Origin of the sequence: Jejuia spongiicola (genome assembly GCF_023502325.1) — a bacterium.
In the GTDB taxonomy this organism is placed as follows: Bacteria; Bacteroidota; Bacteroidia; order Flavobacteriales; family Flavobacteriaceae; genus Wocania_A; species Wocania_A spongiicola.
This window is the reverse complement of sequence record NZ_JAMFLZ010000001.1, coordinates 634,385-692,055: the sequence shown is the minus strand read 5'-3', so window position 1 is coordinate 692,055 and position 57,671 is coordinate 634,385. Positions and strand designations below refer to the sequence as shown.

Here is a 57,671-nt window from a genome sequence, read left to right as displayed (position 1 = left end):
GAATACTTAGCGCTTATTACATTAGCATTTGCCAATATAAATGTTCTCTATAGTTTTGATGTTATGGAGAAAATTTATTTTGAAAGTATAAATAGGCATTATTTAAGTTTGCTTATTTTTATTCCTATAGCTATACTGCTTCTTCTAACTAATGAAAACTTAGATTGGTACATATATCTTATAGTATTTATTCTAGCAGAAATAATAGGTTTATTTAGTCCTTTTATTTTCACAAACTATATTAGATACAACAAAGAAGCTATCTTTATAAGATTTAATAGCCTTAAGGGACATCACATTAAAATTAAAGATATAAAGAAAATTATTTTTATTAATTCATGCTTAATTATCCGATTATATTCTGGCAATAGTTTTGTTTTCAACACAAAAAATATTGGGGATCATAGCATAACAACTTTAGAGAATTTGTTTGAACGAATTATGCCTAAAGAAACAAAAGAGCATTATTGTCAGCAGATAATTTAATAATTACATTCTCCCTTTTTAAGATTCATTGAAGACTTTTTTTAGTAAAATACTAAAAAAAATGGTGCTTATAGACTCAACATTAAAACAGTTATTATTGTTTTTACCCATTTATTAGAATATAGTCTCCTTATATTACATTCTAGGTTGTTATTAAAGTATATAACCTTATGTTTGAATATCCATAACTTTAATAAGTAGGTTAAGTTTATGGTTGATTTGGGGCAAAAGGCGGACATCTGTTCGCCTTTTACATTTTACTTTGAGCTATTAAATGGTAGATTAATATTCTTTATTTTGAAGACTGAAATAAATCTCTTAAAAATATTCTTACAACTACTTATCGAAAACATTAAGAAGTTATCAAATTATATTTATACTTGACAAAAATAAAAAAGGCTTCTCAAATTTGAGAAGCCTTTTCCTTTACAGTGCGGGCGGGGAGACTCGAACTCCCACACCTCGCGGCACTAGATCCTAAGTCTAGCGTGTCTACCAATTCCACCACGCCCGCTAAAGGACTGCAAATATAAACAAGATTTTTAAATTGCAAACTTCTTTATCATTAAAAACATTCTTTTTTTATACTTTTGATAAGAACTTTACAAACACCATATGGATAACATACAATCATATATTAAAGCGCATAAACAACGCTTTTTAAACGAACTCGTGGAACTCCTAAAAATTCCATCAATAAGTGCAGATTCAGCATACAAAAATGATGTACTTAAAACTGCCGACAAAATAAAAATTAGTCTTGAAAATGCAGGATGCGATCACGTAGAAATCTGCGAAACTAAAGGATATCCTATTGTTTATGGCGAAAAAATAATTGACAAAAATTTACCAACAATTTTAGTTTATGGCCATTATGATGTACAACCACCAGATCCTTTAGATTTGTGGCATTCACCTCCTTTTGAACCCATAATTAAAACAACAAAACGCCATCCTGAAGGCGCAATTTTTGCTCGTGGAGCATGCGATGATAAAGGACAAATGTATATGCACGTTAAGGCATTAGAATTTATGACCTCTTCAAATCAATTGCCTTGTAATGTTAAATTTATGATTGAAGGTGAAGAAGAAGTAGGAAGCTCAAACCTTGCCATATTTGTAAAAGAAAACCAAGAAAAACTAAAAAATGATGTTATTCTAATTTCCGATACTGGTATGATAGCCAATGACACTCCTTCAATTACAACAGGCCTACGCGGATTGAGCTATGTGGAAGTGGAAGTCACTGGCCCTAACCGCGATTTACACTCTGGTTTATATGGTGGTGCTGTAGCAAATCCTATAAACATATTAACCAAAATGATTGCGTCACTTCATGATAAAAACAATCATATAACAATTCCTGGTTTTTACGATAAAGTAGAAGAGCTATCAAAAGAAGAGCGTGCAGAAATGGCTAAAGCTCCTTTCAGTTTAGAAAGCTACAAAAAAGCACTAGATATTGAAGCTGTTTATGGTGAAGCAGGTTACACCACAAACGAAAGAAATTCTATCCGCCCTACGCTAGATGTTAATGGTATTTGGGGAGGGTATATAGGCGAAGGTGCTAAAACCGTTATTGCTAGTAAAGCATACGCAAAAATATCGATGCGTTTGGTTCCACATCAAGATTGGGAAGAGATTACCCAATTATTCAAAATACATTTTGAAAGCATTGCTCCAGCTGGTGTTACTGTAAAAGTAAAACCACACCATGGTGGGCAAGGTTACGTAACCCCAATAAATAGCTTAGGGTATCAAGCGGCAAGTAAAGCATATCAAGACACTTTTGGAAAAACACCAATTCCGCAACGAAGTGGTGGCAGTATTCCTATTGTATCGTTATTTGAGCAAGAATTAAAAAGCAAAACTATTTTAATGGGCTTTGGGTTAGATAGCGACGCTATTCATTCTCCAAACGAGCATTTCGGAGTTTTCAATTATTTAAAAGGAATCGAAACTATTCCGTTGTTTTACAAGTATTTTACCGAATTATCTAAATAATATTTTGGGTGTTACCGCCATTTGCTTTTAAGTAGCAAAAGGCGGTCGCGCTTTTCACTATATCTTTTGCAAAAAAGCAAAAGGATGCCGTTGCAATCGCTAACACAACAAGCGTTAATAAATGAACAACCAACATAGCAAACACCTTCTTCTACTTTTATTGGCTACACTTTTTATAAGTACCTCTGGAGCTTTAGGTAAATATATAGATATGTCTATTCCTGTTATTATTTGGTGGCGTTCAATTATTGCTTCAGTTTTACTATTTACGTTTTGTCGTTATAAAAAAATTAGCCTCAAATTAAAATCAAAAAAAGAAATCATCCTCTTTATAATTAGTGGTGTTTTTTTAGCAGCTCATTGGATTACATATTTCTATGCTTTAAAGTTATCCAATGTAGCTATTGGTATGCTTTCATTATTTGTTTACCCCATACTAACAGCATTTTTAGAACCTTTATTTATAAAAGTAAAGTTCGATCCAATTTATATATTCCTTGGAATTATGGTACTAATAGGCATTTATATTTTAGCGCCAGAATTTAGTTTGGAAAGTGCTCACTTAAAAGGTGTTTTATTCGGTTTAGCTTCTGCACTCTTTTATGCTATTCGCAACATTATTTCAAAACAATTGGTAACCAATTACAATGGTACCGCAATCATGTTATATCAAATTGGTATCATTACCATTGTTTTATCACCTATGCTATTTTTTATGGATACATCTGGCATAGCTACACAATTCCCTTATATAATAATTCTAGCAGTAATTACTACTGCCATTGGCCACACTATGTTAGTTAATAGTTTAAACCATTTTACGGTAAGCACTGCCAGTATCATTAGTAGCACTCAACCCATTTTAGGAATTATTATAGCATTCATCTTCTTAAACGAAATACCAACATGGAATACTTTTTTTGGAGGCCTCATTATTCTTTCAACCGTAGTTATTGAAAGTATTCGGTCTAGAAAAAGCAGTTAACCACTACTTATTTATCAAATCGAGTACTGTCAAAATCTCATTTTTATTTTCAAAAAATATTTTTTTACTCTACATTTGTAGAATCAAAATATTTACTCTACATTTGTAGAAACAATTCTAACTCTGTAGAAAATGAAATTATCAAAAGCCGAAGAAGATTTAATGAATCATTTATGGAAACTCGAAAAAGCATTCATGAAAGATTTGCTTGAGGCTTATCCAGAACCAAAACCAGCCACCACAACCGTAGCAACGCTTTTAAAACGCATGAGTGACAAAGGTTTTATTGCATACAATTTATTCGGAAATTCAAGACAATACTACCCTTTGGTAAAAAAGAAAGATTATTTCTCCAAACACGTAAATGGTTTAATAAAAAATTTTTTCAACGATAGCGCATCACAGTTTGCATCATTTTTCACCAAGGAAACCAACCTTACAAAAGAAGAGTTGGAAGATTTAAAGGCCTTAATTGATAACGAAATTAAAAAGAAATAATTATGCTTTTGTTTGTATTAAAATCCAGTGCTTGTTTAGCTGTTTTTATGATATTCTATAAACTATGTTTAGAAAAAACTAGCGCACACACTTTTAAACGTTTTTATTTAATTGGGGTAATTTTAATTTCTATTAGCATACCGCTTATAACTTTTACAGAATATATCGAATTATCTAAAACAGATTTTGAGAATGCTCTACCTATTGAAGTAACAGATCAGAGCAAAACATTCTACGATCTTCTTCCAGTTATTTTATGGAGTATTTATGTCTTAGGCCTAATAATATTTTTATTTAGATTCTTTAAAAACATATACAGATTATTTCAAAAAATAAAAACAAATCCAAAACTCAAAAGCGAAAACTTTATCAATGTTTTATTGAACGATTTAATTATTCCGCATACTTTTTTAAATTATATTTTTCTAAACAAGACTAAATATGAAAACAAATTAATTCCCGACGAAGTATTGTTGCACGAACAAATTCATGCAAAACAAAAGCATGCTTTAGATATATTGTTTGTTGAATTATTTCAAATATTATTTTGGTTTAATCCTTTGCTTTATTTCATAAAAAAAGACATTAAGCTTAATCATGAATTCTTAGCAGATCATGCCGTTTTAAAGCAAGGTATAGACTCATCAACTTACCAAAAAACATTGCTCACATTCTCGTCTCCCAATAGCTTTCGAGATAATCAAAATCAACAAATAGTAAATGCCATCAATTATTCATTAATCAAAAAACGATTTACAGTTATGAAAACAAAAACGTCAAAAACAATTATTTGGCTTAGAAGCCTCATTATTTTACCCTTATTAGCAATTCTAATTTATAGCTTTAGCAATAAAGCTATAATTGAAACTGAAAACACAACAGAACAATCTGTATATCAAAAAAAAGCAACTCAAAAAGAAATTGCAGAATACAATAGATTGGCAAAAAAATACAATAATCCTCAAGGTAGAGTTATTATAAAAAACAAGGAAGTTGAACGCTTAAATTACATTTATAGGGTTATGACTGTAGAACAAAGAAAAAAAGCTGAGCCATTTCCAGTATTCCCACCTCCACCTCCAGTTCCAGGTGAGCCATCTAAATTAAGAGGAGTTGTTGAAGTTCCAGCTCCAGAACCAACACCTGTAAAAGTTGTAGAAGTAAGAGAAGTTCCTGCACCTGTAGAAGTAAGGGAAGTTGTTGAAGTTCCACCACCGCCACCGCCTCCAAAAAGCCCTTTAGAACACGTAAAAGATATGGCAAAAAAAGGAGCTAAGTTTTACTATAATAAAAAGGAAATATCTTCAAAAAAGGCCATAAGTATCTTAACTAAAAACAAGAACATTAGCATTACTACAAATCATTCAAATGATAACGATTATGTTGTTCAGCTTTCAACAAAACCCATAGTTATTAAAGAAGATTAAATTAATTAAAATTAAGCCTAAAATAATCTTTAGGCTTTTTTTAGCTCTATAATGTAACAAAATGTCAGTTTCAGCGTTCTAATAAGCAATCAATCAAAATCAATCACACCATGTTAAAACGCTTTTTTATTATCTGCTCCGGTTCAGATACGGACATTTTGGAAACATGTTCTGTTGGTGAACAAAATAAATACGCAGGAATTGGCGCTACTGTTTTCTTTACAGCCGTTATGGCCTTTATCGCATCTAGTTATGCGCTTTACACAGTTTTCGACAATCTTTATACAGCTATATTTTTTGGCTTAATTTGGGGCTTACTCATTTTTAACTTAGACCGTTATATTGTTTCAACAATTAAAAAAACAGGCAATGTTATTGATGAACTTATACAGGCGTCTCCTCGAATAATACTAGCAATAATTATAGCCATAGTAATCTCAAAACCTTTAGAATTAAAAATATTTGAGAAAGAAATTAATCAAGTGTTGCTAGAACAGAAGAATGATTTAACATTAGCTAACCAACAACAAATTGCTGAGCAATTCAATCCAAACATTGCTTCACTTCAAGGTGAAATAAAAGGCTTACAAAATGAAATAGACACCAAAGAAACTGAGGTAAATGCACTATACGACACTTACATTGCAGAAGCTGAAGGAACTGCTGGTACAAAATTGCTAGGCAAAGGACCTGTTTATAAAGAAAAAAGAGAAAAGCACGATGCATTATTAGCTGAATTACAACTGCTAAAGAAAGAAAACAAAGCTAAAATTGCAACTGCTGAAAATAAAATAGCAGAACTTAAAGGTGATTATGAGACTCAGGTTGTAAACACACAGCCCATAATTAGTAATTTTGATGGTTTGATGGCTCGGGTTAATGCTTTAGGAAAACTTCCTTGGTTGCCATCATTTTTTATATTCTTATTGTTTTTAGCTATTGAAACATCTCCAATTTTGGCCAAATTATTATCGCCAAAAGGAGCATATGATTTTAAACTTGAAGATCAAGAAACTGCTATAAAAACAACAGTACTCCAAAATACAAATCAAAGAGAAGTCTTGTTAAAAACAGATTATGCCATTAACGATCGCATTTATAGTGATATAGAAAATGAAGAAGAATTGTATACTTACAAGCGCAAAAAAGCGAGGGAACTTATGCAACTTCAAGCTGATGCCTTTTATAAGCATCAAAAAAACGCGTTGTAATGTTTGTTTTTACGCTGCAAAATCAGATTTAAAATGCTCATATAAATCTTTGCATCCTAAACCAATTATAGACATTTTCTTATTTTTAGATATAGCCTCATAATGCAACTCTGCTAAAGCATTTACGCCATATTTATCCATCCACTCAATGTTTTCAATGCTAATAGTAAGTGCGCCTACTTTATCAAAAATATTATTAAATTCATTCTTAAATACGCCCAAGCTACGCTTACTAAGAATGCCTTTCATTTTAAAAAAATTGTTGTAGCTTGAAATCTCTAATTCCATAATATAAGATATTTGTAATGGTTAAACAATAAATTTGAGGGAGACTAATTAATTGATTTTCATATAAATGTATAAACACAAAAAGGGTTTTACATTATTTTATCGATAAATAGATTTTAACTCTAGATAAAAAAATAATAAATGCAAAATTAATCGATGAGCAACCACATTTAAAATAAGATTTTGCTATTTTTACTTTTGCTAAAACATATAATATTTATTATGAAGCACCTTATTTTAATACTATTTATAACAACTTTTTTTTATGGCAATGCTCAATCTACTGAGAATGAAGATAAAAAAGCTATTCAAAGTGTTTTAAAAGCGCAAAGAATTGCTTGGTCTAAAAACAATATTGAAAAGTTTATGGAAGGCTATTGGAAAAGCGACTCGCTTAAATTTTATGGCAGTAATGGTGTTACTTATGGGTGGCAGAATACTTTAGAGCGCTATAAAAAAAGTTATCCAACCGAAGACCACACAGGTAAATTAAGCTTTAAAATTAACGATATTTCTAAAATTAGCGAGGGAGCTTACTTTGTTTTAGGTGAATATCATTTAAAACGTGTAGTTGGAAACGCCGATGGGATTTTCATGATTATTTTCAAAAAAATTAATGGTGAGTGGAAAATTATTGCTGATACATCTAGTTAAGTTATGCAACCAATTGTCAGAAAAGCTACTTTAAATGATGTCCCTATTTTATTAGAGTTTGAACAAGGACTTATTGAAGCCGAACGACCAATGGATATTACCATTAAGGAAGGAAAAATAAGTTATTATGATGTTACAGAGTTTATAAAAAATAAGGATTCAGAATTATTTGTCGTTGAATTAAATAATGAAATAGTTGCTTCTGGTTACGCAAAAATAAAAGAAGACAGACATTATTTAAAGCACGACAAGCAAGGGTATTTAGGTTTTATGTTTGTACCAAAAAAACATAGGGGGAATGGTTATAACAAGCTAGTAATGCAGGCTCTTTTAGAATGGTGCCAAACTAAAGAAATAACCGAAATTAGATTAGATGTTTATGAGGATAACCCATCTGCTATTAGAGCATATGAAAAAGTTGGTTTTAAAAAGCATATGATAAGTATGCGACTAGATATTGAAAACTTAGATTTATAATAACTTATGTATTATTCTTTTAAAGGAAAGACTTCTATATTATCACCCAACCATTCACTTAACTTGTTGTATATTTTTTGCTGATCTTTTTCAGAAAAGTGCTTTATTCTAGTTCCGTGATGTCCGTCTTCTAAAACCATCTTTAAAGCATCTAGATCTGGTGCAGGTGTTGGCGCACATGCTCCCCACGGATCGTAAGCACCGTATATATATAAAATATTATTCCCTTTATTTTCGGCATAATCTCTAACTTTTTTAATATACTCGGGGTTATATGTTAAATCTACATCAGTTGGAGCAAACCGCAAATTTGAAGGCGATTTAACTACTTTAAGTAAATCCTTTACAGGCTCTAAATCAAAACCATAATATCCTAATTCCCTCATATGCTGATAAAACGATGGTAAGTATTTAGTATAACCTTCATCACTATAAAAATCTATACCAACTGTTTTATGCATATATTTTACCAAATCACCAATTGGTGCATCTTTGCTAGGTATTTCCTCGCACTTATCTCCTCGCCATTGCCAAAAAGAAAAAGGAAATTCTAGTACAGTATATTCTAAAGCTTCTTCATAAGGAACCTCAGTAAATGTCATCTTATTTTCATTGGCTATTTCTTTAAAAATTTCAAGCGCTTTGTCTTTATTTTTTAGTACTGTTCTTTGAAGTTCCTTTATTTTATTTCTACATTCAATAGTTCCAACCGTATTAATTAAATTATTTGTACGTTGGTCTTCCAAACCATTTATCATAGGCGCTACATAAGGCACAGACACGTCAATATCGCTAGGGTATTTAGACTTATAAATTAAAGTGGTTTCTCCTCCTTTGCTTATTCCTGTAGAAATCCATTTGTTTTTATAAAGCAGTTTCAATTTATTAATTAATGCATGATAATCTTCAACTGCCTGATCGTTAGTTAAGTATTCCCACGGAATTGCTTCTGGTCTAGACTTACCATAAAATCGATACTCAACCATAACTTGGTTAGACTGTAAAACCTTACTCAATTCATAAGTTTTATGTTTGGCACTATACCCTTCGGTTACCAAAACTGTAGGCTTTAAATAATCTGTATGAGATATGTATACATAGTGATTAAAACTCCCTGCTTCAATATTGCTGTGATCCAAAGGTTGTTTTAAAATAAGTTGATACGCTTTTTTAAAATGATCTTCTACCTTTACTGGACTTATCTCTGCAGTAGGAAATAATACTTTTAACTGCTCTTCAAAAGTTAAAGCATCAAAATTTACTTTGGACTCTTTACAAGAATATATACTAATGCTTACTAAAAATAAGACTAATATTTTTTTAATAGAATTCATTTGTGATCATTTTAAGTTTTAAAGATAAGCTTTCAAAAAAAATGACATCTGTATTATATTATCCATATTAAGTATCATTTTAGTTTATTCGTAAATAATATTGAATTAAAAATAATGATTTTGTTACATTTAACTCATGGAAAAGATTTTACAAATAGATGATGCCTTTATTGAAAATAATACTGTGTTTTCTGAATTAATTCAAGAACTAAAGCATGGATTTTCTAACAATAAAACAATCATCCCAATGCGGCATCATCATGACTTTCCAAACCCAGAAGTTAATGCTGATTCTACATTATTATTAATGCCTGCTTGGAATCCAAATAAAGATGCTGGCGTAAAAATAGTTACCGTAAGTCCTGAAAACAGACAATTTAATTTACCTTCAATACAAGGTACATATATATATTTTGATGCCGTAAAAGGAACTATAAAAGCCATTTTAGAAGCAAAAAGCTTAACTGTTAAGCGTACAGCTTCAGCATCTGCTCTAGCTTCAGCATATTTATCTCGAAAAGACTCAAGCTCAATGTTAATGGTTGGTACTGGAGCATTATCAATTAATCTCATCAAAGCACATGCATCAGTAAGGTCTTTAAAAAATGTATTTATATGGGGGCGTAGTTTTGAAAAAGCACAAGGCATAGCTTCGGCATTAAAAAATGAGAGTTTTAGTATTAAAGCTATTAAAACAATTAAAGAAAAAATATCAGATGTCGATATCATTTCATGTGCAACATTATCTAAAACACCTCTAGTTTTTGGCAAATATTTAAAAGCAGGGCAACATATTGATTTGGTTGGGGCTTACAAAAAAGATATGAGAGAAGCAGACGATGAAACCATTGTTAAAGCCTCTGTTTTTGTAGATACGTTTCAAGGCGGATTAAAAGAAAGCGGGGATATTGTTATTCCAATTGAAAAAAACATTCTTAAAAAAGAGCATATCAAAGCCGATTTATTTCAGCTTTGTGCAAATAAACAAAAAGGACGAACTTTTGAGAAAGAAATTACAGTATTTAAATCGGTAGGTCATGCACTCGAAGATTTAGTTGCAGCTGGATATTATTTTAAAAAATTTAAAAATGAATAATACATATCAAAATATACTTAATAAAACCCATTTTGAACCATCAAAAGATTGGTTGCAAATTAAAACAATTGATATGCATACTGGCGGTGAGCCTTTAAGAGTTATTGTTGATGGCTTTCCGAAATTAAAAGGTAATTCTGTTTTAGAGTACCGTAGATATTGCAAAGAAAATTTTGACTTTTTACGTACTACATTAATGTTTGAACCCCGTGGTCATGCCGACATGTATGGTTGTATTTTATTACCTCCAAATGATGATGAAGGTGATTTTGGAATTATTTTTTTACATAACGAGGGATATTCAACCATGTGTGGCCATGCCATTATTGCTATTTCTACTTTGGCTATTGAAATGCAATGGGTAGATGTAAAAGAAGGAGACAATATAATCAAAATTGATGCGCCTTGTGGAAGAATCACCTCTTTCGCTCATGTTGAAAACGGAAAAGTAACCGGAGTAAGGTTTCATTGTGTGCCAAGTTTTGTGATTGGACTAGACAGAGCCGTTAATGTTAAAGGGTTAGGGAAAGTAATCTACGATCTTGCTTATGGGGGCGGTTTCTACGCTTATGTTGACATGGCTAAAAACGACTTTAATTTTAATTTGACCCCTGAAAGTTACAGAAGTTTGATTCAGTCCGGAATGGACATCAAACATGCTGTTATGGAAACTGATAAGGAAATTACACACCCTTATGAAGAAGAGCTCAGTTATTTATACGGAACAATATTTATTGATAACAATAAGCAAATCTCTGGCAATGACAGTCGTAATGTTTGCATTTTTGCAGAAGGCGAGGTAGACCGATGCCCTACAGGTTCTGGTGTATCTGGAAGAATGGCCATACACAAAACTAGAGGAGACATTGATTTTGGAGAAATCATGACTATTGAAAGTATTACAGGTTCTGTTTTTAAAGGATCTGTTGTTTCTGAAGAAAATTACGGTCCATTTAAAGCCGTAATTCCTCAAGTTGAAGGCACTGCTTATATTACTGGCATGCAAACTTTTGTAATTGACCCTAATGACCCAATGAAAGACGGATTTATTTTAAGATAGATAAGTTACTATAATCCAAATGGGTTTTCTATACTATACATGGGCTTAGTAAACCATTTTGGACCATTTTCGGTCATGTAAATATGGTCTTCATGACGAACCCCAAATTCATTTGGCACACAAATCATAGGCTCGTTGCTAAAGCACATTCCAGGTTCTAAAACTGTTTCATCTCCTTTAACAATATATGGGTATTCATGAATATCTAAACCAATACCATGGCCTGTTCTGTGTGGTAACCCAGGAAGCTTATAATCTGACCCAAGACCGTGAGACTCTAACACTTTTCTAGATGCCAAATCAATTGTAGCGCATGTATTCCCTAACCTAGCGGCATCAAAAGCTGCTTGTTGAGTTTCCTTTTCTATATTCCAAATACGTCGTTGTAAATCATTTGCTTCTCCAAAAACATAAGTTCGTGTAATATCAGATATGTAATCATGCAATACACAGCCTGTATCGATAAGAACCATATCATTCATTTCTAAATTCTTTGGTTTACTTACACCATGTGGAAACGAAGAATCTACACCAAATAATACAATACAAAAATAAGACCCCGAAGTGGCGCCAAATCGTTTATGAGCTTCATTAATAAAATCTACAACTTGATTAGCAGTAATGCCAACTTTTAAAATTCTTGCTGCCGCTTTTTGAACTTCTAAAGTAATATCCATTGCATGCTGCATAATGGCAATTTCTGCATCAGACTTAATCATCCTACAACCTGAAATAACTGGTTTTGCATTAACTAAGGTATATACAGGTGAGGCTTTTAAAATACCTTCTGATATAAAAAATGGGGTAGTTTCATCAATTAAAATTTCACCATTTGCTACACCATTATCTTTAAGTGTTTGATTAAATAATTGAAAAGGGCTTTCGTGTTCTTCCCAACAATGAACTTCTCCATTAATAATCATAAAATCTAAAATGGTTCCTTTTTCAAATTGAGGTGCGATATAATGAACTTCTCCATTTGGAAACAATAAGGCTCCAACCATTCGCTCGCTAGAATTCCAATGAGTTCCTGTAAAATAGTACAAATTAGTTCCTGAATGCAAATACAAAGCTTGAGCATTTTTAGCTTTCATTAAACGGCAAGCCTTTTTAATGCGATTCTGAAATTCTTCTTTTTGAATGGGCTTTACTAAATGTGCTTTGGGTTTAATAGCATTTAATTCTGCTTCAATTGTCGACCCTCCAATTCCAATCATACTTTTTTAATTATTCATTAGTGCTTCAATATCTTCAATTTCGATCGGCATAGCTTCGGTTAAGTTTATATTCCCATCTTTAGTAATAAGATAGTCGTTTTCCAAACGACAGCCTATACCTTCTTCTGGAATATAAATTCCTGGTTCGCAGGTTAAAACCATTCCTACTTCAAATGGACGAGAATACAAGCCTACATCATGTACATCTAAACCAATATGGTGTGCTGTACCATGCATAAAATATTTCTTATACAGAGGTTTTTCTGGATCTTGTTTTAAAACTTCATCAGCATTTAATAAGCCTAACTTTATCAATTCTGCTTCAATTAAAGCTGCCATGTGTTGCTCATAATCAGACGATATCATTTCTGGTTTTAAAAGTTTACTCCCTTCTTTTAAACAATACAAAACAGAACTATATACTTCTTTTTGTCTATCTGAAAATTTTCCGTTTACAGGAAAACATCGTGTTGTATCACTATTATAATTGGCATAACAAACACCAAAATCCATTAAAACCATTTCATCATTTTTACAAACTGCATCATTTGTATTATAGTGTAGTGCGCAAGCATTTTTTCCTGAAGCTACAATAGGTTGAAAAGCATGACGAACGGCTCCGGATTTTATTAAATTATAAGTCAATTCTGCTTCTAACTCATATTCTTTGATATTAGGCTTGCACGTTTTTAAAACACGTTTAAACGATTCAATACTAATATTAGCTGCCTTTTGAATTAATTTAATTTCTTCCTCAGATTTAATTTGCCTTAACGCTCTAGTTATTTTAGCTGCTCGAAAATATTGGTGTAAAGGATATTTCTCTTTACACCACTTAATCATTCTATCTTGTTGTGTTTCTTGGCTTTTTGTTACACGTTTTAAATGTTCGTTATGTCCTAAATAAAAACCTTCAGCTTCAAAAGCCATGTATTGCAAAACCATTTCGAAATCTTGAATCCATTCTACACGTTTAATTCCTGAGATTTCACTCGCTTGCTTTTTTGTTAGCTTTTCGCCGTCCCATATTTTAATATGCTCATTCGTTTCTTTTATAAATAAAATCTCTCGATTTTCCTTTTTATAAGCGTCTGGACATAAAACCAATAGTGTTTCCTCTTGGTCAATTCCAGATAGGTAAAACAAATCATTATTTTGAGTAAAACCCATTACATCATCAGCATTATTGTGTTTTACATCATTTGATGTTAAAACTGCAATGGTATTTTCACTCATTTTCGAACAGAAATTAGCTCTGTTTTTTATGAATAATGTATTAGAAATTTTATCATACCTCATAATTAAAAAGCTCTATCTGGGTGGTAACTAGTTATATCTAAAGAGGTTTTTTGTTCAGAAATAATTTCAGAAACCAATTTCCCTGTAGCTGTTGCCATTGTCCAGCCCATCATAGCATGGCCAGTAGCAATAGTTAAATTTTCACATTTATTAGATTTACCAATATACGGCAATCCGTCTGGAGATACTGGACGCAAACCAGAGGCAGCTCCATTTTTTTCTTCCTGCGTTAATTCAATACTTGGATAATATTTTTTTGTAGCATTAGCTATCGCCTCAACTCTTACCCTATTAATATTATGATTTATGCCTGCTATCTCCATTGTACCTGCAAAGCGAGTAAACCCATTCATTGGAGTAACAGCAACTTTCGCTTCCGATAAAATTGCCGGAATAGAAATTCCTGTTTCTTTTTCTGAGTTAATTCTGTATCCTTTTCCTGCTTGAATCAATAATTTTAGTTCTAACTTTTTACTTAATATAGAACTCCAAGAGCCTGCAGCTAAAACAAATTCGTCTGCTTTTAACGTTTGCTTGTTAGTCTTAATTCCTGAAATTTTTTGATTTTCAACTTCTAAGTCCTCAACCTTTTCATTGGTGTAAAAAACAACGCCTTCTCTTTTTAAATGTGTTTTCATGTCGCTCATAAACTCATGCGGTGTAGTATGAGAATCACATTTATAATAAGTTCCTCCTTTTACATTTATATCTACATTTGGTTCTAATTGTTTTAAAGCGTCAATACTAATTTCTTCTACATCTAAGCCTTTTTGTTTTGCTAAATGAGCCGTTTTTATTTCTTCATCTAACATTTTATTGGTTTGACATAACATGAGTAAACCTTTTTTCTCGTAATGAAAAGTAAAGTTTTCATCGCGTTTTATATCATCATATAAATCTTGGCTTAAAAGCGAAATGTTTTTAATTCCAGGAATGGCCTTATTTACATGTTTTATATTACATGATTTGTTAAAGGCAAGAGTCCATTTAAAAAAATCTAAATCTAACCGCGGTTTAATATAAAGAGGGCTTGATTTATCAAACATCCATTTTATTCCTTTTTTCATAACACCTGGAGCAGATAAAGGAATAATATGACTTGGAGATAAATAGCCTGCATTGACATATGATGCTCCAGAATCAAGATTCGACTGATCGACGATAGTAACTTGATGTCCTTCTTTTTGAAGATAATATGCAGAGCATAAACCAATAATTCCGCCACCAATAACTACAATATTTTTACCCATTTTAATAAAAAATCAAATTACTTGAAAACCATATGCATATGGATCATCATCATCTATTGTAATTGTATTATGTCCATATATTCTTGCCCAACCTTTTATACTTGGAATTACTGCAGGTTTTCCGTCTAAAAATACTTCTTTTTCAACACAACCAATAAATTTACTTCCAATAAAACTTTCATGAATAAAGTCTTCTCCTTTTTTAAGTTTCCCTTTTGCATGCAGTTGTGCAATTCTTGCCGATGTTCCTGTTCCACATGGTGATCGATCTATAGCTTTATCGCCATAAAAAACAGCATTTCTTCCAGAAGATTTTGGGTCAATTGGGTTTCCTGTCCACAGCATATGTGTAACATCTTTAATCGTTTCATTTTCTGGATGAATAAATTTATTTGGATATTTTTCGTTGATTCTATCTCTCACTACTTGAGAGTATTGAATAATTTTTGAAGCTGTAAAATCGTGAATTCCAGAAAAGTTTTTTTGAGGATCTACTATGGCATAGTAATTCCCACCATAAGCAACATCAAAAGTGATTTCTCCTAATTCTGGACAATCAACTGTTAAGTTTTCTGCAGCTAAATAACTTTTTACATTAGTTAGTTTAACCCAATCTACCTTTTTACCTGTTTGTCCATATTCAATCTGAACCAAACCAGCTGGTGCTTCCATTCTAATTTTTCCAGGGGCTTTGGGTATAACCAACCCTTCTTCAATAGCTATTGTGATTGTTCCAATTGTACCGTGTCCGCACATTGGTAAACATCCTGAAGTTTCAATAAATAGAATTGCAAAATCATTTTCAGGATTATGCGGTGGAAATAAAATGGAGCCACTCATCATATCATGCCCGCGTGGTTCATACATTAACCCTTTTCTAATCCAATCGTATTCTTTTAAAAAATGCTGACGTTTTTCGCTCATGGTATTCCCAACTAAACGTGGGCCTCCACTTTTTACGACTCTTACAGGGTTTCCGCAAGTATGAGCATCTATACATACAAAAGTATTACTTGCCATTTAAATTAATTTTTTTAGTAAATAGTTTAAAACTTAAAGGGTGCTATAAAATGCACCCAATAAGCCTCTATTTGAGTTAGTCAAACTCTTATTAATTGTTCTTTACTTTATATTTTATTTACACTTTTATTCCCATTAACCAATCTTGAAATGCCTAGTGGGTTTTCGTTTTTTAATTCGTCTGGCAACAATTCATTTGGCCAAGATTGAAAACTAAACGGTCGAACCCATCGCTTAATAGAATCTACTCCTACTGCTGTAAAGCGGCTATCAGAAGATGCAGGGTAAGGTCCTCCATGAAGCATAGATGGGCAAACCTCAACACCAGTTGGAACGCCATTGAAAATTATGCGCCCTACTCTATTTTGCAGTGCATCAACAATATTAGAACTATTAATCAACTCGTCTTCATCAGCAATTATTGTTCCCGTTAATTGTCCTTCTAAATTATTAATTACTTCTTCTAATTGTGCTTCGTTTTCGCATTCAACCAGCATTGAAAATGGTCCAAAAACCTCATTATGCAACGTTGGGTTTTCTAAAAATGTTGCCCCCTTAACTTTAGAAACTGTTTGCCTAGCATAATTACTTTCCACATCAGAATTATAATCTGCTAAAATATTTACTTCAGATTGTTCCAAAGCTGTCGCCTTATTATTTTCGTATGATCCATAAATATTTGGGTGCAGCATACATGAAGGTTCTATTTTAACAATCTCTTCTGATAAAACATTTGCAAACGTTGTTAAGCCTTCTCCTTTAATTCCCAATAACAATCCTGGGTTTGTACAAAATTGTCCAGATCCTAAAGTAATTGACCCTGCGTAGGTTTTTGCCCAATCTGCCGCTTTGTTATTTAATGCATTTGGCAACATTATCACTGGGTTAACACTTCCCATTTCTGCAAATACTGGAATAGGTTCTTCTCGTTTTGTTGCTAAATCAAATAAAGCTCTACCGCCTTTAATGCTTCCTGTAAATCCTACTGCTTTTACTTTTGGATGTTTTACCAATTCTTGCCCAACTTCTATCCCACTACTATTCAAATTTGAAAAAACGCCATTTGGCATACCCGTTTTTTCAGCTGCTTTAATTACTGCTGAGGCTACCAATTCGCCAGTTCCTGCATGCATTGGATGTGATTTAACAATTACTGGACAGCCTGCTGCTAATGCTGAAGCTGTATCTCCTCCGGCCGTTGAAAATGCTAATGGAAAATTTGATGCTCCAAAAACTACAACTGGGCCTAATGCCACATTCATTTTTCTTAAATCTGTTTTTGGAATAGGTTGTCTATCTGGTTGTGCCGTATCTATTGATGCATCTACCCAGTTTCCTTCTGTAATATGATTTGCAAAAGCACGTAATTGGCCAATTGTTCTACCACGTTCGCCCATGGCTCTTCCATTTGGCAATCCGCTTTCAGAAGAATACACCTGTAATAGCTCATCGCCTAATGCTTCTATCTCATCTGCAATGGTATTTAAAAACAGTGCTTTTTCTTTGCCCGATTTTTTTGAGTATTCTTTAAATGCCTTAGCTGCTAAATTTGCCGTTGTGTTTATTTCATCAGAGGTGGCTTCAACAAATACATTATCATTTTCAATATTTAATTGTGGGTTAAATGTTTTATATGATTTGTTTCCTTTTGCTGAAAGTTGATTTCCGATGTAATTTTTTCCTGTTATCATTCTTTATTTAATCTTTTTAAATGCGCTTCAATATCTACTGGTTTATGAACTATTTTAGTTGACACTGGATATTTTTCTAATAAGTTTTTAGGGCGTATTGGTCGTTTTTCAAAGTCTCCTCCACAGTTTGGACATACTTCTTGCAATATGTTTTCTACACAGTCTTTACAAAAGGTACATTCAAATGTACAAATCATTGCCTCTTGAGAATCAAATGACAATGATTTGTTACAGTTTTCGCATGTTGGTCTTATCTCTAACATACATATTTTAGATTCTGTACTAATTTAGTATTAATATCTAACTCTAGCAACGGCAAAAACCAATGATAAATTTCGATAGCTTCTTGAATTCTACCTGCATTTACCAAATTGTTAATTGCTACTGTTTCTGTAGGAAATGCACAAACCAATCCATCTGCTCCCAATAATGTACTTTCTAAAGCCAATGTATCTACTCCACATAAGATTGCAAAACGATCTCCAAAACGATTTTTCATTCTTGTAATATTTGAAAGGCTTAACCTATTAAGTCCAAAATTTCAAGTCTTTCTTTTGCCAGAATATATCTTGCACGGACATCATCAATTTGCTGTTGAGTTAATTTCTTCCCAAAGGTACGAAGCCCTCCAGCAACATCATTATGATGAATTCCCATAGCAAGTTTAAGATATTCCATAAGCAACGGCTGAGCATCCAGATACGATAATGAATTTAAAGCCTGAGAAATTTTGTTTGCCTCTGCCCATTCTCCATTTAAAACATACTCCTGCATAGTAACACTTGCTTTTGGGAAGATACAACCAACACCTGTAATTCCACCACATGCACCTGCAAGTCCTGCATGTACAGTGACTGTGTCTACTCCTGCCAAAATTTTTGAATCTTTGTTCTCTAACACCAAGGTTTCAATAATTGAAACATCTATAGTCGATATTTTAAGAGCAGTTACCTTAGGAAGAACAGAGAGTCTTTTAAGAAGATCTGTTGACAGCGCATGATAACCAGCTGCATCAGGATTATTATAAGGCATAATTGTAACGCCTACATCTTTTGCAGTTTCTTCAGAAAGTGCATAGTACTCATACATTTCTTTTTCAGAAGGAACCGCCTTAGTTTTTGGTGGCATGACCATGACTGTATCAACTCCAACTGTTGCAAGTCCTTCAACGATTTTGGCAAGTTCTTCCTTAGTTTCTGCTGCTGCTCCACTAATCAACGGGACATTGTATTCTTTAGCAACCTCAGAAAGGGATTTAAGTAAGGAAAGACGCTGTTTGGTGCTCAGGTAGCTATTCTCACCCAGAGTTCCAGAACCGACAAGTCCGCTCATTCTGCTTCCGCCCTTTCCTTGAACTTTTAAAATACCTGCAGCCTGTTTTTGTGTTGCATCAAGGTCAATTTCAAGAGCGCCAGATTTTGACTCTTTCAACCATGTAAACACGGCTGGCATTACGCCATTCCATTTTAAACTCATTGTTTGATAATTTATTTTTTAGCAAAATTATAGTTTGTTTGGCTTGCTTAATAATGCCTGTTTATCCAAAATAAATACTATATTATCCAAATACGAAATTTTAACAATTAATTAGAGTATTATTTATGTATTTTTGAATGAGATGTGTTTATTGAGGCGCTGAAACAAATTTAATACAAGTGAAAGTTTTACCATTTAAAATACCAAAACCTGAAGATGATGCTTTTGTTTTTCAGGTAGATTATGCAAATACCTTTTACGACAAACTGCATCAACATGAAGAAATTCAAATAAGTTATATTGTTGAAGGTGAAGGCACTTTAATTGTTGGAGACACCATAAATTATTATACCAAAGATGATGTTTTGATTATTGGAAGTAATATTCCTCATGTATTTAAAACTGATGTGGAAGCTTCAAAAAAATCGCATATGCTCACCTTGTTTTTCACCAATCAGTCTTTTGGACCTTACTTTTTTGGGCTTGAAGAATTAAAAGAATTAGCACCATTTTTTAAACGTGCTAAACATGGTTTTAAAGTAACTTCAAAACAAAAAGTAATTAAAGATTTGTTTTTTGAAGTTGAAAACTCATCTAAACTAAACCGATTCATTACGCTTCTTCAACTTTTAAAAATCACATCAAAATGTAATTACAAAAGTTTATCTTCTTTTATTTATGATAAAAAATACTCTGACAATGAAGGTAATAGAATGCGTAATGTGTTTGAATACACTATGAATAATTTTGAAAAGGAGATTACATTAGATACTATCGCTGAAGTTGCAAACATGACTAAAAATGCGTTTTGCAAATACTTTAAAAAGCGTACTAATAAAACTTATGTTCAGTTTTTAAATGAACTACGATTAGAATATGCTAGTAAACTTTTACTATCAAACGAAGATTTATCAATTTCTGAAGTTGCAGAAAAATCTGGTTTTAATAATATGTCTAACTTTAACAGACAGTTTAAGGTTGTAAAAAACACTAGTCCTTCTTTATTTAAAAAGAATAATCGTTATACGAAAGTTCTATAAGCAAAGGTTCCATTAAGTTTATTTTGCTAAAAGTTATGCTGCTATTTGTTGGCTTATATTATATGTTGAAATAATTGTAATATCATCCGTTGCTATTACCTGACCTTCTTCAATAATATTAGCAAAAACTGATAAGATTGTATAAGAGAACCAAATATTAACCAACATTAAAGGTATTTGCAAGGCATCTTTTATTCCTAATTTTGAATCATCTACATGTACCCATCTATCCAAAGGTTGCTCATACATACAATTCATTATGTTTTTTGAACCAAAGTGTTTTTTTAGCCTTAAAAATATTTCTACATCAAATAACCACCTTGTTAAAAATGAATTGTCATACGCAACTGGAATAATATTTCGTTTAAAAACTTTTGCACCGCATTGAGTATCTTCAATTGGTAAACCTAAAATTAAATAAACTATCATTTTCACCATTTTAGAAAAAACATTTCTAAACAAGTTTCTTTCAATTTGCCCTTCACCTTTTCCTCTTGAGCCATATACTAAAGATAACTTATCATTGTTATGCAATGTATCTACCAACTTTTTAAAGTCTTTAAAATCGGTAGATAAGTCTGCATCAATAAAACCTATGTAGTCAATATCTTGTCTATTATAAAGATAGCGCGCACCAGATCTTACAGCTGCTGCTTTACCTGCATTCTTTTTCACATCTACAATACTTATTTTATTTTGAGCTTGCTCTTGAATGTCTTGTAATACCTTTAATGTATTATCTTTACTTCCATCATTAACAAAACATAAATGGTATTTGTTATGTGATTGAATAAATTTAATAAAAGCTTTAGTATCCAATCTTTTTTCTTCGTTATAACACGGTATAATAATTCCAGTTTTCATAGTAAACTTGTTTTGATTTATGTCTCAAAAGTATCAGCGATTGACGTCTTTTTTGGGTGTAAATCGTTGGCTGGAATGGTTGTGTAGATGAATGAAAACTTTACTTCGATAAATACCACTCGTCGAAACAAAACTTTGTTATATCTTTAATTCGTAGAAAAGAGCTTACATTTTTCAATGAAAGAAAAGTCAAATAAATATTTAATTGTTGCTATACTTATAGGATTAGCATTTCATGGAACTTCTATATTTTTTACTTTAGAAGAAACATACGATGCCCTGATTCATTTGTTTTTTGCAGATCATTATGCCAATAGTTGGTTTGAGCCTTGGAATTATAAATGGTATACAGGGTTTACGGTAATGAGCTATCCGCCATTAGTGCATCAAGCTATTGCTGCATTTTCTTTTATTGGAGGTTTAAAGTTTGGGTTATTTACTATAGCTATAATTAGTGTAATATTATTTATAACTGGAGTTTATCGATTTTCTTTATTAATCACTTCAAATAAAGCTGTTGCAGGTTACGCAGCAATTTTATCTGTATTTTCTTCTTCCTTTGTAGAGACTTTACACTTATTTGGGCAATTACCAAGTATTATTGGTATATCTATTTTAATGCATGCCTTACCAGAAATTTATTTGTGGTTAAAAACGGGAAAATATCGATTTCTATTTACTTCATTATCCCTAATAGCTGTTACTGTAACATCACACCATGTAACTCCTATTTTTGGTATGGTCTTTTTTGTTTTTCCACTAATAGGCATGGTTATTATGGACGAATCAAGAGAACAGGTTGGATCCATAAAAGCTATTACAATTAAAGCCTTTCTTAATAGTTTCTTTAAGTTATTTAAGCGTATTATAAGTTTTGGGTTAAGTTCTCTTGTTATAATTATAGGATGTATACTGCCTTATTGGATAAATTCAAAAAATAATCCTATTACCCAAGTTCCTATCCCTCATGGATCTCGCGATAATTTTTTAGAAATATCCTCTTCAGGGTTGGTGTTCTTCTTAATTCCTTGGGGTGTACTACTTATACTTCTTCCTTACATTTTTTATAGATATTACAGTAAACGCTATTTGTTTTTTGGTTTATCAATAAGTATATTATTTATTTTAGGAACTGGAGGCACAACGTTTATCCCTAAGTTTGTGTTAGGTGAAACCGCCTATAATATTTTAACACTTGACCGATTTACACTTTGGGCATCAATCATGTCTTTACCTCTTTTTGGGGAATTTACGTATCGATTTGTTCAAGGCGATTTAAAAACTATAATTCAAGACAAATTTGGAGCTATTTATCATCGAATTATTGGTGGACTACTCGCCAGCTTGGTTATTTTCATGACTATTTTCACCATGAGTTTGGGGTATTTTAGGCCTTCACAACCTCAGCAAATTAAAATGTTGCCTATTGTTAATTTTCTTAATCAAGATCAGCATGACCAATGGCGCTATATGACTTTAGGTTTTGGCGATCAAATGGCTTGGTTATCTACACAAACTAATGCCTTAAGCGTTGATGGCAACTATCATTCAGCAAGACGATTACCAGAACTCACAACACGGCCTATTGAGCGCCTTGAGAACTCCAAATTTAAAGGTTTAGAAGGCATTGGATCTTTACAACAGTTTTTAACTACCCCAGAAAAGTATCATCTTAAGTATGTCTTTTCTAACGATAAGTTTTACGACCCCATATTATATTTCTGTGGGTGGCAGCGTTTGCGTCAGTTAGAAAATGGTATTCAAGTATGGGAAAAGCTAAATGTTCCACCTATCTCATCCATTTTACCTAAAGAAGAGGTTGCAACATGGCAAAAACTACTTTGGGGTATTGTTCCATTTTTAACTATTATTATAGCTTTTATATTAAATATCCAATGGCTATGGATTCGAGCTTTAAAAGCAAGATCTAGAACAATTCCTGGGTATTTGAGTTTTGAGAATAGTTATAGTTTGTTTCCAAAAGGGCTTCTTAAAACAACACATATTTGGGCTGTATTTTTGGTTATCGTTATAGGCTATAGCACCTATAAATTCTATATAAAAAATGATGCTCATCATTCGCCAGAAAATGCAATATTGGCTTATTATGATGCACTTGATTTTAAAGAATTTGAAAAAGCACATCATCTTATTAACCCAGAAAGCAATATGCCAATTGCTCAATATATGCTAGAGATTTCGGTAACTGACGGCTTATTGAGTTCGTATGCCAAATTAGATGCTATAGAAACCATTATTACTAATAAGACAGACCGTTTAGCAACTATTAAAGTAAATACCAATTGGATTACACCTTTAGAAAAAATTAAGAAAACCAATTATAAATCTCTTATTAAATTAAATAGTAAATGGTATATCCAACCAGAAGATATTGATTTAGATTTACCACCAGACCAGCTATATTCAGATAATTCCACTGGATATTTTAATCAAGGTCGTAGACGCATTACTACAGAACAAACCCATCATGAAGATGTTTTGAAACAACCAGTTTTAGAAATACTTTCAGCTAAATTGATAAAACGTGATAATAGTTATGCTTTAATTGGAGAAATTCAAAATATAGATAATGTTCCAGCAGATGTTGTTTTAAAAGGCACTTTATATAATGATGATGATAAAGAACTAGCAACCTTTAACGCCAAATATCATGTAAAACATAAATTACTACCAAAGGAAGTTACTTCCTTTAAAATTAATTTTGAAGGCATTGCATGGTCTAAAACTCAAGATTCTATACCTAAAACATTTAACCCTGATGAGTTTACACCTATTGAATTTAGTGAGCAACCTACTAAATTCAACTTACAAGTTGCTGGTAATGTTTCTGGATCTGATTTGTATAAAAAAGTTACTATTAGTGATTTAAATATCTCTCCAGAAGCTATTAGTGGTAAATTATTCAATTCTGGATTAAAAGAAATTACCATTCCCCAATTACTTATTACCTATTATGATGAAAACAAAAATATGATTTGGGTAGATCATTTATTTCTAGAAGAAGGTATCAGACAGCAGCGGCAACAAAGTTTTGAATATCTACTTTTAAAAGACAAAAACCTCAACATAATAACTGATAATATGGAAAACTGTTTTGTAAATGGTTTACCAAATGAAGATATTTCTAATAAAATAGTACCCAATAGAATTAAAAACCAAACACATGTTGCTTTACAAACCATAGAACACGCAAATTATAAGTTTATAAAAATAGAAACTAATAGTTATATAGGAAATTCAAATTAATGACATTAAAACCTACATATCTTTTAATAATTACATTGGTGTTTTCATCATTCGTATCATCTGTAGATGAATCGATTATTAATAACAACATTCAATTACTTACTTCAGAAACTGAGTTTGAGGCAGGAAACACTATCGCTTTAACATTTTCAAATACTAATGCTTCTAAACCTAACTTATATTTAAGTAATAGTTATGGCTCTACAATTATTAACCCTCATCTAGAAAATGGTATTTTAAATTATCAACTTCCCAAAACCTTCAGCAATAAAACGGGGGTAATTAGCTGGAATTTATTAGGTGATGATACACCGCTTTCTGGTAAGCTTAATATATATCCAAAACAAGAAGTAACAACTATGGAAACGTACTTAGGCCCTCCAAGTATTGAAGCTGGAGGAGCAGATTATACCATGTTAGTTGTTATTCCAACAGATATTTATGATAACCCTTTAAAAGATGGTACGGCGGTTTCAGTAAAATATCAATTTTTAGAAAATAAGAGTAAAGATGTGGTTTACATGAAAAATAGTATCAGCTATAGAAATATATATTCAGAGACAAAAACAGGTAGAATCCTTATCAGTTCTGAATGTCTTAGCAAAAACTCAAAAGAGTATGATGTTAATGTTATGCCAGCAATTCCAACAGATTTTACCATAACCTACAATCGTAATCACGAGTATGCCGATGGGAATCAAATCACAAATTTTTCAACCTCTATTATAAAAGACAAATACGGCAATATTGTTAGCGATGGTACTTATGTTGATTTTTTTATAACCAATGCTTCTAACCATATTCTCAAAACGTCTGGCAGCACCATTAATGGCATTGCAAAAGCTAAAATGATTCATCCAGACCACGAAGAAAATTGGGTGGTTAAAGCCTTTATAGAAGGGATGGCTGAAAGTGATAGCTTATCATTAATTTACAAACAGGCTATTTTAGATTTTCAGATTGCTTTTTCTGATGATAACAGAACGATAAGTGTTGGCCCTTTAAAAAGTTTTATGAACCAAATGATTCCTGATGGTTTAGAAGTAAAGCTACACATCTACCAAAACGATAAAAAAGTTAAAACACTTTTTAAAAGCACATTTGAAGGTTATACCAATTTTAAATTGAGTTCTGATATTTTTACAAAAGGCGCTTATACTTTTAAAATAGAAACTGCTGGTATTCAAAAAGTATATCAAAATATAAAACTATGATAGGCATTAATAAAAACATATTACGTGCGGTTTTAATACTATCTTATATCGCTATAACTGCATTGGTTGTTTTTGGTATTAGTAGTTTATACAGTTATCTTAACACAGGTGCAGATAGAAGTGCTATACTGCATACAGATATTAAAAAAATAGACCAGTACTTACCAAAAATTACCTGGGCGCCTTTAAACAACGAAGGTCGACCAATGAATGAGCAAACCTTAAATGCTATTGAAAATGATTATTTAGATGCTTGGTATGTAAAACATATAGCCTATAAAATAAATAAAACCATTGGTATAGACGATTATTATACTGACAGTTCGCGTGAAAATATCTTCAATATTATTGAACAAAATAAAACTAAAAACATCACTGTTGAAGGTACAACATTAAAGCATCATCCAACCTTAGAGTTTTTTAGTGAAGATGGTCAATTAGTGGTTATAACAGATAACGATGTTGTTGAATACAAGCGTATTTATGAAAATGAAAATATCATTTTAGAAACCACAGAAAAATCGACTTACAAAGTTATTTTATTATTAGAAGATGGGTTTTGGCGTATTCGGCATATTATAAAACAAAAAACAGAGGTTTATAATGCAGATATTAATCCGGTTTTAAATAACATAACCAGTATAAAAGGCATTAATTATTATCCTCAAGCTACACCTTGGAATATGTTTGGCGACAAATTTGATCCAGCTATCATTACCAAAGACTTTAAACTTATTAAAGAATCTGGACTCAATAGCATTCGAATTTTTGTGCCTTACGAAGCTTTTGGAAAAGCTAATATTAATATTAAAAAACTAAAAAAACTTACTCAATTATTAAACTTGGCTGAGACACAACAATTAAAGGTAGTGGTGACTTTGTTTGATTTTTATGGTGACTATTCGGTACTGGATTGGACGTTAAACCAACGCCATGCAGAAACCATAGTATCTACTTTAAAAAACCATAACGCATTATTAGCTTGGGATATAAAAAACGAACCTAATTTAGATTTTGAATCCCGTGGACAAAAACACGTCATAGCTTGGTTGGATAACATGATTGATTTAGTGAAATCTGTTGATAAGAAGCATCCTGTTACTATAGGGTGGTCTAATGCTAAAAGCGCTAAGTTTCTAAAAAACAAACTGGATTTTATCACTTTTCATTATTATGAAGATTTAGATGATTTGGAGGCAATATACAAAGGCTTAAAACAAGACATTCCTAATAAACCTATCGCAATTACCGAATTTGGCATGTCGTCATATAAAGGACTTTGGAATCCTTTTGGCAATTCAGAAAAGAATCAAGCTGAGTATCATAAACAAGCACAAAACATTTTTAGCAATAATGATATATCATTTATGTCTTGGACGCTTTATGACTTTATAGAAATACCAAAGGAAGTCGTTGGACGACTTCCTTGGAGAAAACGGGCTCAAGAACATTTCGGATTTATAACCCAAAACGGAGAGACTAAACCCGCTTTTAAATACATCTCTAAAGAATAGATTCATTAACACTTAACTTTTAAATAGGCTTTTCTTTCGAGATATATGGAGCAAAAAGTTTGGGTAACTATTTTAAGCTATAATTTGATCTTCTATTATTACTACTTCTTTTTTATTAATGATATTCTCAAATGTATGTATATACATATCTGCAATTTTTGACATTGGATAAGCTGTTGCCGCTTTATAATTTGCTTTTTCTAATTCAACTCTATAAGCATTGTTTGAAAGAATATTTACTATGGCTTGAGCTAAACTGTTAACACTTTCTGGTTCAAAAAATTCACCTCTGTAACCTTCATCTTTTACCAGCAGTGCCAAATCTCCTAAATCTGGCATAACTACTGCTTTACCATAACTTCCTGCCTGGTGTAATACTCCAGAGCTTCCTGTTGTAGACGTATAAGGAAAAACCACTACAGCACTTTCTTTAAATAGTTTTGGCACATCTTCTTCTGCTACATATCCAGTAAAGGTTACACCTTCTACATGGCTATATGCTTCTTTTACAGATTCTAAATACCCTGGTGTATTAGGGTTATCTGTTCCTGCAATAACTACCTCTAAATTAAAATTTGAATGTTGTTTAATTAATTCAACAGCTTCAATCATTCCTTCCACTTTTTTGTAGGTTCCAAACTTCCCAAAAGTCATCACTTTAAAAGGTTGTAATGGCACATCATAAGCAGGTTCTTCAAGAATTTCAAAAGTACCATGAGGTATTAATTTTACATTTTTAGCATTATATTTTTCTTCTAAAATATCTACATACTTTTGCATGGTTAAAGCAACTACATCAGCTTGCAGAATTAATCTTGTAAGCGTGCTTCCTATAAATCCATAAATTTTTTGCATGATTTTGTTATTGGTAAACCCTGCTTTTCCTAAATCTACTTCTTCTAAAATATTGTGTAACAAAACGATATTAGGTATTTTCTTTAGCTTACAAACAAATGGCAACATTAAACCTAAAGCAGCAGCTACTTTTTTATCACCAAATTTCATAAACTGTAAATTAAATAACACAGAGTCTGGTTTAGTTTCATTAATAGCTTTAGTAACACTATAAATGTTTTTATAGCTATTAAATGTCCAGCATTCTTTTATTGTTATTTTACAACCAGCTTCGGCAAAATTGATATCTTTTTCACCTTCAGTTCTGTCAGTTAACAATACAATTTCTGTAATATCTTCTTTTTGTCTAAAGTGCTTTACTAAATGATAAGCGTATTCATTTAAAGTGACTTTACTTGGCGGATATGCTGTTACAATTGCTAGTTTCATAAGTTCTTTTTTTATTGTTATCAAATGGTCTTATGGTGTATCCAGTTTTTATTTATTCAGAATATGAACATTTAGTTCTGGATGATTCATAATGATTAGTTTTTTAATTACACTGTAAATTTGGGGTTTTTAAATCCTAAAAAGGGGGCATTATAGACGGGTTAACATTTGCTGTAGACGAATGGTAATTTGCCTTAGATTAATCAAAAAATGCATTTAGACTTATACTTTCCTGTTCGATTTAACTTGATCTAGTTTAAAGAATACTACCTGAATGATTAATAATAATATCATTGCGAAAATCTGCATGTGTACTACTTGCTCTAAACTCTCATGGTAAAAAACAACCAACACCATTTGAAGCATTCCAAACACTCCTGAAATAATAACTGGCACATACCTATCTAAAGACAAATAGTAATACGCAAATATGTTAGAAATGGCAAACATACTTGTGGCAATAGCATACTTCCATAAAAGCGGTGCCATAGTTATATAACTGTTACCAAATAGTAAGTTTATAATGGTTTCTGGAAAACTTAAACATGCTAAAACAATGGCAAATGAAATAATTGCTATATAACCAACGTATTTAAATAATATAGATGCTGTTTCTTTTCCTTCTTTTTTAAGTTGAACCACTGTTGGCAATAAAAGCATTACAAACATCCAAGCTATAAAGTAAACTACACGCCCTATTAAAGCTAACGAAGCATATAAACCAGCTTCATAAGATTCAAAATAATGTTTAACTAAAAGAATATCACTGTTATTAATAATGATTTGTGTCAACTCATAAAACGCCGTTAAAATAAAAAATCGTTTTACCTGTTTAGCGTGCGATACATCTATTAATGTTTTTGTATTAAAAGCAATCGTTTTGAATTTAAAAGGGAGTAATCCAAACCCAAAAGAAATTAAAATTCCAATAGCAATAACAACTGAAGATTGAATGTTAAATAAAAATAGTAACCCCAATGTAATTAATAGGCGACTCAACATTTCGGCCTGATACGTTACAGATAATGCTTTAAATGCTTTTTTTCCTTGAAAAACACCTCTATTCACACTCATTAAAAAATACAAAGGCACACCACAGCCAAAAATCACAAACATACTAGAGGTTGATGTATTAAATAGGTGCTGTAATTGTGCAGCAAAGCATATAATTATTGCACCCATAGCAATACCTACCGCAAGCGCATTTTTATAAATTTTTGAAATAAAGCTTTTAAATAATTGATTTTCGAATAGTACTGAAAATTTTGCTGTTACTAATTGAAAAGTCATAGCTATAAAAGAGAGCACCAATAAAAATGTAATAAGTACTGCAGCATCAGCAAATTGAGCTGGCCCTAGCAAACGACCAAGAATTAAATTATACAAATAATTCCCGCCGTTTACAGCCAGAACACTTATCATAAACAACTGTTCTGGTGTTATCTTTTTTCTCAAATTATTTGCTATTGTAATCATTTCTAAAAATGTTATTAAGGTTTGCCGCTTCAAATTCTTTACTAATACGTTTGTTATCTTTTCCTAAAACAAATAATATCTTGCTTCGTCTTTTTGCTTTAGCCGAAATAAACTGCATAACGTTTAAAGCTCTACTGTCTATACGCTTAACTTGTTTAAGGCATATAACAATCTCGTAATACCTATCTAGCAAATTGTTAAAGTAATTGGCTGCTTGGTTACTATGTGCATTTGTAAAATCGCCATGGATTTCAAAAACGCCTTTGTTGTTTATTATTTGAAAGTTCATAATATTTAATTTAGGTTCTATTCTTTATGCTACATTACTTAAATACAAATCATCATAAACCTCTTTGCATCCTGTTCCAACAACAAAAAACTTTATGTCGTGTTTTACGGTATAAGCATATATAGATCGTAAAGCAATCATACCACCAGTATCAATCTCTGTTACATTTTCTATATTAATAACTAAATCTTCTAGATTTAGCATAACAGTTTCAATATGGTTTTTAAAGCTTAGTGCAGTCATTACATTAATAGCTCCAGCTGCAAAATAAATTCCGTTTTGTTCTGTAATTGTAAGTGCCATAATTTCTATTATTTAAGTTTATATTGATTTGGTTTCTGATGTAAATATCATTTAACAATCAATAGAAAGACTGTATATTTCGGTGAGTTGCAGTTTGCTGTAGATGAATGAATCGATACTTATGCTTAACTTGCATTATGATAAAAAACCAAATGATACCCTTTAAATTTCGAATCAAAATACTTGTGTTATTCATAACTACTTCTATGTATGCGCAAGACATGCAAACAGGTTTCAATTACTTAGAAACAGGTAAATATGAAGCTGCACAATCGTTTTTTGAAACCGTATTAAAAGACTATCCAGACAACAAAACCGCTAAATTATGCTATGGTCGAGCAGTTGGATTAAACGGAAATTCGAAAGAGGCTGTTTCCATATTTACTAACCTACTAAAAACGTATCCGAACGACTTTGAAATTAAACTCAATTATGCCGAGGCTTTACTTTGGAATAAAAATTATAATGTTGCGAAACCTTTTTACAAAAATCTAATAGATGAAAATAATCAAAGCTTCCCAGCTCTTTTGGGTTATGCTAATACATTATCAAATCTTAAAATTTATGATGAAGCTTTAGTTTATGTCAATAAGGCGTTAAACGTTTCTCCAGGCAACCAAAATGCTTTAACCTCTAAAAAATATATGTATTTAGGTTATGCTTACCAAAACCAGCAGCAACAAAACTATACTGAAGCAGAAAGGCTTTTAAAAGAAAACCTTGAGATTTTTAAAGATGACAAAGACACCTTATTAAATCTTGCCAACTTGTATTTAATTTCAAATGAATTAGACAAAGCACGTGACACTTATGCTATTATTGCTAAAAACCCAGAGAATAAAATCACAGCATTAAACGGATTAGCTTTGGTAGAGCATTTAAACGGAAAAGAAAAAGACGCATTAAAAATAAGTCAACAAGCATTTAATGCTTTAGATAAAAACACGGATGAAGCATTAGTAAAACAAACCAAAGAACGCTATATACAAGCCTTAACTTGGAATAAAAAATATAAACAAACCAAAGCCTCGATAAATGCATTAGTAAGTAAGTTGCCCAATGAAAATTGGGTTTTGGCTTTACGAGCTACTCTAAACATTTATAAAAGTGATTTTAAAAAGAGTGTTGCGGATTACAACCAGATTTTAGTGAACGATAGCAGCTCTTTTGATGGTAACTTAGGAAAGGCAAACGCCTTAAAAGCTTTAGGTTTTTATGATGATGCTTATACATCGGCAGAAAACACATTAACCTTTTATAAAAATCAAAAAGATGCTACTAACTTTATAAAAGATTTAAATACCAGTTTCACACCTTTTTTAGAAACTAAAGCCTCGTATAGTTTTGATAATGGTGATAATGAAGCTTTTTCTTTTCAAAACAATATAGCCATTCCAACGTCTACTAAATTTAAATGGTTAGCTAATTATAGTTACCGCACTACAAGCAACAACATAACTAATAACAAAGCGACATCAAACAACTTCTCTGCTGGTTTAGTATATCAATTGCTACCCAATATAACGTTTAAGGGAACTACTGGTGTTACTTCAGCAAAAGCAAATACAAATGATTACACCCAATTATTAACTGATATATCGTTTAACATCAAACCTTTTAAACTTCAGATTTTAGATATTGGCTACAAACGTGAGATTCAAAATTTTAATGCTGATTTATTAGATCGGGAAATTGTAATGAATAATTTTTATGCCAATTATAACCTGAGCACCAATTTTAATTTGGGTTGGTTCACTCAATATTATTACACATCACAAAATGATGATAACACCAGAAATCTATTGTTTACCTCATTGTATTATAACATTTTAAGTAAACCATCATTAAAAGCAGGTTTAAATTACCAATATATTACATTTAAAAACCAAGTGCCAACAATTTATTTCAGTCCTTCAACATTTAATGCTGGTGAGATTTTTATAAACCTTATCAAAGATGAAATTATTACAAAACCTAACGAATGGTTTTACGAGTTAACCGCTGCTACAGGTTTACAATACATTGAAGATAATAGCAGCCAAAGTACCTATAGAATACAAGGTAAATTAGGTTATAAATTTTCAGATCGGGCGCTTTTAAATGTATTTGGAACACGTAGTAATATTGCCTCAGCCACGGCTGCAGGATTTACATTTACCGAAATTGGTTTACGTTTTAAATGGTATTTGTTTAAGAGTCCTATTTTTAGGCAGCAAACTACTTCTAGAAATTAATTAAACACGTTTAGCTACTTTTATTTTTTTCTTCTCGTAAAATTTTCTCCATTTTACGACCTCTTGCCAATTCATCAATAAGCTTTTCCATGCGTCTACATTGTTTATACAATTCAAATTCATCCTCTATTTCTTCAATGCGATAACCACAAACCACTCCTTTAATCATGTGTGCGTTAGGATGAATTTTAGCTTTTTGAAAAAATGTTCTAAAAGTTGCTTTTTCATCAATGAGTGTTTTTAAAGCATCTTTATCAAAACCTGTAAACCATTCTATTACTTGATTGAGTTCTTCTTTTGTTCTACCATTCTTCTCCAACCTATTCAAATAAAGTGGATAAATGGATCCAAATATCATATTAGCAACTTTTTCATTTTTTTCAGCAGTAACCTTCATTTTTATTTGATTTTGAATTAATTGGTGCTAGTGATGTGTTCGTATATGGTTAGCTACATTAGCAAGAACAGAACTAAGTTAGCAAAAGAAAATGAACCAGAGGAAAACTCATAGGTTTTTCCGAGTAACACAAATCCTAGCAATTAACCATACAGTTTGTTTTTGCGTATTTAATTTTCTTTAATGAATTTTTTATTGTCTAATATCCAAATCCACATTCCCAAAAACCCAAGCCATAAAACCAGATGTGTACTTCTGTGTTTTTTTGCATTCTCAAAATCGGTTTTTCTCCAAATAAACCATAAGAACAGAATGAGCAAGGCAAAATGGAAAAACGGAACAATGTTTAGAAAAAAAGGTTTTTGTTCGTTTTGAAAAAAAGTTTCTATGTTGGAGATAAAATAAATAAAAACGATAGTTTGAAGAATCGTATTTAAGATTAATAGTATTCTAAGTTGATTAAAATCAGTTCTATTCACAATCTTAGTTTTCAGGGCTTACATAATTACACACAACGTGTTTGAGTATGATTAGAACTAAGTTAACAAAAGAAAACGAATCAGAGAAAATTCTACAAATTTTCCGAATACAAACTAATCAAACTACTAACTACACAATCTATTAACCGCCATTTTGTTTTTTCGAAATCCATAATCTCTATATTATTTCCTATAAGAACTATACCCAACTATGCTCCATATAAAAAATAGCCCCAACAAACCAATTCTAACATAACCAAAAAACGCGCTAATCAAGAGCATAAGACTAAGTGATAGAGCTATCATTTTTATGCCATTATTGAGTTTTCTCTTAGGTTTCGACCTCTTATTTTGAGTTAACTGATTTAGAAAGATTTCATCAGATTTTTTTAAATAATATTGTATTTCAGATTCCTCAAACCCCTTCTCTTTCATTTTCTTTTTTATATCGATTGAGGCAAAACCTTTTTCTCTCAATGATATACTATAGTCTAATTTATTCATCTCACCTATTATTGTGGCTAATGGTCTTGTGTATGATTTCGTTGTGTGTTTCAGCAACTAATTTTGCAAACAAAACGAGCGCGATAAAATTCCAACGAAACTTCCCAAATAAGCACTTGCCAAAACAATTAATCATACACGTTGTTGAATACCGTTATTACTTCTCAGCCGAAAAATTTTCTAATATGGAAGCCACATCTTCTATTTTTTTCCATTCAGCTGGTCTTTCAAAATCTTGTTCTGACTTTAGAACTTTCGCATTCGGATAATTTCTTCGTATATATTTCCAAGTAGTATCCTTCCATTTACTTTTATCCATCTCTATAAGCTTCACATTCTTTAAAGGTCCAGAAACAGCTTTTCCAATTAATGGCCACCATAGGCTTTCTGTTTCCCTATCCCAGAACACAAACCCATCTAATCCATTCCACACATCTTCATCATAATAGGTATATCCACTTAATGCAAATGTTAGTTCATTATTCCCATAGTTTCGTTCATAAATAGCACCTAAATCAGCCAATATGCAATAAGCAGCCATAATAGGTTGTCCGTCCAATACATCGTTTACAATTTCATGTCTTGTTAAGTCTTTTACTGAATAAGCCTTAACCTCATTACCAGATTTTGCTAGCAAAAATCTCGTACTATCTGCCCAAATTTTTCTTGCTTCATTAACTGAAATAAATTCTGGTTTTAATAAAGCAGGAAATCTTTCACGACCAATTCCATAATGAAACTGTTCATCTTTGAGCAAATAATCAGTTATGTCAAAGTGTTGATTTTCATTTTCTCCACCGTATAACATTTTTTTTCCATTAACTTCGAAAAACTTGCCATTTTCTAAAGCAACTGGGCGTTTCTTTTTGACAACTTCTTTAGTCTCTTTTGACTTTATCTCTTTTTTATTTCCTTCCTCTTTACAGCTTATTAAAAGGATCATAACTGCTGAAAAAATAATTTTTCTCATAATGTTTATTCTAATATTTGCCAATTTGTTTGTGTATGGTTTGTGTTATTTGAGAACTAAGTTAGCAAAAAGCGAGAAAAGAGATAGGGTTTCGAAAAAACCCTTCAACAACGTTAAAACGACATGAACTATACACGTTGTTAACCAACGTTTTTTATCATATCATTTATTCTTTTTTTCGCTTCTGCTTTTGTAATTCCATTGTAGTAATCTTTTACAAATGGATGGTCAAAATCTTGATGAGGAAAAATTTCAGGTCGACTATTTCCTGCTTTTGTAATTACATCACAAGGAATTGACATTGCATCTCCATATTCAGGAATGTTACTACATAACCAACCGAAATATCCAGTTTCGTGATTTTCATTATCAAAGTTTTCTTTATAATTCGAAAAACTTTTTTCACTTAACGAAACCCAAAGTCCGTAATCAAGGTTTTCACAATTGTCATTTACTTTTTGTGTCAACGTAACCCTTATAAATCGGTCAATTTGGTCCGTGTAGTGAATTTCACAAAAGTCAGAGTCCAGCTTTCCAAATTCAGATTTTTCTTGATCAGATAGTGAATCATAGTTTACTGGTGATTTAAAAGTCAAAGCAGGCCATTCCGAATGGACTTGTCCACATTTAACACATTTAAATTCATTCGACTTATTTTTCTTTCTTTTCCAAAACATTTATTCAATATGTCTTTGTCATTGCAATTGTCATCATTATTCCGATATATAAAAATGGAATTGCACTTAAAAAAATCCAAATCAGATTATTTTTCAATTCGGCTTTATGCTTTGAAATCAAAAGTATTGTGTTAATCAAAGACCATAAAATTCCTCCATAGAAAACAAGTAATGAAATCATACTTCCGTATTGGTAAACCCAAGTTCCTCTATACGGTTGAACTAAATATTTTAAAAGCATTGTACTTAAGCAAATTCCGATAATCAGAATTCCACTTTTTCTGGTCCAATTTATATTTCGAAGTGTTCTGTTCAATGTTTTATTAAATGTTTGGTAACGGTTTTGTGTATGGTTAGTTGCGTGGTTAAGCACCTAATTTAGCAAATAATTCACAGATAGAATATTCCGAAGGAATGTTCGTAAGTCGGCAGTAACCTAGCAATTAATTATACACGTTGTTGGGTGTTGTACAGTTCATCTATTTTGCTTTATAAATTCTGTTGGGTCTAGATATCCATCTGTAATATCTGAATAACCAGCACCAATTGGTAATTCAATATTATTTCTAATTTCAAGGTGTAAATGTGCAAGATATTGACCGTCGACATTGCCAATAGTTCCGATTTTTATTCCTTTTTTAACCCATTGTTCTTCTTTTACTAGAATCGTATCACAGTGTGCATATAATGATTCTACTATTTTTCCGTTCGGCATTTTGTGTATTATCCGAATTACATTTCCCCATCCTCCGCCATGATTCTTAGCAAACTTAACGTATCCGTTTGCTATTGAGTAAATTGGGTCTCCTAAATCTGAATTCCCACCAGTCACGGCATTCCAATCATCACCTAAATGCATATTTTCTTGAAATTTTTGTGCATTATAGTAACCTTTCGCATCAGGTTTCCCAACTGGAAAATCAAATGATTTGGAAATGTAAAGTGAATCGTAAATTAATTCAGGTTTGCTTTCTATAAATTCTTCAGTTTTAGTTTCAGATTTCGTTTTCTTGATTGAACTATTGCTTTCTTTTTTACAACTTAGAAGAAGACAAATTATGAAAATGTAGACTTGTATTTTAAAGGACATTCGTTTTTTTGTATTACACCCAACGTGTTTGTGTATGGCTCGTTGCGGAAAATCAGCTATGATTTTCCGTCGTAACCGAAAGATAGCAAATTGCAATGAATTCCGATTAGGAATTCAGCCGCAATGAGCTATACACGTTGTTGTAGCACGTTATTTATATTCATATTTATTCCGCCAAATATCTTCTCCTTCCAAAAAATCAAGAAGTATTTCAGTCATTTGGTCAACCGTTTCTAAAGGCTTTACCAATAATATATGATCGTCATCTGTCACAAGTCCAGAAGCTAATCCATCATCTCCTAAACTACCTCCAACGTCCAAACCTTTATATCCATTCGCATTTTTGTCTTCCAGTTGCACAATGTGAAATTCATTCCAATTGATTGATTCCATTGTGCTTTTTATTATTTCCACTGTTGCTTTTTCAGTTATGATTTTTGTTTTTTCTCCATAGTCGTATGTGACAACGAGTTTTAAATTTCGCTCTTCTTGTCGGATTTCAATATTTCGTGTTTCAGTCCTGTTTTCAGAGATTTCTGCTGTTTTTGTATTCTGTCTTGAATTCCAACTAACCAAGGCAATTATTCCGATTAATGCTAAAACTCCGAAGATTATATAAGCATTCATTCTTTTCATCTTAATTTAACTTTTCATTTTCCAATTCCGCAAACTTTTGTTTGTCAGTTGGCACAACGTCAACTAATTCAAATCGATTTTTATCCAAAACATTAAAGTCAACCAAACTTAAATAAAGGTCAACAACTTTTCTGTCAATCATTATTTTCCCTCCACCAGTCCAATGTCGGTCAGTTCCGTTTTTCTTTATTCCAGAAATCCAGTATTCGTCTCCGTTTTCAACATCGTAGTAATTTCCAGAAATTCCACGTGCATTTGAGTTTTTTAAAGCTTTTCCATTAAAATAAACTGTTCGACCTGATTTTGAAAACTCCGCAATTCCAATCCAAGCTGGTCCATTGTCTCCAAATCCACTTTTTAATTCTATATATTTTAATTCAGGTTTCATTGTTTCTCAAATGTGCTACAACGTAGATATATAGTTAATAACTATATATCTATTATATACACCACCAATATAGTAAGATTTTTCTTTTAATTTATTTACAAACTGCTTAAAAAATAAAAAGGCAAAAAACTTACGTTTTTTACCTTTTTATCAAGTTAGGGCAATTGCTATTAATAACTCTTATTTAATCTATAAGTAATTTTATGGTTTTATAATTTGTGTTTTGGCCTTTAAGAGTACAAAAATATAAGCCAGTACTTAAGTGTTCTCTTGTTAATGGCAAACTGTTTTGGCCTTTTCTAGCTTTAAACGTTTGCTGCTTTACAAGTACGCCTAATTGGTTGTATACCATCAATTCTACATTTTCATTAGTTTGTGCCGTAAATTTTATAGTAGTATTGGCTCGCATTGGGTTTGGTACAGCGATAGCTTTATTATAATCATCCTCTGCATTTAAAGTTTCAACCGAAAGGGTATTACTTTTAGAAAAACGCACGTGTTGTAAACTCATGGTTTTTGTTTCTTCGATACCATTTTCAGCTAGCATGGTAAATACTACCGAGGTTATATCGTTTGCTGTAAACACTTCGTTGTTTATAGATTTAAACTCAGAAAACGGAATGCTATAGGCTTTAAAATCATCACTAAGCTCTATACTTGCTTTATACTGTGTTTCCCAGTGATCAATACCCTCTTTTACAAGTCTAACAATTAGAGTTCCTGTTCCTTTTGCTTCCAATTGGAAACTGTTATAGCTTGTAAAATCTAGAGGATTAAACTTTGGTGTTAATGCTCTATAAGCTGCTATATATTCGCTTGTGGTAGCAGTTAACTCAATATTTCTCTCGATAGGAAACTCATCATCATTAAATGCTTCTTCGTTAGTATTTACCGCATAATTAGTTACTGTTGTGCTAGGTGCAGCATCATCATACCCCCACGGTCCATCAGACATAAATAAATCATCAGGTGTCGCCATGCCATCTCCTATTCTAAATCCAATATCAAAAAGATTCCCTGCATCTACTTCAATATTGGTAATGTAATTTCCATCTAAATCTAATGTTGACGATACATACTCTACTGTATTGGTTTCTGTAGCTCGTAGCCCACCATCAAAAACAACAGCTTCACTTCTATTGGTATTTACAATTTGTAAATCTAATTTACCGTTATGGTATTTTCCTTTTCTAACAAATACCGTTGGCGGAGTAGAGTTATTATAGCTTGAAATTGGTTTTTGAACTTCTAACAAACGAACCACTTCTTCTCCAAGGCGTAACAAATCATCTAACGAGTTTGACCATATTTGAAAATTGTAAAACGGCACATTATCCTCGTATTTATCTAAGTTCCAATGACTCTCTATGGCAAAACTATTAGCATCTTTGGTTGCCTTTGCCGATAAGCTTAAAACAAATTCTAAAGAGCCATCAATGTTTCTTATTAATGCTTTTATAAATTGTTGCTCTCTAATTTCTATAGTAGATACAGATATTAGTTGCGCGCCTAATAATCGGTCGCAAATGTATTTTGTATGCTCATATACACCATCTTCTGTTCTAAGTGCTAGTATAGAACCTACAGTTTCTCCTGCTCTTAAGTAATCAACAGAATACACATCGGTAGCATTTGTAATACCTATTAAATCTCTAGGAGAAGATTCAATAGCTAGGTCTTCATTAACAACTTCTAGTGGAATTAAGTCAGCCAATTGAAATCCGCCTCCTTTATTAGATGTACTTTTTCCGTACTTTGATGATTTATTGAAACTTTTAGCAGTAGTTTTATCAAACTTATAACTGCTTTTTGCTCTGTTAAAATTTCGTTTACTAATTTGTTGAGACAGTCTATTATTACTTTCTAATCCACCTGTATTCCCTCCTGTAGTTGGTGCTTCTATAACAGGGCATGCTGCATACCCCGAACAAGAAGGGTCTTCACAATCTATTAATCCATCTCCATCATCATCAATTCCATTTGTACAATCTTCTTGTGGAACTGGTGCCGTTGGACAACGTGCGCCATCGTTTTGAGAACTAGAAGGGCCAAAAGCAAACAAATTTGAATCCATTGCATTTGTCCCATTTAAATCTTGTACATTTTGAATCACATAAATAGTCCCTGTTTGATTAGCCGATACATAGAATCGACCAGATGCATCAAAGTAAACAGCACCATAAGTATAGTTTAATCCTGAAAGAATAGGCACTTCCCCCATGCTTTCCATAGCACCTGTTTCTGCATCTATACGATATAAAATATTTGTTTTCTTTTCTACAGTATACAGTTTACCATCTACGGCATTAAATGCCCAATCGTGAATACTTATGTTTTTTGATAAGCTTTTTGTGGTTATATATGCTCCATAATTATCAGATTCTGGGTTTACATCTAATGCGTAATAATCTGTACCTCCTCCTTTTAAATAGTAAACGCCATTTGCACTAACATCTCCAACATAACGTCCACTAGTTGGTAACTCGTCAACATAAAAAATGAGTGTTGAGAAGTCTTTACCAATACGAACAATAGATTTTGATGGGAAACTTAATGATCCCCAGATAAATCCATCAGTAGGATTGTATGCTGCTGCGTTAATAGTACCTTCAGTAACATCGGTAGCAACCGAATAAGAATTCCCCGAAGCTAAGTCTATAGCATACACATCATTGTATTGAAATAAGTACGCGTTATAATCGCAATTAAAAGGCGTTTCTTGTGCGTTAATGCTTAAAACTGAAATGAATAATAATAGTAATAGTTTTTTCATGATATAGTAATTTATACCACAAATTTATCTCACTATAAAGGGTTAAAATTTAATTTTCGATGGATGAAAATTAAGTGTAGACGAATGGAATTATTAGCAGGTTAAAGCAAATTTAACCGTTTCATTAACTCAGGTCTGTTTGAGCGACTTACCGGAATTACATCTTTTTTAATAAGCACACTATTATCCTCAATATCTACAATTTTTTTAATATTGATAATGTAAGAACGGTGAACTTTTAAGAATAAATCATTTGGTAATTTATCTTCAATTTTTTTTAGTGTAGAATGTACTGTATAATTTTTATCCTCTGTTTTCACATTAATGTAATCGCCTTTAGCCTCGATAAGATATATGCTAGGAATATCTAACTTTATTAGTCGTCTATCAATATTTATATATAAATCATTGGCTGTAGATGCTTCAGTTTCTGTTCCAGATGGAATTACTTTATTTTCAGCAACTTTTGATGTTTCTGCTTTCTGAATTGCTTTTTCAAAACGTGGTAAGGCAATTGGTTTTACTAAATAATCTACAATGCAATCGTACTCAAAAGCTTCAATAGCAAATTGAGAATCTGATGTTGTTAAAATTATCTTTGGTGGGTTTTTTAATGTTTGGATAAAATCAAAGCCTGTAAAATCGGGCATATGAATATCTAAAAAAATCAAGTCTACTTCATTTTGGTTTAAATATTTCATTGCTTGAATAGCATTAGGAAATTCTTCCAAAACATTTAAACTAGGGACATTTGTGCACAATTGTGCTATAATAGTTCTGGCAGTAGCCTCATCATCAACAATAATACAGTTCATAAAAATAAATAATATTACAAAGTATTTAGAAAGTTTGTTATAACTTGAAGAATGTTATCAAAATCTTCTTTACCAGCAGCTTTATTTTTTTTTAAATTGTTTTCAAAATCCGCAGCTATAGCATAACTCTTTTCAAGTCCTAAAATACTAATTTTATGTTTAAGTTTGTGTACATTTTCTGAAGCTTCTTTAAATTTTTTTGCTTCTATGTTTTTTAAATAAACTGCTTTTTCATCAGGAAACTCTGTTTTTATAATTGTAATTAGCTTATTCTTAAAAACATCATCACCTCCAGAGAGTGTATCTATATAAGACAAATTAGGCCGTTCCATAATTATTTTTTTAATGTAAAATGAAAGGTTGTTCCTTTTGTTGGTATAGATTCTATCCAGATTTCACCTTTAAATAAATCTATGATTTTTTTAACTATAGATAACCCAATTCCTGTAGACTCTTTACTTTCTTGCAAGGCATGAAAAATTTTAAAAATTTTGTTATGATACTTTTTATCTATACCAATACCATTGTCTTTTATTGAAAACTGATAAAATGATTTTTGATCTTGAACATCAATTTCAATGCGTCCTTCTTCTTTATCATTAAACTTAACAGCATTGCTAATTAAATTTTGAAACAATTGCTGAAGCTTCACTTTATCTCCGTAAACTATTGGTAATGGATTTAAAGTTTCTATTTTAATATGTTCTGGCACAAATAAAATTTGCTTTAAATCTTCTATTAGAATATTTAAATCTACCTCTTCTTTTTTAGTAGAGTCTGAACCTACACTTGAATATAACAGAACATCTGAAATAAGTTGTTCCATCTTTTCCAGCGTTGTTTCAATAAGTTCTAAATTCTTATTACTAGTATCATCTAGCTTACCTTTATTGTCTTCTTTTATCCAATTAACCAATGCATCTATACTTCGCAGAGGTGATTTTAAATCATGAGATACTATATGCGCATATTCTTGAAGTTCTTCATTACTTTTTTCTAATTTAGTTAAAAGATCTACATTCTTAGATTCTGCTTTTTGTCGTTCTCTTAAATTGATAGCACTTTTTAATTGCATGGCTACCAGATTAGCAATACTTTCTAGGGTATGTAAATGCTCTTTTGTGAAATAATTTTTTTCTATATGTTCAGAATCAATAATTCCAATTACACGCCCATCACTTATAATAGGTACCGTAATTTCAGATAATCGCTTTTCATCATCAACTATATATCTAGAGTCTAATGCTGTGTTTTTTATTATTTCTGCTTTTCCTGTTTTTGCAACTGTACCAACGATACCTTTACCTATGGGGAGCGTAATTTTATTAAGAATTTGATTTTTACCTTCTACTTTTTCTCCATAAGCTGCAATTTGCTCTAATGTTTCTTTTTCCTGATCTACTAAATAGATAATACAATCATTAGTATTTAAATATTCTGCAATATTATGGGTGATTTCCCAGGCTATTTCATAAATATTCATTTTACCCAATATAGACTTAGCAACATCATTAATCATATCTATTATCAATGATTTTTCTCGCTCTGAGGTAATATCTTCAATAAGGGCAACTTGATATTTAATATTGCCCAAGTTATCTCTTACAGCATTTACGTTAGTTTTTGCCCAAAGTACTGATCCATCTTTTTTCTTATAGCGTTTATCTATAACAAAGTTGTCGATTTTTCCAGAGTCCATCTTTATTAAATAGTCTTTAGATTCTGAAAAGTCTTCCTTTGCTGATACATCTTTAATAGTTAATTCTGAAAGTTCTTTTTCTGTATATCCTAATAACTCCTGTATAGCATCATTAGTTCTAATTATATTTCCTTTTTGGGAAAGAACAATTCCCAAAGACGAATTCTCAACAATAATATCCAACTCCTTCTTTTGTTCTTCTATAAGTGCTGCAGTGCGCTTAGACTCAGTAATATCTCTTATAATACCTTGGGCAGCTATTGGTTGCTTTACCTTGTTATAAATTACACTAGCATTAATATGTACCCACTTAACAGCTTTTGTTTTTGTTATAATTCGTGCAGTATAATTTGTAAAAGAGCCGTGTTTTCTTAGTTTTTTAAATGATTTAAATGCATAATTGGCATCAGCTTTATAAATAAGATTTATTACGTTAAGTCTTTCTTTACTTATATCGTATCCAAAAAGTTCTGTCGCTGCATCGTTCATTTTTACAGCATTACCATTAAGGTCCATTATTAAGTAAGCATCATTAATGTTTTCAAAAACACCCTGCAATTGAGATTTTTTTTCCTCTAAAAGCAACTCTAGTTTTTCGTTTGCTCCTTTTAACTCCTGTGCTGTATTAAAAAGTTGTAGTGATTTATCCTCTAATATTTTTTCCGCTTGTTTTCTAGCAGCTTTTTCACGTGCTAAAGCACGTTCTAATATGTCAATCTGTTTTTGACTCATTAATTTTTGTTAATTAAAAACTTGACTTCTGTACCGTCTTCTTTTAATTTTTCTAATATAATGGTAGCTGTAGAATTAAAATGCTCGAAGGTTTTGTTCATTAACCCTAATCCGAAATGATGCATTGCTCTACTTGATTTATATATCATTTCAAGAGAATTCTCTGTTTTTTTAACAACTTCAAAAGTTGGCAATTCTGCTTCAGGATAAATTTTTCTAACTTCGACATGAATATGGTTTTCTATTGAAGCAAGCATTTCTATTGGGTCCTTGTAGGTAGCTATTAGATCTGGGTAACTTACTTCTAAAACACTAAAAAAATGTTCTGCGTAAACCAATAATAGGTCATCAATAGAAATGTTTGTATTAGCACTTAAATGTTGAAGTAATTGAAGCATTTCTGAAAACTTATAAGTCCCTACAGATGTATAAACCCCGTTAGATTCTAAATTAGATTCGTTAATAATTTTATCAACCATTTCTAATCCAAACTTATCTTCAACCAAATCTAAAAACTCAGTAAAAACAATACCTTTCATCTCTAATTATTTTAATTCATTAATACTCCAATATGCTAATAGTTTTTCAATTTTAGAAACATACGCTTCGTATTTTAATGGTTTTAAAACATATCCTGCAATTCCTATTTTATAGCATTCTAATAAATCTTTTTGATTGTTAGACGTGGTTAAAATAACAGTTGGAATATGCCTTAAAGTATCATCATTTTTAAGTATGTTTAAAAACTCTATACCATTTATTTTAGGCATGTTTAAATCTAATAAAATTATGTCAGGTAATTCGTCTTTTTTTTGCAAAATTTTTAAAGCATCTTCTCCATTGTTGGCCTCTGTAACATTATGTTCTAATTTAAGGGAAGAAATGGTTCTATTGAATTTCATTGTTTCAATGGTATCATCTTCTATTAATAATATATTTAAGGCTTTCATTATGTTATGATTTTCACTATTAATTGTGTGAAATTAAATGATGTAAGACGAAATACTAGCTTTATTTCGTTAAGGCAGAATTAAGTGTAGATGAATGACGGATAAGTGTCGACGAATGGTTTTTATTTTCTTATCGAAAAGTTTTCAAATCAATGCAATCACTAGGAATGAAGCCTTCTATTTTAAAAACAAAAAAGAAAAACTAATTCTATAATTTTTTCACGTATTCGGTAATGATAACGATTTGTGTTGGCCCTACTTTACCTTCAATATATTTATCATTATCTCTATCTAAACGTATATTTCTCACGGCAGTTCCTTGTTTAGCAACCATACTAGAGCCCTTTACTTTTAAATCTTTTATTAAAACTACTGAATCTCCTGCATTTAAAATAGCTCCATTTACATCGCGATGAATTATTTTATCACTCTCATCTAAACCTTCTCCCGTAGCTTTGGCAAACTCCAAAACATCGTCTTCTAAATACATCATGTCTAGTAAATCTTGTGGCCAGCCTTCAGCTTTTAATCTGCTTAACAACCTCCAAACTACTACTTTTACAGCTTGATGCTCACTCCACATACTATCGTTTAAGCACCTCCAATGGTTTGCATCAGTGGTTTCTGGGTTATTTATTTGAGTTATACAAGTACTACATGCTAACAAACTACCATCTACTCCTGCTGTTGATACTGGTGGCACTTCATATATATCTAAATTTTCAGTAGCTGCACATAATTCGCAAGTAGATTGGCTTCTATCTTTCAATGTTTGTAATAAACTCATTGTATGTTTTTATTTGATTTTGCAATAATAGGATTAAAATGCAGGCTTTACAAATTACAATTACTTGTATAAAAAAATGGATACTTTTAAAAGCATCCATTTTTTAAATAATCAGTTATATTATTTTCTAAGTTCGGGAACAACTGTATATATGGCATCACCATGCACGCCAGTAAAATATTTATCTCCTATTTTTCCCATTTCTTTTTTTGCTTCTTCAGTACTCCAATGTGCATCAAATAATTCTCCATCTTTATCAAACTTCTTATCTAAATCAGCTAAAGAATCTAAAAAGAAAGCTTCCACAAATTCCGTTTTATCAGATCCGTAAGCATGATTCATAGGATAATATGCTTTTACATATTCATTTTTGTGTGTTACGTTTTCAGTATACTCAGTAAAAGTATCCATAAACTCTTTGTACGAACCATCTTCTGGGAAAGCAAAATGGCTAGTGCGCAAGTATACAATCATGTCTTTTTTAGGGTCTTCTGATAAGCTCTTGGCAAGCGGCATGGTTGCATAAATTTCATCTGAATGAAAGGGTGAATAATAATTGCCTTGTTTTTTTAAAAAAGCTTTGCGTTCATCTTCATCAGCCCAAGCTTCTTTAGCTAACTCATCGTTTCGCTTAGCTGCTAAATCTATAGCATTCCAGTTTGCATAGGCTTGCACATAAACTAACTCTCTGTTATCTGGTGTTATTCTATGCAAATAAAACCCAGCTGCCATAACATGCTCATTCTTTTTAGTTACTTTATCCATGTATTCCTTCTCTGTAGCCTTCCATTCATCCATTTTAAAATCCTCTAAGTCCATATTCCAATGCATGGTAGTTACAGTAACATATTCTGGTCCTGCTGGTGCATCTTCTTGTGCAAAAATTGTTGTAGTGTTTAGCAACAATAGTAAAACTACAATTGCTGAAAATAATCGGTTGGTTGTTTTCATAATCTGTTAAAAATTAAAGTTAATATATTGGTTTGGTTAATACTACTTTAAGATTTAAGGGCTCGTGATTATGCTATTAATAAATTTTTAGAGATTGAGAGATTTTTGATGTATGAGTTTAAATATACAAAATATTTATTTGACTATTAACACTTTAGTAATGTCTACTTACAATTGCGTTCTCATTTTTTTAGTCATGCCTTTAACAACCATATCATAAGAATGATCGATTAATTCAATAATGAATTGTGGTTTTAACTCGCCTTTGTATATAGAAATGGTGTTCCAATGTTTATTACTTACATAAGGTCCTGCATAAATACTTTCGTATTCTTCACGCAATTCAATTGTATAATTTGGATTGCATTTTAAGGTTATGGTAGCTTCCTCTTTTTCCCATTTATTAAGAGGGGCAATTACAAACATTTTACCTAATACTTTAAAGACCAAAGTATGCTCATCAAAAGGAAATTCTTCTGTTGTTCCTTTTTTGCTTAAACAATGTTCGCGAATTTGCTCTATGTTCATAAATTAATTATTCAATTTTTTTAACACTTGCATCTTCAAGTTTTAAAGCTGAATAATCTAATTTCCAACCAATGGTTTCAACAATAGTTTCCATAAGTAAAATGGTTTCTAAAGCTTCTTTTTGTGCGACCTGAATTAAACCGCTTTCTGGAATTTTATCTTTAATATGCTGCTTCGCTTCGGTATGCAAATCAGTTAAATCGGTTGCTTCAAATTTATTGAACAAACCGTCTGATTTATCATAATAATTCAAATTAGTTTCGATGGATAAAACTTCAGGTTGCGGAAAATGTTCTAATATAATTTTCTTATTATCATTATCAGGCTTAAGCTGAATTTTAGCTAAATCATAACCCACATAGGCTTTAGCGTTAATAACTACAAGCGCTTTCTTTTTGCTAGAAATAAGCTTTAGGAATTTTTCTTTTACATCTTCATAATGATATATTTCAGCAAAATCACCTTCAACAGTTATAAACTTGCAAACTGTTTTTATCTTATCTAAAAGCAATACAGATTGTGAGTTAACTAATTGCTTTTTCTTAAGAGATTTTAGATAAGTAACAACACCTAAACTCGCTAAAACACCAATGATTATTCCTAAAAATGCTTCCATTAATTTATTAGTTATTTTGTTTTAATCTTATAAAATCAAATAGTATTCCAAAAAAAAATTATTGATTTTCAATTTTATATAAAATAGGTTTACTTGGTGTTGCATCATTTTCAAAAGGAGCAATCATAAGGTTCAGTAAATATTCACCATCATCAACTGTGTTTGGCACATAAATAAATTCTGTAATAGTTGCATCCATTCTAAGTTCTCCTTTGGTGTTCCAAAACGCATTATGAACCAACAATTTCCCATCATCCCTTTCTTTATCTACCGATGGCAAATCTATTAATAAGTGCTTAATTCCTTTTTCTTTCAAATAAACAGCGACTTCTTCTAATAAAAAAGGCGGATTTGTATTAGAATATCGCTTACTTTTTTTCTCCAATAAATTAGGTAAAGTTCTAATAATAATAGCATCTCTTTTTTTATTTCTTAAAGCCGTTTTAATTTGTTTTTTTGATATAAAAAAATCGTCTCCATCGTTTTCTGGTGCAACAGTTACAACTTCTGCCACAAAAAAATAGTGCTTTAAATTTTTGTTTACTGAATGGACTTCTTTTGTAATATGACCAACACACTCAGTATGTGTTATGTGCGAATGAGGATTAAAATGAATGTTGTTAAAATTAACTACTGCTCCTTCTGAAACTTTAATAATTTCACCATCAGAATCTTCAGGAATAATCTTTGGATCATCAACATACCAAGCATTTATATTTTCTTTAGACATATCAATTGCTATAGAAATATCTATAGGTTTGGACACATCAATTTGTATTTTCCTAGAATTGTATTGTATAGTTGCGATCATTTATGCTGAATTTATTTCAGTATCGTTTTATTATTAAATCTATAATTCCAAATATAAGTTTTTTAATTCAGGGTTCTTTAATTCAATTAAATGCCATTTCCATTCTTTTCTCCAATTCTTTAATTGCTTTTCTCTTAAAAAAGCATCATGATAATCCTGAAATTCTTCAAAGTATAATAATTCATTCACACTATACTTTTTAGTAAACACTGTTGCTTTACCTAAAACATGTAGCTCTATTCGCTTTTTTAAATCGCCAGTAGCTCCAATATACAAAACTGTTCTATTCTTGTTTGATAAGATGTATACAAAACCTGTTTTCATATTTTAAAAAGATCCTGAATCTAGTTCAGGATGAATAATTCAGAGGCAATACCGTCAACTAAAAATTTTCCTTTTTGGGTTGTTTTTAAAACATTAAGGTTTGGAGAACCAGAAAAAGTTGTGATTTCAAGCAGTTCTTTATTTATGAATTTTTCAGATGATGTTTTTAAATATTGCAAAAATTGAATGCCAAATTCAGCTTCAATTTTATATAAAGAAACGCCCCAAATAGTTCTTAAACCTGTCATAATATATTCATTATACTGGTCTTTTATAGATAAGTTTTCAATTGTATTTGGCAATTTATTATCATGAATAGATTGAATGTACTTTGAATTATTAGCAACATTCCAACTACGTTGTGTTTTAGAAAAGGAATGCGCCGAAGGTCCAATTCCTATATATGGTTTCCCTTGCCAATAAGAGGTATTGTGTTTTGAAAAATAGTTTGGCTTACCAAAATTAGAAATCTCGTAGTGCACAAACCCATGCTCAGTTGTTTTTTCTATTAAATGATTAAAATGTTGCAATGCTAAATTTTCGTCAATTGGTGGGTAGGTCCCTTTTTTTATAAATGTATACAACGCAGTTTTAGGTTCTGCTGTTAATGCGTAACTTGAAATATGATTAATCTCAAAGTCAAAAGCCATTTCTAGGTTTTTATTCCATTTTTCTAAACTCATATCTGGAATACCGTAAATTAAATCGATAGTTATATTATCAAAATGTTGAGTTGCCACAGATAAGCATTTTTTTGCTTCTTCAGATGAATGCGCACGATTCATGCTTTTTAAATCGTCTTCAAAAAAAGATTGAACACCAATGCTAAGTCTGTTTATTCGAGTATTTCTTAAATCATTAATTTGATTATTAGAAAGATCGTCTGGGTTAGCCTCTAAAGTTATTTCTGGGTTTTCAATTACCTTATAATTTTCGTAAACCGAATCAATCAACAATTGCAATTCATGATTAGTTAGCAAACTTGGTGTACCTCCTCCAAAATATATGGTTTCAATAGATTGGTTTTCAAGTTCAATTTTTCTTAACCCTAACTCTTTTATAAGTGTTTGAATCAATTCATCTTTCTTTTTTAAAGATGTAGAAAAATGAAAATCGCAATAATAACATGCCTGTTTACAAAAAGGGATATGAATGTAGATACCTGCCATTACTTAGTTTTTAACCAAACAATAGTTAATGAAATTCCATAACCAATTATAATATATAATATTACAGAGATAAAATATATAAAAACACCCTTGATAATATTTAATATGCTTATTTTTTGAAAAAATGAAATTAATGCATAAATCATGTAAAAGAACATAAAAATAAACGGCAACATTCTATACTGCGGGTTTGCATATTGTAACCCAAACATTAATACAACAGTGGCAAACATATAGAACCCAATAACGTAAAATGAAACAGCTATATATTCAGCAAATGTGTATTTTTTAAAAAAGAATAGTTTAACAGCTAAGGCGAAAGAAAAAACGAAAGTGAAAATAATATTATTTATGTTTTTCGACATAAAAACCCCAGCATTATTTATTAAACTTTGATTTATTTCGGCGCCTCCGGCTGTTGCCATATTCTCCATTGGATCATAATTCAATAATGCTTTTACAATTACAAAAATTAATGCTATTAAAATAAAAAAAGGTACTGGTTTATAATACATTTTCCTTTTCCCACTTAAGTATGCTCTAAATAATTTTCCTGGATTTATTATTAATAGTTTAAGAGTAAGAAATAAAGGTGAATTCACTGAAAAAACAGCGTCAATAAAATCTTGAAATGTTTCTTTAAATGTAACTTTATTAATAGAAGTTCTTTGTCCGCAATTAGAGCAATGTTTACCACTGGTAACTATTTCACAATTTTTACAAATTACACTCATACTTTGCTACTTTTTAACCCTATCTTCATTCTGCTTTACAAAAGCACTCCAGCCCGAATAGCTTTTACCAACAGTAACTTTTCCTGAGTTATAAAAATGACAAACTGCAGCAGCTAAACCATCGGTAGCATCTAAATTTTTAGGCAACGTTTTTAATCCTAATAAATTTTGAAGCATTTTGGCAACTTGTTCTTTACTAGCGTTTCCATTACCAGTAATTGCCATTTTTATTTTTTTAGGAAGATATTCAGTTATAGGGATTTCCCTACTTAAACCTGCTGCCATTGCTACACCTTGCGCACGCCCTAATTTGAGCATACTTTGAACATTTTTACCAAAAAACGGTGCTTCAATAGCAATTTCGTCTGGGTTATGAGTATCTATAAGCTCTATAGTACGTTCAAAAATAAGTTTCAACTTTAAGTAATGATCGCTATATTTTTTTAAATCCAGCTCATTAAGCTGAACAAAATGCATGTTTTTCCCAACTACTTTTATAAGCCCGAAACCCATAATAGTTGTTCCTGGATCTATTCCTAAAATAATTCTTTCTTTGCCCATTAATCGCAATATTGACAACCACTAAGTGAAATAGATGCGCCGATTGTTAATGTTAACATGTTTCCGTTAAACGATCCCAACCCACTTGAAACAGGATTAAAATCTTTTCCAAAGCTTAATATATAAGATGCATCAAAATATACCGAAAGTTTATCGGAAATTCCATAATGAAACTCTATTCCTGCCATTGCATTTAAAAAAGAAGTATCATTTTGAGTGTAATTCCCTAAAGGCTTTATAGTTGTATAACCTGGTCCAGCATGAACAAATGTTCCCATCTGCTGTGGTAAAAAACTAAATATGCTTGTTGCATCATAAACCAATTGCGCATTGAGTCGAGTGTAATTAATTTTAAATTCTGGTGTATCATTTAAGTTTGAAAAACGATTATAACCAAAATCTAATTTTGCTCCCAACTTAGGCTTAAACATGTATTGAACACCTAAGTTTATGCTAGGAAAATTAACAGATTTGGCTTCAAAATTATTAACAAACCCACTTGCCGATGGCTTATTAATGCCTAACGCAAATTGAGCTTTAACCGTGCTTTTATCACTTTGTGAAACCGCTGAAAAACTACAGAAAATAAAAATTATTGAAAATAATATCGATTTAAATTTTAGAGGCATAAAATAATATTGGTTTAATTTGCTGTATAATTTTATATGATAAATAACACATTGCCATACAAAACTAAGCAATTCTTTTTTGTGCTCATTAAATTAAGCATTGTTGTTGGCGCATTTTATTTTATTTACAATAAACTAGCAAATAACGATAATTTACAACTTTCTACTTTTATCGATTTTTTATCAAAAAAGAATGTTTTTGCAACAAAAAACATCATTTTATTACTCTTTTTAAGCATTTTTAACTGGTTTTTTGAAATCTTGAAATGGAAAATTTTGGTTTCTCCAATTAAAAAAATTAGCTTTAAAAATGCACTAGAACAAAGTTTAGGCGCCTTAACAGCATCATTACTTACACCAAATAGAGTTGGAGAATATGGAGCAAAGGCTATCTATTATTCAACAAATATGAGAAAACGGGTTGTACTCATTAATCTATTAAGCAACCTATTGCAAATGGCCATCACAGTTATTTTAGGCGTTTTAGGTTTTTATTTTTTAATATCAACTTACCCAGTAAATTTAGACTATTACAAACTTGCAAGAGTAAGCATAATTGGTTTAATGGTGCTGTTTTTAGTAGGCTTTGGCATTAAAAAAAGTAAAATTACAATTAAAGGTTTTTCGTTAGAAAAAGTAAAACGATTTGTTACAGAGTTTCCTAGAATAAAAATTTTACAAGGACTTTTATTTTCTTTTGTGCGATACGCAGTTTTTTCGTTTCAATTTTACTTTCTATTATTACTTTTTGGTAGTAGCATAGCTTACTTAGATGCCATGATTATAATTACATCAATGTATTTATTAGCATCAATTATTCCTTCTATATTTATTTTTGATGTAGTTATAAAAGGAAGTATTGCTCTATATTTATTCCAATTTGTTAATATAAACGAGCTTACAGTTTTAAGTATTATCACCACAATGTGGTTACTAAATTTTGTGATACCAAGTATGTTTGGAAGCTTTTATGTCCTTAATTTTAATTTCCCAAAAAATGAAGATTAGTTATGGTTTTAATTAGCATTATTATAACCGTTTTATATTTACTTTTAATAGGAAGTTTTGTTTTTGGTTTTGATAAAGTCTCTGTTTTTAAATTGAAAGATATAGATGTAAAAACCAAGTTCTCTGTAATTATTCCTTTTAGAAATGAAGCTAAAAATTTATCAGATCTGTTAGCGTCAATTGCTACTTTAGAATATCCAAATCATTTATATGAAATCATTTTTGTTGATGATGATTCTAATGATGATTCTAATGATTTAATAAAGGAATTTATAAATAACTCTAGTAATAACATCAAAATAATTTCTAATGAGAGAACGTCTAATTCTCCAAAAAAAGATGCTATTACTAATGCAATAAAACATTCAAAACATGAATGGATAATTACCACTGATGCTGATTGTATTTTACCAAAATATTGGCTAGATAGTTTTGATGAATTTATTCAAAAAACACAAAGTAAATGTATTGTTGCTCCTGTAACATATATGAATGAAAGTGGTTTTTTAAACCGCTTTCAAATTCTAGATATATTAAGTTTACAAAGCACTACCATTGGCGGCTTTGGTATTCAAAAACCGTTTTTATGCAATGGAGCAAATTTTGCTTATAAAAAGGACGTTTTTATAGCAGTAAATGGATTTGAAGGCAATAATAATATGGCTAGTGGCGATGATGTTTTCCTGCTAGAAAAGATTGAAAAAGCATACCCAAAAACAATTAATTACTTAAAATGCGAACAAGCTATTGTAACAACTAAAGCGCAACAAAACTGGAATTCATTAAAAGAACAACGTGTAAGATGGGCGGCAAAAACAAGTTTATTAAAAAACACATTTAGCAAGCTAACTGGGGTAATTGTTTTGCTAATGAACGCGTTAATAATTGTGCTTTTAACACTAACCTCTATAAATGAATTTAGTCTTAAAAGTTTTATCTATATTTTGATTATTAAATTTAGTATTGATTTCTTATTAATTTATAAATCTGCTTTGTTTTTTAATCAAAAACATATTTTATCAACTTATATTTTTGGTTTTTTAATTTACTCTTTCTTCAGCGTTTATATTGCTTTAATTTCAATGTTTAAAGGTTATAAATGGAAAGGTAGAAGTTTTAAAAAATAAACTTAATTGATTTATTTTTAGTAGCTTTACATATAACCCAATATCTTAAAAACCATGAAAAAGGTTCTTTTCTTACTCGTACTTACTACTTGTTCTTTTTCTGTTTCTGCTCAACAAAAACATACTATTAACGGAAAAAGTTACGAACTTAAAACTGCCGTTGAAGGTCATCTAAATTTGCTTTGGAATATTGTTGATAAACAATTTCGATATTTTGTTAAAACGGCTGATGGAAACGTTTCAGAACTGTTAAATACTAAAGATTTAAACAATAACTACCAAGAGCAATATAAAATACAGCTCAAAGAATTAACTAAAGGCGCAAATGTCAATACTAACGATTTAAAATTTACATTAAACGATTTGACACAGTTTTTCAAACACTACAACTCTGCCATAGGTCATTCGGCATACCTAGATGAAAAACCAATACTTAAATTCCGCCTAGGTTTTTATGGCGGTATTACAAATCATCCTTTTGTAAATAATACGAATAATACAAAAGTTCCTTTTTTTGGTACTGAACTTGAAGTCTTTTCTTCTAATGAGAATTCTAACCATGCTGGCTTTTTTAATATAGAACATGCTTTAGATAATGATGATTTTAAATATACTTCAACTCAACTAGCTTTGGGTTATAGATATAGGTTTATTAATAAATCATCGTTTAACATTTACGGAAATGCTCTTTTAGCAACTTATAATTTCTCAAAAAGCACTATTTTACTAACAAGTACCACAAATGAAGTAGTAAAAAACTCAACCTTCAAAATTCCATTTGCATTTGGTTTAGGTGCTGATATCAAAATTAGTGACGGCAGCTTTATAACCTTAGCTTACAACGAATTGATAGCTCTATTTGTAGATAACAATGGTAATTTTCCAATTGATTTTGCTGTTGGCTATAAGTTTAATTTATAAATGAATCTATTAAATAAAACATCAAATCCTGCATTTACAAATCACTTTTTTGGTGGCAATAATACATCAGCAAAAACCATGTCTGTAACTGGTGTTTTTATAAAATCTTTGGCCTCAATAAGTATTATTATAATTATATCTATTGGCATTTGGAAGTTACATAACCAAGGAACAAATCTTAAATGGTATTCCATGGGAGGTATGCTAGCAGCCATAGTGATAAGTATTATTATTTCTGTACGGCAACACTGGGCGCATATTCTAGTTCCCCTTTATGCTATTGCTAAAGGTTTTTTTCTGGGTAGTATTTCGGCTTATGCACAAGCTAAATTTCCTAATTTCCCTTACCAAGCCATAGGCATTACCATGGTAACTTTTGTGGTGATGCTCTTGTTGTATCAAACACGGGTTATAGTGGTCACTAAAAAACTACGAAGCGTTATTATTACTGCTGTAACAAGTATTTTTGTAATTTATATTATTTCATGGATTTTAGGCTTTTTTGGTATTAAAGTTTTTATTTGGGGCGTTTCTTGGCCTGCAATAGTTTTTAATATTCTTGCCACTATTTTTGCTTCACTATCATTACTTCTTGATTTTGATTATATAGAGCGCTACAAAAACAAAGCTCCTAAATATAAAGAGTGGTTAGCAACTTGGGGCTTATTAGTTACTTTGGTTTGGTTGTATATTGAAGTTTTAAGGTTGATGAAAAAATTAGCAATTAGGTTTTAAAACTAATACTAGTTAACCTTAACAATTATTGGTAGTTTAAATGCTGTCGTTACTTGCTGTCCGTGTTTTGTAGCTGGAAAAATTTTGGGGAGTGAATCTAAGCTTTTTGTAAGCAAACTTTCAATATTTGGAATTTCTTCACGGGTAACAGCGTTTATTTTTGCATCTATTAATTTTAAGTTTCCCGTTTCAGATACTTTAAAGTTTAAAACAATAGTATCGCTAACATCTTTTGATACAATGATTATTTCTTTTTGCAAAAAATCAGAAATATGTGAGGTTAGAATTTTTTGGAAACATTCTTTTACATCATTCTTAACAGTCAAAGAATCGCATGCAGAAAAACTAGGATATTCATCTACATCATTCCAATTAAAAGTTTGTAATTCTTCTTTTAAAATAGCTTCAGACGATGTTTTTTTTACATTAAAATACTCGCAAGAGGTAAGCATCAAAACAAATAAAAAACCTAAAAAGTATCTCATGGGTAATAACTGAAACCGAAAAGTACAATTTTTTTTAGATTTTAATCTTCTTTCTTCTCTTCATTAAGAAATTTTTCCTCTTTAAGTTTAGAAATTCTATCATTTACAAAACTTATTAACTTGCCATTAGGGAACTTTCTCTTAAAATCTTCTAACGCCTTAATCCTAGAATCAAAATCGGCATAATAAGCATCAAGCGTTATTGCCAAGTGAAAGCTTGAAAACTCATTTGAAGGATTCTCTTTTATTGCTTTTTTTAAGGCATCAATCCCTTCTCTATACTTTTTTTGCCGATTTAAAACTGTTGCAAGTTTCATATATTCAGCATCTAATGGTGTATCTAACAATGCCAAAGCTTTCCATATATATTCTTCGGCTTTTTTAAAATCATCTATTTTCTCATAGTAAGTTCCTATCACATAAATAGAGGTTGCATCCAATGGGTTGAATTTTAAAGCTAACTTCCGTTGTTCAATAGCCTTTTCAAATTCAAATAATTGCGCATAACTCAAACTTAATTTTTCATAAATAAACGCTGAAGATTCACCTAATTCAAGAAGTTTCTCGAACCAAACTACAGCTTTTTCATATTGATGCCTCACATAGTAATTTTGGGCTTTCAAGCTTATCAGTTCTTTATTATTTTTATAGGAGTTGAGCCCTATATCAATATATTTATCTGCAGTTTTATTATGCCCCTTTTTAAGATAATATTTTGCTATTTTAAAAATTGCTTTTTGGTGTGTAGTATCTAATTCAAAAGCGCTATGAAATCTATTTTGTGCTGTTGAATCTTTTAACTGCTCTAATGTTAAGCCTAATTCATAATGAAAATTTGGGTTTTTATAATCTATATAAACTAGTTTATTAAATACTTCTGATGCTTTTTTAAACTTTTTAGATCGATATAAAAATTTGCCAAAATCATATTTTAACAAGGTGTTTTCTGGGTTAGTTTCCACACCTTTTTCGTAATTAATTAAAGCTTCATCATAGTTACCAATAGCTATGTAGGCTTTTGCTATTTTATGGTATACTTCTGGTTGGTTATTGTATGTTTTATATTGTAAAATTGCTTTACTATAATTACCATGAGCAAACAAACTATCTGCAATGTTTAAAACCGAAGTTTGGGCTTCGGTTTTAAATGCTGTACATATTAAAAAAATTAAAATGATTCTATTCACTTACTTGAAATATTATAGGTAAAGAGTAAG

General features: G+C 31.1%; 58 protein-coding genes, 1 tRNA gene and 1 pseudogene (1 of these 60 cut by a window edge). 18 read left to right on the top strand and 42 right to left on the bottom strand.

Annotated features, from left to right (window positions below; all coding sequences use genetic code 11):
• Positions 1-918 precede the first annotated feature (918 nt).
• Positions 919-1,000, bottom strand: a tRNA-Leu gene (locus M3P09_RS03215).
• 101 nt (positions 1,001-1,101) lie between these two features.
• Between M3P09_RS03215 and M3P09_RS03210 the strand changes: the two genes are divergently transcribed.
• The 5 genes from M3P09_RS03210 to M3P09_RS03190 all read left to right on the top strand — a co-directional run bounded on the left by M3P09_RS03210 (position 1,102) and on the right by M3P09_RS03190 (position 6,611).
• On the top strand, positions 1,102-2,490 hold the full coding sequence (locus M3P09_RS03210) for a dipeptidase (RefSeq protein ID WP_249971996.1): 1,389 nt from the start codon (positions 1,102-1,104) through the stop codon (positions 2,488-2,490).
• 121 nt (positions 2,491-2,611) lie between these two features.
• Complete coding sequence (locus M3P09_RS03205; RefSeq protein WP_249971995.1) at positions 2,612-3,475, top strand: DMT family transporter; 864 nt, start codon at positions 2,612-2,614, stop codon at positions 3,473-3,475.
• Positions 3,476-3,607: 132 nt separating this feature from the next.
• Positions 3,608-3,973, top strand: coding sequence for a BlaI/MecI/CopY family transcriptional regulator (locus M3P09_RS03200; protein WP_099564666.1), 366 nt, complete (start codon positions 3,608-3,610; stop codon positions 3,971-3,973).
• A 2-nt stretch (positions 3,974-3,975) separates the two neighbouring features.
• Entirely contained in the window at positions 3,976-5,400 is a 1,425-nt protein-coding gene (locus M3P09_RS03195) for a M56 family metallopeptidase (protein ID WP_249971994.1), read from the top strand.
• A gap of 110 nt (positions 5,401-5,510) precedes the next feature.
• Positions 5,511-6,611 (top strand): DUF4407 domain-containing protein, encoded by a 1,101-nt coding sequence (locus tag M3P09_RS03190; RefSeq protein ID WP_249971993.1) that lies wholly within the window; start codon positions 5,511-5,513, stop codon positions 6,609-6,611.
• Between the two features lie 9 nt (positions 6,612-6,620).
• Here M3P09_RS03190 and M3P09_RS03185 read toward each other — a convergent pair whose 3' ends face one another.
• Positions 6,621-6,860 (bottom strand): hypothetical protein, encoded by a 240-nt coding sequence (locus M3P09_RS03185; protein ID WP_249971992.1) that lies wholly within the window; start codon positions 6,858-6,860, stop codon positions 6,621-6,623.
• Between the two features lie 261 nt (positions 6,861-7,121).
• Between M3P09_RS03185 and M3P09_RS03180 the strand changes: the two genes are divergently transcribed.
• Both M3P09_RS03180 and M3P09_RS03175 read left to right on the top strand, forming a co-directional pair.
• Positions 7,122-7,553 carry a YybH family protein gene (locus M3P09_RS03180; protein ID WP_099564670.1) on the top strand — a complete coding sequence of 144 codons (432 nt, stop codon included), beginning with the start codon at positions 7,122-7,124 and terminating at the stop codon, positions 7,551-7,553.
• A 3-nt stretch (positions 7,554-7,556) separates the two neighbouring features.
• A complete protein-coding gene (locus M3P09_RS03175) occupies positions 7,557-8,030 on the top strand; it encodes a GNAT family N-acetyltransferase (protein WP_249971991.1) in 474 nt (157 codons plus the stop codon).
• A gap of 11 nt (positions 8,031-8,041) precedes the next feature.
• On the opposite strand, the gene M3P09_RS03170 is transcribed toward M3P09_RS03175, so the two are convergent.
• The gene (locus tag M3P09_RS03170) at positions 8,042-9,364 is read right to left on the bottom strand and encodes a S28 family serine protease (protein WP_249971990.1); all 1,323 of its coding nucleotides are present in this window, start codon (positions 9,362-9,364) and stop codon (positions 8,042-8,044) included.
• A gap of 136 nt (positions 9,365-9,500) precedes the next feature.
• On the opposite strand from M3P09_RS03170, the gene lhpI reads away from it, so the two are divergent.
• Both lhpI and M3P09_RS03160 read left to right on the top strand, forming a co-directional pair.
• Complete coding sequence (lhpI, locus tag M3P09_RS03165) at positions 9,501-10,460, top strand: bifunctional Delta(1)-pyrroline-2-carboxylate/Delta(1)-piperideine-2-carboxylate reductase (protein WP_249971989.1); 960 nt, start codon at positions 9,501-9,503, stop codon at positions 10,458-10,460.
• Entirely contained in the window at positions 10,453-11,520 is a 1,068-nt protein-coding gene (locus M3P09_RS03160; RefSeq protein WP_249971988.1) for a proline racemase family protein, read from the top strand. Before lhpI ends, M3P09_RS03160 begins: the two co-directional genes overlap by 8 nt.
• Before the next feature lie 8 nt (positions 11,521-11,528).
• Here the strand turns inward: M3P09_RS03160 and M3P09_RS03155 are convergent, their stop codons facing one another.
• From M3P09_RS03155 to M3P09_RS03120, 8 genes and pseudogenes are all read right to left on the bottom strand, one after another.
• Positions 11,529-12,737: a M24 family metallopeptidase gene (locus tag M3P09_RS03155; protein ID WP_249971987.1), complete on the bottom strand. Its 1,209-nt coding sequence runs from the start codon at positions 12,735-12,737 to the stop codon at positions 11,529-11,531.
• Positions 12,738-12,743: 6 nt separating this feature from the next.
• Positions 12,744-14,036: an aminopeptidase P family protein gene (locus tag M3P09_RS03150; RefSeq protein WP_249971986.1), complete on the bottom strand. Its 1,293-nt coding sequence runs from the start codon at positions 14,034-14,036 to the stop codon at positions 12,744-12,746.
• Between the two features lie 2 nt (positions 14,037-14,038).
• Positions 14,039-15,286, bottom strand: a complete 1,248-nt coding sequence (locus M3P09_RS03145; protein ID WP_249971985.1) for an NAD(P)/FAD-dependent oxidoreductase — start codon at positions 15,284-15,286, stop codon at positions 14,039-14,041.
• 12 nt (positions 15,287-15,298) lie between these two features.
• Positions 15,299-16,306 (bottom strand): 4-hydroxyproline epimerase, encoded by a 1,008-nt coding sequence (locus M3P09_RS03140; protein ID WP_249971984.1) that lies wholly within the window; start codon positions 16,304-16,306, stop codon positions 15,299-15,301.
• Positions 16,307-16,413: 107 nt separating this feature from the next.
• Positions 16,414-17,997, bottom strand: a complete 1,584-nt coding sequence (locus tag M3P09_RS03135) for an aldehyde dehydrogenase (NADP(+)) (RefSeq protein WP_249971983.1) — start codon at positions 17,995-17,997, stop codon at positions 16,414-16,416.
• On the bottom strand, positions 17,994-18,260 hold the full coding sequence (locus tag M3P09_RS03130; protein ID WP_249971982.1) for a DUF1272 domain-containing protein: 267 nt from the start codon (positions 18,258-18,260) through the stop codon (positions 17,994-17,996). The genes M3P09_RS03135 and M3P09_RS03130 overlap by 4 nt, the downstream gene beginning before the upstream one ends.
• Positions 18,261-18,265: 5 nt before the next feature.
• Positions 18,266-18,514, bottom strand: a pseudogene (locus M3P09_RS03125) (dihydrodipicolinate synthase family protein); the annotation flags it as partial.
• A 2-nt stretch (positions 18,515-18,516) separates the two neighbouring features.
• On the bottom strand, positions 18,517-19,473 hold the full coding sequence (locus M3P09_RS03120; protein WP_249971981.1) for a dihydrodipicolinate synthase family protein: 957 nt from the start codon (positions 19,471-19,473) through the stop codon (positions 18,517-18,519).
• A 179-nt stretch (positions 19,474-19,652) separates the two neighbouring features.
• Between M3P09_RS03120 and M3P09_RS03115 the strand changes: the two genes are divergently transcribed.
• Complete coding sequence (locus M3P09_RS03115; protein WP_249971980.1) at positions 19,653-20,513, top strand: AraC family transcriptional regulator; 861 nt, start codon at positions 19,653-19,655, stop codon at positions 20,511-20,513.
• Between the two features lie 33 nt (positions 20,514-20,546).
• Here the strand turns inward: M3P09_RS03115 and M3P09_RS03110 are convergent, their stop codons facing one another.
• On the bottom strand, positions 20,547-21,377 hold the full coding sequence (locus M3P09_RS03110; RefSeq protein WP_099564683.1) for a dolichyl-phosphate beta-glucosyltransferase: 831 nt from the start codon (positions 21,375-21,377) through the stop codon (positions 20,547-20,549).
• 177 nt (positions 21,378-21,554) lie between these two features.
• Here M3P09_RS03110 and M3P09_RS03105 point away from each other — a divergent pair, with 177 nt between their 5' ends.
• From M3P09_RS03105 to M3P09_RS03095, 3 genes are read left to right on the top strand one after another with little or no spacing between them, the layout of a single operon-like run.
• A complete protein-coding gene (locus M3P09_RS03105) occupies positions 21,555-24,644 on the top strand; it encodes a hypothetical protein (RefSeq protein ID WP_249971979.1) in 3,090 nt (1,029 codons plus the stop codon).
• Entirely contained in the window at positions 24,644-25,858 is a 1,215-nt protein-coding gene (locus M3P09_RS03100; RefSeq protein ID WP_249971978.1) for a hypothetical protein, read from the top strand. Before M3P09_RS03105 ends, M3P09_RS03100 begins: the two co-directional genes overlap by 1 nt.
• A complete protein-coding gene (locus tag M3P09_RS03095) occupies positions 25,855-27,372 on the top strand; it encodes a glycoside hydrolase family 2 TIM barrel-domain containing protein (protein WP_249971977.1) in 1,518 nt (505 codons plus the stop codon). The genes M3P09_RS03100 and M3P09_RS03095 overlap by 4 nt, the downstream gene beginning before the upstream one ends.
• Positions 27,373-27,444: 72 nt before the next feature.
• On the opposite strand, the gene M3P09_RS03090 is transcribed toward M3P09_RS03095, so the two are convergent.
• The 4 genes from M3P09_RS03090 to M3P09_RS03075 form a co-directional block, all read right to left on the bottom strand.
• Complete coding sequence (locus M3P09_RS03090; RefSeq protein ID WP_249971976.1) at positions 27,445-28,656, bottom strand: glycosyltransferase; 1,212 nt, start codon at positions 28,654-28,656, stop codon at positions 27,445-27,447.
• Between the two features lie 222 nt (positions 28,657-28,878).
• Positions 28,879-30,132, bottom strand: a complete 1,254-nt coding sequence (locus M3P09_RS03085; RefSeq protein WP_249971975.1) for an oligosaccharide flippase family protein — start codon at positions 30,130-30,132, stop codon at positions 28,879-28,881.
• Positions 30,113-30,421 (bottom strand): STAS domain-containing protein, encoded by a 309-nt coding sequence (locus M3P09_RS03080; protein ID WP_249971974.1) that lies wholly within the window; start codon positions 30,419-30,421, stop codon positions 30,113-30,115. Before M3P09_RS03080 ends, M3P09_RS03085 begins: the two co-directional genes overlap by 20 nt.
• 24 nt (positions 30,422-30,445) lie before the next feature.
• Positions 30,446-30,724, bottom strand: a complete 279-nt coding sequence (locus M3P09_RS03075; RefSeq protein ID WP_099564692.1) for an STAS domain-containing protein — start codon at positions 30,722-30,724, stop codon at positions 30,446-30,448.
• Positions 30,725-30,876: 152 nt separating this feature from the next.
• Between M3P09_RS03075 and M3P09_RS03070 the strand changes: the two genes are divergently transcribed.
• Positions 30,877-32,958: a tetratricopeptide repeat protein gene (locus M3P09_RS03070; RefSeq protein ID WP_249971973.1), complete on the top strand. Its 2,082-nt coding sequence runs from the start codon at positions 30,877-30,879 to the stop codon at positions 32,956-32,958.
• Between the two features lie 10 nt (positions 32,959-32,968).
• On the opposite strand, the gene M3P09_RS03065 is transcribed toward M3P09_RS03070, so the two are convergent.
• The 23 genes from M3P09_RS03065 to M3P09_RS02955 form a co-directional block, all read right to left on the bottom strand.
• On the bottom strand, positions 32,969-33,355 hold the full coding sequence (locus tag M3P09_RS03065) for a DUF2200 domain-containing protein (RefSeq protein ID WP_249971972.1): 387 nt from the start codon (positions 33,353-33,355) through the stop codon (positions 32,969-32,971).
• Positions 33,356-34,017: 662 nt separating this feature from the next.
• Positions 34,018-34,338, bottom strand: a complete 321-nt coding sequence (locus M3P09_RS03060) for a hypothetical protein (RefSeq protein WP_249971971.1) — start codon at positions 34,336-34,338, stop codon at positions 34,018-34,020.
• Between the two features lie 157 nt (positions 34,339-34,495).
• Positions 34,496-35,308 carry a DUF3179 domain-containing (seleno)protein gene (locus M3P09_RS03055; RefSeq protein ID WP_249971970.1) on the bottom strand — a complete coding sequence of 271 codons (813 nt, stop codon included), beginning with the start codon at positions 35,306-35,308 and terminating at the stop codon, positions 34,496-34,498.
• Positions 35,309-35,448: 140 nt separating this feature from the next.
• Complete coding sequence (locus M3P09_RS03050) at positions 35,449-35,985, bottom strand: DUF2199 domain-containing protein (protein ID WP_249971969.1); 537 nt, start codon at positions 35,983-35,985, stop codon at positions 35,449-35,451.
• A 475-nt stretch (positions 35,986-36,460) separates the two neighbouring features.
• Positions 36,461-37,075, bottom strand: a complete 615-nt coding sequence (locus M3P09_RS03045) for a M23 family metallopeptidase (protein ID WP_249971968.1) — start codon at positions 37,073-37,075, stop codon at positions 36,461-36,463.
• A 150-nt stretch (positions 37,076-37,225) separates the two neighbouring features.
• Complete coding sequence (locus tag M3P09_RS03040; protein WP_249971967.1) at positions 37,226-37,711, bottom strand: hypothetical protein; 486 nt, start codon at positions 37,709-37,711, stop codon at positions 37,226-37,228.
• 1 nt (position 37,712) lies between these two features.
• Positions 37,713-38,099: a hypothetical protein gene (locus tag M3P09_RS03035; protein WP_249971966.1), complete on the bottom strand. Its 387-nt coding sequence runs from the start codon at positions 38,097-38,099 to the stop codon at positions 37,713-37,715.
• A 184-nt stretch (positions 38,100-38,283) separates the two neighbouring features.
• Positions 38,284-40,872, bottom strand: coding sequence for a DUF6923 family protein (locus M3P09_RS03030; protein WP_249971965.1), 2,589 nt, complete (start codon positions 40,870-40,872; stop codon positions 38,284-38,286).
• Positions 40,873-40,973: 101 nt separating this feature from the next.
• Positions 40,974-41,687 carry a LytR/AlgR family response regulator transcription factor gene (locus tag M3P09_RS03025; protein WP_249971964.1) on the bottom strand — a complete coding sequence of 238 codons (714 nt, stop codon included), beginning with the start codon at positions 41,685-41,687 and terminating at the stop codon, positions 40,974-40,976.
• Between the two features lie 14 nt (positions 41,688-41,701).
• Positions 41,702-42,019, bottom strand: a complete 318-nt coding sequence (locus tag M3P09_RS03020) for a histidine kinase (RefSeq protein ID WP_099564701.1) — start codon at positions 42,017-42,019, stop codon at positions 41,702-41,704.
• Positions 42,020-42,021: 2 nt separating this feature from the next.
• Positions 42,022-44,118 carry a PAS domain-containing sensor histidine kinase gene (locus M3P09_RS03015; protein WP_249971963.1) on the bottom strand — a complete coding sequence of 699 codons (2,097 nt, stop codon included), beginning with the start codon at positions 44,116-44,118 and terminating at the stop codon, positions 42,022-42,024.
• Positions 44,118-44,657 (bottom strand): heme NO-binding domain-containing protein, encoded by a 540-nt coding sequence (locus tag M3P09_RS03010; protein WP_099564703.1) that lies wholly within the window; start codon positions 44,655-44,657, stop codon positions 44,118-44,120. The genes M3P09_RS03015 and M3P09_RS03010 overlap by 1 nt, the downstream gene beginning before the upstream one ends.
• Before the next feature lie 6 nt (positions 44,658-44,663).
• Positions 44,664-45,068, bottom strand: a complete 405-nt coding sequence (locus tag M3P09_RS03005; RefSeq protein WP_099564704.1) for a response regulator — start codon at positions 45,066-45,068, stop codon at positions 44,664-44,666.
• A 208-nt stretch (positions 45,069-45,276) separates the two neighbouring features.
• Positions 45,277-45,855 (bottom strand): PhnA domain-containing protein, encoded by a 579-nt coding sequence (locus M3P09_RS03000; RefSeq protein ID WP_249971962.1) that lies wholly within the window; start codon positions 45,853-45,855, stop codon positions 45,277-45,279.
• Between the two features lie 120 nt (positions 45,856-45,975).
• Positions 45,976-46,806, bottom strand: a complete 831-nt coding sequence (locus M3P09_RS02995; protein WP_249971961.1) for a hypothetical protein — start codon at positions 46,804-46,806, stop codon at positions 45,976-45,978.
• 168 nt (positions 46,807-46,974) lie between these two features.
• Positions 46,975-47,334: an MmcQ/YjbR family DNA-binding protein gene (locus tag M3P09_RS02990; protein WP_249971960.1), complete on the bottom strand. Its 360-nt coding sequence runs from the start codon at positions 47,332-47,334 to the stop codon at positions 46,975-46,977.
• A gap of 7 nt (positions 47,335-47,341) precedes the next feature.
• Positions 47,342-47,950, bottom strand: a complete 609-nt coding sequence (locus tag M3P09_RS02985) for a DUF4230 domain-containing protein (RefSeq protein ID WP_099564709.1) — start codon at positions 47,948-47,950, stop codon at positions 47,342-47,344.
• A gap of 58 nt (positions 47,951-48,008) precedes the next feature.
• Positions 48,009-48,761 (bottom strand): cyclase family protein, encoded by a 753-nt coding sequence (locus tag M3P09_RS02980; RefSeq protein WP_099564710.1) that lies wholly within the window; start codon positions 48,759-48,761, stop codon positions 48,009-48,011.
• Between the two features lie 39 nt (positions 48,762-48,800).
• Positions 48,801-49,085, bottom strand: a complete 285-nt coding sequence (locus M3P09_RS02975) for a GIY-YIG nuclease family protein (protein ID WP_099564711.1) — start codon at positions 49,083-49,085, stop codon at positions 48,801-48,803.
• Positions 49,086-49,105: 20 nt separating this feature from the next.
• Positions 49,106-50,254, bottom strand: a complete 1,149-nt coding sequence (gene hemW / locus M3P09_RS02970; RefSeq protein ID WP_249971959.1) for a radical SAM family heme chaperone HemW — start codon at positions 50,252-50,254, stop codon at positions 49,106-49,108.
• Positions 50,254-50,988 carry a DUF3667 domain-containing protein gene (locus tag M3P09_RS02965; protein WP_099564713.1) on the bottom strand — a complete coding sequence of 245 codons (735 nt, stop codon included), beginning with the start codon at positions 50,986-50,988 and terminating at the stop codon, positions 50,254-50,256. The genes hemW and M3P09_RS02965 overlap by 1 nt, the downstream gene beginning before the upstream one ends.
• Before the next feature lie 6 nt (positions 50,989-50,994).
• Positions 50,995-51,549, bottom strand: a complete 555-nt coding sequence (gene ruvC / locus M3P09_RS02960; protein WP_099564714.1) for a crossover junction endodeoxyribonuclease RuvC — start codon at positions 51,547-51,549, stop codon at positions 50,995-50,997.
• Complete coding sequence (locus M3P09_RS02955) at positions 51,549-52,178, bottom strand: outer membrane beta-barrel protein (protein WP_249971958.1); 630 nt, start codon at positions 52,176-52,178, stop codon at positions 51,549-51,551. Before M3P09_RS02955 ends, ruvC begins: the two co-directional genes overlap by 1 nt.
• Positions 52,179-52,214: 36 nt before the next feature.
• Here M3P09_RS02955 and M3P09_RS02950 point away from each other — a divergent pair, with 36 nt between their 5' ends.
• Genes M3P09_RS02950 through M3P09_RS02935 form a run of 4 tightly spaced genes read left to right on the top strand, consistent with a single transcriptional unit; the run spans position 52,215 to position 55,969 of the window.
• Entirely contained in the window at positions 52,215-53,186 is a 972-nt protein-coding gene (locus M3P09_RS02950; RefSeq protein WP_249971957.1) for a lysylphosphatidylglycerol synthase domain-containing protein, read from the top strand.
• A 2-nt stretch (positions 53,187-53,188) separates the two neighbouring features.
• Entirely contained in the window at positions 53,189-54,313 is a 1,125-nt protein-coding gene (locus tag M3P09_RS02945) for a glycosyltransferase (protein WP_249971956.1), read from the top strand.
• 54 nt (positions 54,314-54,367) lie between these two features.
• Positions 54,368-55,234: a hypothetical protein gene (locus M3P09_RS02940; protein WP_249971955.1), complete on the top strand. Its 867-nt coding sequence runs from the start codon at positions 54,368-54,370 to the stop codon at positions 55,232-55,234.
• Positions 55,235-55,969 carry a Bax inhibitor-1/YccA family protein gene (locus tag M3P09_RS02935; RefSeq protein WP_249971954.1) on the top strand — a complete coding sequence of 245 codons (735 nt, stop codon included), beginning with the start codon at positions 55,235-55,237 and terminating at the stop codon, positions 55,967-55,969.
• Positions 55,970-55,977: 8 nt separating this feature from the next.
• Here the strand turns inward: M3P09_RS02935 and M3P09_RS02930 are convergent, their stop codons facing one another.
• The 3 genes in view from M3P09_RS02930 to M3P09_RS02920 are tightly spaced (at most 41 nt apart) and all read right to left on the bottom strand, a layout consistent with a single transcriptional unit that may run on beyond the window.
• Positions 55,978-56,454 (bottom strand): hypothetical protein, encoded by a 477-nt coding sequence (locus M3P09_RS02930; protein WP_249971953.1) that lies wholly within the window; start codon positions 56,452-56,454, stop codon positions 55,978-55,980.
• 41 nt (positions 56,455-56,495) lie between these two features.
• Entirely contained in the window at positions 56,496-57,641 is a 1,146-nt protein-coding gene (locus M3P09_RS02925) for a tetratricopeptide repeat protein (RefSeq protein WP_249971952.1), read from the bottom strand.
• Positions 57,634-57,671, bottom strand: partial view of an energy transducer TonB gene (locus M3P09_RS02920; protein ID WP_249971951.1) — the final stretch only. The gene runs 2,389 nt beyond the window's last position; 38 of the gene's 2,427 nt are visible here — the last part of the coding sequence; the start codon falls outside the window, past its right edge; its stop codon occupies positions 57,634-57,636. Before M3P09_RS02920 ends, M3P09_RS02925 begins: the two co-directional genes overlap by 8 nt.

Excerpts from the sequence above, each read along its gene's own strand:
- M3P09_RS03180 (WP_099564670.1), top strand. The coding sequence starts at position 7,122 with ATGAAGCACCTTATTTTAATACTATTTATAACAACTTTTTTTTATGGC.
- M3P09_RS03065 (WP_249971972.1), bottom strand. The coding sequence starts at position 33,355 with ATGAAGGTTACTGCTGAAAAAAATGAAAAAGTTGCTAATATGATATTT.
- M3P09_RS03000 (WP_249971962.1), bottom strand. The coding sequence starts at position 45,855 with ATGAGTTTATTACAAACATTGAAAGATAGAAGCCAATCTACTTGCGAA.
- M3P09_RS02995 (WP_249971961.1), bottom strand. The coding sequence starts at position 46,806 with ATGAAAACAACCAACCGATTATTTTCAGCAATTGTAGTTTTACTATTG.
- M3P09_RS02980 (WP_099564710.1), bottom strand. The coding sequence starts at position 48,761 with ATGATCGCAACTATACAATACAATTCTAGGAAAATACAAATTGATGTG.
- M3P09_RS03185 (WP_249971992.1), bottom strand. The coding sequence starts at position 6,860 with ATGAAAGGCATTCTTAGTAAGCGTAGCTTGGGCGTATTTAAGAATGAA.
- M3P09_RS03200 (WP_099564666.1), top strand. The coding sequence starts at position 3,608 with ATGAAATTATCAAAAGCCGAAGAAGATTTAATGAATCATTTATGGAAA.
- M3P09_RS03020 (WP_099564701.1), bottom strand. The coding sequence starts at position 42,019 with ATGGAACGGCCTAATTTGTCTTATATAGATACACTCTCTGGAGGTGAT.
- M3P09_RS03155 (WP_249971987.1), bottom strand. The coding sequence starts at position 12,737 with ATGATTGGAATTGGAGGGTCGACAATTGAAGCAGAATTAAATGCTATT.
- M3P09_RS02930 (WP_249971953.1), bottom strand. The coding sequence starts at position 56,454 with ATGAGATACTTTTTAGGTTTTTTATTTGTTTTGATGCTTACCTCTTGC.
- M3P09_RS03150 (WP_249971986.1), bottom strand. The coding sequence starts at position 14,036 with ATGAGGTATGATAAAATTTCTAATACATTATTCATAAAAAACAGAGCT.
- M3P09_RS03040 (WP_249971967.1), bottom strand. The coding sequence starts at position 37,711 with ATGAAAAGAATGAATGCTTATATAATCTTCGGAGTTTTAGCATTAATC.
- lhpI (WP_249971989.1), top strand. The coding sequence starts at position 9,501 with ATGGAAAAGATTTTACAAATAGATGATGCCTTTATTGAAAATAATACT.
- M3P09_RS03205 (WP_249971995.1), top strand. The coding sequence starts at position 2,612 with ATGAACAACCAACATAGCAAACACCTTCTTCTACTTTTATTGGCTACA.
- M3P09_RS03085 (WP_249971975.1), bottom strand. The coding sequence starts at position 30,132 with ATGATTACAATAGCAAATAATTTGAGAAAAAAGATAACACCAGAACAG.
- M3P09_RS03195 (WP_249971994.1), top strand. The coding sequence starts at position 3,976 with ATGCTTTTGTTTGTATTAAAATCCAGTGCTTGTTTAGCTGTTTTTATG.
- M3P09_RS03055 (WP_249971970.1), bottom strand. The coding sequence starts at position 35,308 with ATGAGAAAAATTATTTTTTCAGCAGTTATGATCCTTTTAATAAGCTGT.
- M3P09_RS03005 (WP_099564704.1), bottom strand. The coding sequence starts at position 45,068 with ATGAAAGCCTTAAATATATTATTAATAGAAGATGATACCATTGAAACA.
- M3P09_RS03100 (WP_249971978.1), top strand. The coding sequence starts at position 24,644 with ATGACATTAAAACCTACATATCTTTTAATAATTACATTGGTGTTTTCA.
- M3P09_RS03045 (WP_249971968.1), bottom strand. The coding sequence starts at position 37,075 with ATGTCCTTTAAAATACAAGTCTACATTTTCATAATTTGTCTTCTTCTA.
- M3P09_RS03175 (WP_249971991.1), top strand. The coding sequence starts at position 7,557 with ATGCAACCAATTGTCAGAAAAGCTACTTTAAATGATGTCCCTATTTTA.
- M3P09_RS03145 (WP_249971985.1), bottom strand. The coding sequence starts at position 15,286 with ATGGGTAAAAATATTGTAGTTATTGGTGGCGGAATTATTGGTTTATGC.
- M3P09_RS03110 (WP_099564683.1), bottom strand. The coding sequence starts at position 21,377 with ATGAAAACTGGAATTATTATACCGTGTTATAACGAAGAAAAAAGATTG.
- M3P09_RS03030 (WP_249971965.1), bottom strand. The coding sequence starts at position 40,872 with ATGAAAAAACTATTACTATTATTATTCATTTCAGTTTTAAGCATTAAC.
- hemW (WP_249971959.1), bottom strand. The coding sequence starts at position 50,254 with ATGGCAGGTATCTACATTCATATCCCTTTTTGTAAACAGGCATGTTAT.
- M3P09_RS03050 (WP_249971969.1), bottom strand. The coding sequence starts at position 35,985 with ATGTTTTGGAAAAGAAAGAAAAATAAGTCGAATGAATTTAAATGTGTT.
- M3P09_RS03135 (WP_249971983.1), bottom strand. The coding sequence starts at position 17,997 with ATGATAACAGGAAAAAATTACATCGGAAATCAACTTTCAGCAAAAGGA.
- M3P09_RS03095 (WP_249971977.1), top strand. The coding sequence starts at position 25,855 with ATGATAGGCATTAATAAAAACATATTACGTGCGGTTTTAATACTATCT.
- M3P09_RS03090 (WP_249971976.1), bottom strand. The coding sequence starts at position 28,656 with ATGAAACTAGCAATTGTAACAGCATATCCGCCAAGTAAAGTCACTTTA.
- M3P09_RS03130 (WP_249971982.1), bottom strand. The coding sequence starts at position 18,260 with ATGTTAGAGATAAGACCAACATGCGAAAACTGTAACAAATCATTGTCA.
- M3P09_RS03035 (WP_249971966.1), bottom strand. The coding sequence starts at position 38,099 with ATGAAACCTGAATTAAAATATATAGAATTAAAAAGTGGATTTGGAGAC.
- ruvC (WP_099564714.1), bottom strand. The coding sequence starts at position 51,549 with ATGGGCAAAGAAAGAATTATTTTAGGAATAGATCCAGGAACAACTATT.
- M3P09_RS03160 (WP_249971988.1), top strand. The coding sequence starts at position 10,453 with ATGAATAATACATATCAAAATATACTTAATAAAACCCATTTTGAACCA.
- M3P09_RS03015 (WP_249971963.1), bottom strand. The coding sequence starts at position 44,118 with ATGAGTCAAAAACAGATTGACATATTAGAACGTGCTTTAGCACGTGAA.
- M3P09_RS03060 (WP_249971971.1), bottom strand. The coding sequence starts at position 34,338 with ATGAATAAATTAGACTATAGTATATCATTGAGAGAAAAAGGTTTTGCC.
- M3P09_RS03190 (WP_249971993.1), top strand. The coding sequence starts at position 5,511 with ATGTTAAAACGCTTTTTTATTATCTGCTCCGGTTCAGATACGGACATT.
- M3P09_RS03070 (WP_249971973.1), top strand. The coding sequence starts at position 30,877 with ATGATACCCTTTAAATTTCGAATCAAAATACTTGTGTTATTCATAACT.
- M3P09_RS03210 (WP_249971996.1), top strand. The coding sequence starts at position 1,102 with ATGGATAACATACAATCATATATTAAAGCGCATAAACAACGCTTTTTA.
- M3P09_RS02975 (WP_099564711.1), bottom strand. The coding sequence starts at position 49,085 with ATGAAAACAGGTTTTGTATACATCTTATCAAACAAGAATAGAACAGTT.
- M3P09_RS02955 (WP_249971958.1), bottom strand. The coding sequence starts at position 52,178 with ATGCCTCTAAAATTTAAATCGATATTATTTTCAATAATTTTTATTTTC.
- M3P09_RS02965 (WP_099564713.1), bottom strand. The coding sequence starts at position 50,988 with ATGAGTGTAATTTGTAAAAATTGTGAAATAGTTACCAGTGGTAAACAT.
- M3P09_RS02950 (WP_249971957.1), top strand. The coding sequence starts at position 52,215 with ATGATAAATAACACATTGCCATACAAAACTAAGCAATTCTTTTTTGTG.
- M3P09_RS03170 (WP_249971990.1), bottom strand. The coding sequence starts at position 9,364 with ATGAATTCTATTAAAAAAATATTAGTCTTATTTTTAGTAAGCATTAGT.
- M3P09_RS03140 (WP_249971984.1), bottom strand. The coding sequence starts at position 16,306 with ATGGCAAGTAATACTTTTGTATGTATAGATGCTCATACTTGCGGAAAC.
- M3P09_RS02940 (WP_249971955.1), top strand. The coding sequence starts at position 54,368 with ATGAAAAAGGTTCTTTTCTTACTCGTACTTACTACTTGTTCTTTTTCT.
- M3P09_RS03025 (WP_249971964.1), bottom strand. The coding sequence starts at position 41,687 with ATGAACTGTATTATTGTTGATGATGAGGCTACTGCCAGAACTATTATA.
- M3P09_RS02990 (WP_249971960.1), bottom strand. The coding sequence starts at position 47,334 with ATGAACATAGAGCAAATTCGCGAACATTGTTTAAGCAAAAAAGGAACA.
- M3P09_RS03120 (WP_249971981.1), bottom strand. The coding sequence starts at position 19,473 with ATGAGTTTAAAATGGAATGGCGTAATGCCAGCCGTGTTTACATGGTTG.
- M3P09_RS03080 (WP_249971974.1), bottom strand. The coding sequence starts at position 30,421 with ATGAACTTTCAAATAATAAACAACAAAGGCGTTTTTGAAATCCATGGC.
- M3P09_RS02945 (WP_249971956.1), top strand. The coding sequence starts at position 53,189 with ATGGTTTTAATTAGCATTATTATAACCGTTTTATATTTACTTTTAATA.
- M3P09_RS03105 (WP_249971979.1), top strand. The coding sequence starts at position 21,555 with ATGAAAGAAAAGTCAAATAAATATTTAATTGTTGCTATACTTATAGGA.
- M3P09_RS02935 (WP_249971954.1), top strand. The coding sequence starts at position 55,235 with ATGAATCTATTAAATAAAACATCAAATCCTGCATTTACAAATCACTTT.
- M3P09_RS03010 (WP_099564703.1), bottom strand. The coding sequence starts at position 44,657 with ATGAAAGGTATTGTTTTTACTGAGTTTTTAGATTTGGTTGAAGATAAG.
- M3P09_RS02985 (WP_099564709.1), bottom strand. The coding sequence starts at position 47,950 with ATGGAAGCATTTTTAGGAATAATCATTGGTGTTTTAGCGAGTTTAGGT.
- M3P09_RS03075 (WP_099564692.1), bottom strand. The coding sequence starts at position 30,724 with ATGGCACTTACAATTACAGAACAAAACGGAATTTATTTTGCAGCTGGA.